The sequence below is a fragment of the Acidisphaera sp. S103 genome, from assembly GCF_009765975.1.
Lineage (GTDB): Bacteria > Pseudomonadota > Alphaproteobacteria > Acetobacterales > Acetobacteraceae > Rhodopila.
Genome location: NZ_LMUJ01000034.1, coordinates 100,596 through 148,751, shown reverse-complemented (window position 1 = coordinate 148,751; position 48,156 = coordinate 100,596). Strand labels below are relative to the sequence as shown.

Sequence of the window (48,156 nt, the reverse complement as noted above, 5' to 3'; positions counted from 1 at the left end):
CGGCGCCGACCGGCCGTCGCGCTTCTGGTCACTGCTACAGGCGGGCATCATCGCGGCCGGGCCGTTGCCGCCCGAACGCGGCTCCCCCGCCATGCCGGTCATCGGTTGCTTCCTGCCGGACGTCGCCGGTTTCGACCATGGCTTCTTTCAGCTTTCACCGCGCGAGGCCGAGGCGCTGGACCCGCAGGCGCGCCTGCTGTTGGAGGTAGCGTGGGAGGCGCTGGAAGATGCAGGCCAGGACACCCCGGGCCTCGCCGGCCGGGAAGTCGGTGTGTTCGTCGGCATCAGCAATGCCGACTACGCGCTGGCGCAGTTCCATAGCGGTGTCGCGGACCGCATCGGTCCCTATTCATATACCGGCTCCGCGCCTTCACTCACCGCGGGACGTATAGCGCATGCGTTCGACTTTCAGGGACCGGCGCTCGCCGTCGATACCGCGTGTTCGTCTTCGCTGCTCGCGGTGCATCTGGCGGCTGAGAGTCTTCGAACCGGTGACTGCACCATGGCGCTGGCGGGCGGCGTCAACCTGATCCTGGCATCTCCGGGTTACGCCAGCCTGGGCCAGCTTGGTGCGCTTTCGCCCAGCGGCGCGTGCCGCCCCTTCGATGATGCGGCGGATGGCTATGTGCGCGGTGAGGGCTGCGGTGTCGTGGTGCTGAAGCCGTTAGCCGCGGCGCAGGCCGATGGCGATCCCATCCTGGCGGTCGTGGCGGCGTCCGCAGCCAACCATGACGGGCGTGGCAGCGGGCTGACGGTGCCCAGTGGCCGCGCGCAGGCGCAGGTGATTCAGCGGGCGCTGAGGCGGGCGGGCGCTGACCCCGCGACCATCGACTATCTGGAGGCGCATGGCACCGGCACGCCGTTGGGCGATCCGATCGAGGTGCGTGCGTTGGACGCGGTGTTCTCGCCGCGTTCGGCGGAGGCGGGGAAGCTGCCGATCGGCTCCGTCAAGGGCATTATCGGCCATCTGGAAAGCGCCGCCGGCATTGCCGGCCTGATCAAGGCCGCGCTGGTGCTGCGTTCCGGCACTATCCCGCCCAGCCCGCATTTGGCGACGCCGAACCGGCACCTCGATTGGGAGACGCTTGCCGTCCGCGTGCCGCATGGCGGTGAGACGCTGCCGCGGCGTGATACCCCACGTCGCGCCGGGGTCAGCGCCTTCGGTTTCGCCGGCACCAATGTGCATGTGGTGCTGGAGGAGGCGCCTGCCGTCGCGGCCTGCAGCGCGCTGGCCCCGCCCGAAGGACAGGCTGGGCTGATGCCTTTGTCTGCGGCCAGTCCGGCCGCGTTGCGGGCACTGGCGCAGCGCTGGCAGGCCTATGCGTTGGCAAATCCCACGGTTTCGCCGCACGTGATCGCGGCGACGACGGCGTTGCGGCGCAGCCACCTGGGCCATCGTGCCGCGTTGCGCTTCGCGAATGGCGAGCAACTGGTGCGGCAATTGAGGGCTCTGGCCACCGGTGAGCCGGCGGAAGGCCTGGCGATGGGACGGCGGAGACCGGATCGGTTGCCGGCTCTTGGCTTCGTTTACACTGGGCAGGGCGCGCAATGGGCCGGGATGGGCGCCGCGTTGATTCGACGGGAGCCGGTTTTCCGTGCCGCCATCGAGGCGTGCGACGCGCTGATAGAGCCGCTGGCTGGTTGGTCGGTGGCAGCACTGTTGCAACAGCCGGACAGTTCGGTGGAGATCGCCCGCACCGATCGGGCGCAGGCGGCAATCTTTGCGGTGCAGTACGGTTTGACCGAGCTGTTGGCCCATTGGGGCGTCGTCGCCAATTGCGTGGTCGGCCATAGCTGCGGCGAGGTTGCCGCGCTGCATGCCGCCGGGATGCTCAGTTTGGCGCAGGCCTGTCGCGTGGTCACCGAACGCGGCCGGCTGATGCAGATGGCGGCCGGCCGGGGCGCGATGCTGGCGGTTGCCGGCTCGCCCACCGATGTCGCGCCGTTACTGTCCGACCAGGTGGAGATCGCGGCCGTCAACAGCCCGCTCGGCCTGGTGCTGGCAGCACCGGCCATCGAAGTGGCGGCGCTGACTCGGGCGCTCGAAGTTCGTTCGATCTCCTGGCAGCGCCTGCCCGTCGATTTCGCCTTTCACAGCCGGCAGATGGCGCCGGCCGCGGTGGCATTGGCGGGTGGGTTGGCCGACCTTTCCGTCGCCGCGGCGCGGCTACCGTTCTATTCGACCGTCCTGGGCCGCCGGGCTGATGCGGCGGACATCGACCAAGCGTATTGGCAGGGCAATGTACGCGGGACGGTGCGGTTTGCCGATGCGGTGGCCGCGATGCGCCGGGATGAGACCACTCATTTCCTGGAGATTGGGCCGCATCCGGCGTTGCAACGGTCCCTGGCGGAGTGCCTGGAGGGCACCGATGGGGCGGCTCCGCCGATCACCACGCTGCGCCGTGGCCAGGGGCAGGACGCACTGACCCAGACGCTGGCGGTGTTGTATGCGGAGGGGTTCGACCTGCGCTGGGATCGGCTGTGTGCGCCGCCGCCTGTGTTGGCAGATGTGCCGCGGTATCCCTGGCAGCGAACCCGCTTTTGGCAGCCCGGTTTCGATCCTTGGTCGGACTTGCCCACGTCCTCGGCCGCAACGGTGGAGACGCGTCCGGAGCCCGGCCTGTATGACGTTCGTTGGCACGAGATAGCCGCGCCACAATCTGGTTCGGGGACGTCACACCGCCTGCTGGTGCTGGCCGACCCGACAGACGTGGTTGCCGCCGATATCGCCCGCGGGCTTAGCGCGACGTTGGACACCGGTTCCGGCGGCCTGGCGGCGTGCCTCGCGGGTGCCTTGCCGCCAACCGACGTCCTGATGATGCCGGGTGGGCCGATGGGGGACGCGGACCCGCCGACTGTCCAGCGAGCCGGGCTGCGCTTTGTCCTGACGGCGCTGAATGCGGCTGTCGCGAAACCGCCGCGGTTCTGGCTGGTCACGCGGGGCGGCCAGGCTCCTACGGACACGGCCGGTGAGCAACTCGGCGCCGACATGCTGTGGGCATTGCTGCGCAGCGCCGCGACCGAATATCCGGAACTGGGCTGCCGGCGGATCGACCTGTCCTCGCATCCTGGCGCGGAAGAGATCGCGTTGCTGAACCGGGTACTGGCCGCGCCCGGCTTGTCCGCGCCTGATTTGGCTATCCGCCGTTCGGACGTGGCGACGACGCTGTATGCGGCCCAGCTTGATCGGTCCTCACGCGCGCCGGCGGCGCGAGCGCTGCGGGTGACCCGCGATGGCACCTATCTGGTGACGGGTGGTTGCGGCAGTTTGGGGCTGCTGTTCGCCCGCTTCCTGCTGGCGCATGGCGCACGCAACCTTATCCTGCTGGGCCGCGGTGGAGAAAGCCCGGCGGCGCGTGCCGCGCTGGCGTCGCTGACGGCGGGCGGGGCCAGGGTGTTGATCCGGCGGGCCGATGTTACCGATGAAGCGGCGTTGCGCGGCGTGCTGGCCGAGATCGATCGCGACATGCCGCCGCTTGCGGGCGTGGTGCATGCGGCGGGCGTGCTGGAGGACGGCATGCTGGCCGGCCTCGATTCAGCCGACCCGCTGGGCGGCGCATTTGATCGGGTGCTGGCGCCGAAACTCGATGGGGGCTGGGTCCTGCACCGCGTCACGGTCGACCGTGCGCTGGACTTCATGTGGCTGCTGTCATCCGCCAGCCTGCTGCTGGGCTCGCCGGGGCAGGGGGCTTACGCCGCGGCGAATGGCTTCCTGGACGCGCTGGCCCGCTATCGCAGCGGACTGGGGATGCCGACGCTGAGCCTGCGGCTGGGGGTGGTGGCGGGGTCCACCATGTCCCGGCGCGCAGTGGCGGCCGGACGCGACGTTGCCGCGGACGGCGTGTTTCCACTGACCGAGGCCGAGGTGGCCGCGGCGATCCCGGAACTTTGGGAGAGCGGTCAGCCGGCGGCGACGCTGATGGCGTTTCGCGCTGAAGATTGGCTGAGGGGGATGCCGAACGAGATGGCTCGGGCCTGGTTCGCGCCGCTGCTGCCGAATCAGGCGGGGGCTGCCGCGGTCGCCGCGAGTCAGGTGGTGTCGGCGGCGCCATGGGGTTTCGGGCAGAGGGCGGTGACTGCGCTGCGTGGTGAATTGACCACCATTGTCGCGGGGGTAACCGGCCTCAACCCAGCGGACATCGCCGACGACCGGCCGCTGCGTGAACTCGGCGTCGATTCGCTGATGACATTGAAAATCCGCGGCGAGATCGTGCGGCGAACCGGTTGTGAGGTGCGGATTACCGCATTTTGGGCGCATCCCACGATCGGCACGTTCGCGCGCCATCTGGCCGGCGAACTGGGCGTGCTGGCGGCGGCGGAACCTGCGCCGGTGGCGCCCGAGCGGGCCGAGCCGGCGGATAAATGGGAGAAATATCTGTGACGCCGCCGCCGTATGACAACGGCAAGGGGGACGCACCAGACTCCATGCCCCGGGAGGTGGCCTCTGCCGAACCGGTGGCGGTTGTGGGCATGGCGTGCCGCTTCCCGGGTGCCGATGATCCGGCGGCGTTCTGGCGGCTGCTGGCGGACGGACGTGACACCAGCCGAGAGGCTCCGGCTGATCGCTTCCCCGGCATGGCGACCCGGCCGCGTGGGCACTTCCTGGATCAGGTGCCGTATGGCGTCGATGGGCAGTTGTTCCGTTTGCCACCGGAGGAGATCCGCAGCCTGGACCCGCAGCAGCGGCTGTTGCTGGAACTGGCGTGGGAGGCGTTTGAGGACGCCGGGATGCCGTACGCGGCGGTCTCGGGGTCCCGTACCGGCGTGTTCGTCGGCATCGAGAAGGCGGATTATGCCCGGGCTGGGCTGTATTCCGACGATCCAGGGCGGATCACGCCTTATACCGCGACCGGCATCGCGCTGAGCGCGGCGGCCGGGCGGTTGGGCTATGTGTTCGATCTGCAGGGGCCGTGCGTGTCGCTCGATGCGGCGTGTGCGTCGTCGCTGGTGGCGCTGGATCAGGCGTGTTGGAGCCTGCGGCGTGGGGCCTGCGATGCGGCGCTGGTGGGTGCGGTCAGCCTGATGCTGGCGGCCGAACCGTTCCTGGCCCTGTCCCGCCTGGGTGCGCTGTCGCCGGACGGGCGCTGCAAGACGTTTGCCGCTGACGCGAACGGCTATGCGCGGGGCGAGGGCGGCGCGGTGCTGGTGCTGAAGACGCTGGCGGCGGCGCAGGCGCAGGGTGATCGCATCCATGGCCTGGTGCTGGGCAGCGCGGTGCGGCATGGCGGGCGGGGCAATGGGCTGACGGCGCCGAACCAGCACTCCCAGGTGGCGGTGATCCGTGATGCGCTGGCGTCTGCTCGGGTCGCGCCGCACGAGGTCGACTACGTCGAGGCGCACGGCACCGGGACGCCGCTGGGCGATCCGATCGAGATGGCGGCGCTGGAGACGGTGTTCGCCGCGGGTCGGCGGAAGCCGCTGACGGTGGCCTCGGTCAAGACGAATATCGGCCATCTGGAGACTGCCGCTGGCATGGCGGGCGTGCTGAAGGTGCTGTTGAGCTTGCGGCACGGGATGGTGCCGCCGCATCTGCATTTCTCCGAACCCAGCCCGCATGTGCCGTGGTCGTCGCTGCCGGTTCGGGTGCCGGTGGCCTCTGTGGCGTGGGCGGGGGATCGGGGGCATCGGCGGGTTGCTGGGGTCAGTGCGTTCGGATTTACCGGGACGGTGGCGCATGTGGTGCTGGCGGAGCCTCCGCTGCCGGCCGGGGTGGAGACGGGTGCGTTGGCGGATCGGCCGTTGCATGTGGTGACGGTGTCGGGCCGGACCGAGGCGGCTCTCGCGGCGAACGTGGCGGCGCTGGCGGCGGCGGTGACGCCGGATATGCCGATCGGCGACCTGGCGTGGTCGGCCAATACGGGCCGGGGGGCGTTCGAATACCGAGCGGCGGCTGTGGTTGGGGATGGTGCGGAGTTGGTGCGGGCGTTGGGTTCGGACCTGCATCGCGGGGCGATCAAAGGTTCGGATATTGGCGATCGCATTGGCTTCGCGTTTACCGGCCAGGGTTCGCAGTACCGTGGCATGGGGCGGGGGTTGTATGACAGTGCGCCGGCGTTCCGGTCGGTGCTCGACCGGTGCGATGTGCTGCTGCGGGATGAGTTGGACGTCCGGTTGCTGGACCTGCTGTATGGGGCGGCGGGCGATCCGGACACGCTGGACGATACCGCGAATGCGCAGCCGGCGCTGTTCGCGTTGGGTGTGGCGCTGGCCGCGTTGTGGCGGTCCTGTGGTATCGAGCCGGCCCTGGTGTTGGGGCACAGCGTCGGGGAACTGGTGGCCGCGCATGTCGCCGGGGTGTTCTCGCTGGAGGAGGGGCTGCGGCTGATCGCCGCGCGCGGGCGATTGGTGCGGCGGTATGCTGAACCGGGTGGCATGGCGGTGGCTTTCGCCGGCTGGGACCGGATCGTGCCGGTGCTGCGGGATATTGGCATCGATCCGCGGCAGGATGTGGTGCCGGCGGCGTTCAATGCCCCGGGCGTGACGTCTCTGACCGGTGGCCACGGTGCGCTGAGACGAGCGACGGCGGCGTTGGAGGCAGCGGGTGTCGGCACGCGGGTGTTGGCGGTGTCGCACGCGTTTCACTCGCCGTTGCTGAACCCGGTGCTGCCGCATTTCCGGCGGGTCGCAGAATCGATCCGTTATGCGGTGCCGTCGGTGCCGATCGTGTCGGGGGTGACCGGCGACCTGGCCGATCCGCGGGTGATCGCCAATGCCGATTATTGGTGCCGGCATTTGCTGGAGCCGGTCCGGTTTGCCGACATGGTCGGTGCGGTCGCATCGTCCGGCATCGATAGCGTGGTGGAGCTGGGGCCGGCTGCGGTGCTGAGTGGCTTGGCTCGGCAGTGCGGGGCGGCGGAGACGGTCTGGCTGCCGTCGCTGGCGGGGGCGGGACAGGATTGGCCGGCGTTTCTGGGGTCTCTGGCGCGGCTGCATGTGCGCGGGGCGGCGGTGGATTGGCGCGGGCTGGACCGCGGCCGGTCGCGGCGGCGTGTCGACCTGCCGCTCTACCAGTTCCAACGACGGTTTGATTCGTTGGAGCAGCCGGCCGGCCGGCCGGCGGTGTCTGCGGCTGCAGATTCGGTGCCGACCGCGACTGGTGTGGCGGCGGGGTTTGCGGCGACCGAACGTCTCGGCCGAGTGCTGCTTCGAGGTGCGCTGACACGGCTGGGGTTGTTCGACGCGCTTGGCAATGGGCCAACGGTGGCGGCGTTGCAGGGGCGTCTCGGTGTGGTGCCCGCCTATGGCCGGCTGTTCGCGTATTTGGTCGACATCCTGGCGCGTGACGGTGCGCTAGTCGTGACTGGCGACCGGGTGATGCTGGGTGCGGTGGAGGCGGCGCCGGTGGATGCCGATGCGGTTGTCGCAGAGCATCCCGGTATGGCCAGCATGGTGCGGCTGCTGGTTGCTTGTCTGAATGACTATCCGGCGGTGCTGTGCGGGACTCGCAATCCGATCGAGGTGCTGTTCCCGGGTGGCCGGATGGACCTGGTGGAGAGCGTCTACCAGAGCGGCGGCATTGCCGATTACTTCAATCGAGGTGTGGCCCAGGCGGTGCTGGCGGCGACGCAGCATGCGAGCGGCCGGCCGGTTCGGCTGCTGGAGATCGGGGCCGGGACAGGCGGCACGACGCAGTCGGTGCTACCGGTGTTGGCGGCGGCGGGGATCGAGCTGCACTACGACTACACCGATGTTTCGGCGGCCTTTGTGCGGCAAGCCGCGGCTCGGTTTGAGAGCCGGTATCCGTTCCTGCGCTTTGCCACGCTGGATATCGAGCGTGAGGCGGCGGCGCAGGGTTTCGCCGCCGGCGAGCATGATGTGGTGATCGCCGCCAATGTGCTGCATGCCACGCGGTCGATCGCCGATACCCTGGCTGCTGCTGCCGGATTGCTGCGGCCGGGTGGCTCGCTGGTGCTGAACGAGGTGACGCAGCCGCACGAATTCATCGGCATGACCTTTGGGCTGACGCCGGGCTGGTGGGCGTACGCCGACACGGCGCTGCGGCAGCCGCACTCGCCGGTGCTGAGCCTGGACGGGTGGCGCCGGACCCTGGCCGCTGCCGGCATGGGTTCGGTCGAGGCCCTGGGACTGGAGGGAGACGACATGGACAATCCGCTCCAGGCGGTGATCGTGGCGCGCCGGGATGATGCCCCTGCTGCGGCGAGCGGTGTGGGGGATGTGCGCGATCGGTTGGCCGCGTTGGTTGAGCGCATCTCGGGCATCGCCATCGGGCCGCATGACGACCAGACGAACCTGTTCGAACTGGGTCTGGATTCGCTGTTGCTGATGCAGATCAAGCAAGGGATCCAGGGCGACTTCGGCGTCGAGGTCGATATGGGGCAGTTCTACGAGCAACTGTCCACCCCCGTTCGGTTGGCGAGCTTTATCGCGGGACGTTGGGCGCCGGCGGTTGTTCCGGCGGCGGCTCCGGTTGTGATGGCAGTGCCTGTGGTGCCTGTCGCTTCGGCACCGGTCGCGCCCGCGGTGACTGTGCCGCCGCCTGTCGCCGTTCCGGCGTCCAGCGGCATCACGCATCTGCTGGAACAGCAACTGGAGGTGATGAAGCAGCAGATCGCGCTGCTGGCCGGCCATACGGCACCGGTTGTTCCGGCCCCGGTGGCCGCGCCGGCACCGGTTGTTGCCGCGCCGGTGCCGCGTGCCCCTGCGCCGGCGCCGCGGATGGCAGCGGTGCCTACGACGCCTGTTGCACTACCGAAGGCCGCGCTGTCTGCTCGGCAAACCGCGTTCCTGGATGCGCTGATCGGTCGCTATACCGAACGCACCGCTCGGTCGAAGGCGTATGCCGAACGGGCCCGGCCGGTGTTGGGCGACTGGATCGCAACGATCGGCTTCCGGCCGGAACTGAAGGAGATGGTCTATCCGATCGTCTCCGTCGGGTCGGAAGGCAGCCATATCCGCGATCTGGACGGCAACGAGTATGTCGATCTGGCGATGGGCTTCGGGGTCGGCTTCTTTGGCCATCGACCTCCGTTTGTGATGGAGGCCGTGCGCGAACGGTTGGATCGCGGGTTCGAACTGGCGACGCAGTCCGATCTGGCGGAGGACACCGCCAGGCTGGTCCACGAACTGACCGGCTGCGAGCGGGTGGTGTTCAGCAACACCGGCACCGAGGCGGTGATGACCGCGTTTCGGCTGGCGCGCACCGTCACCGGCCGCCGGCGGGTGGTGCATTTCAAGAGCGCGTTCCACGGTTTCTACGACGGCGTCATGGCGTACGGTTCGCCAGCCGGCGCGATGCCGATGGTGCCGGGCATCGTGCAGAGCCAGGTCGACGATGTGCTGGTGCTGGAATACGGCAGCGAGGCCGCGCTGCGCACCATCGCCGCGGAGGCCGACACGCTGGCCGGCGTGATGGTCGAGCCGGTGCAGAGCCGCAATCCCGATCTGCAGCCGCGCGAATTCCTGCACGCGCTGCGCCAGTTGACCGAGGCACACGGCATCGCACTGATTTTTGACGAGCTGGTGACGGGGTTCCGCATCCATCCCGGCGGCGCGCAGGCGCATTTCGGCATCACCGCCGACATCGTGACCTATGGCAAGATGATCGGCGGCGGCATGCCGGTCAGCATCATCGCCGGCAAGTCTCGGTTCATCGACGCGATCGATGGCGGGGCATGGCGGTACGGCGATGCCTCTCGGCCGAATGCGACGATGACGTTTTTTGGCGGCACGTTCTGCCGTCATCCGTTGTCGATGGCGGCGACGCATGCCTGCCTGCGTTACATGCGGGACCAGGGGCCGGCGTTGCAGGACGGGATGAACCGGCGCACCGCGGCCCTGGCCGAACGGCTGAATGCGGTGTTCCGGCAGGATGGGGTGCCGTTCCGCGTGGCGTGGTTCGCCTCGCAGTTCCAGGTGCGGCACGCGGTGGCAGGCGGCGAGACGTTCCAGTCGTTCGAGTTGGCGGTGTTCTTCTTCCTACTGATGGAAAAAGGCATCTACACGTGGGAGCGTCGGGTCTGCTTCCTGTCGATCGCTCATACCCAGACGGATTTTGACCGCATCGTCTCGGCCGTGGCGGACAGCGTGCGGGAGATGCGGCAGGCGGGGTTCTTTGGCGATCTGCCGCCTGATGGGGGCCGGCAGGACGGGCCGCGGCTGGATACATGGGTCGAACCGAGCCGATCCGAGGTCTCGGCCGAAGGCACTGGCCTGATGACCTGTCATGCTGTCGAGCTGACGCCGGGTCAGCGCGACCTCGCGTTTCGTGCGGCGCAGGGGGCGGCGGCGTCGACCGCTTTTGCCGAACCCCTGGTGCTGGACCTCAGCGGTCCGCTCGATATCTCGGCTTTGCAGCGGGCGCTGGATATTGTCGTTTCACGCCACGATGCGCTGCGGATTCGCCGCGTGGGTGAGCGGGTGGCGAAGATCGCGCCGGCTCTGCGTGTGCCCATCTCGGAGCAGGAGGCGGGTTCGTTGCCGGCTGCTCTGGCGGATAACGACGCGGCCGGCTGGCTGGCGGCGATCTGCCGGGAGGCGTTCGACCTGGAGGCCGGGCCATTGCTGCGGGCGCATCTGCTGACGCTGGGGCCGGAGCGTGCCCGCTTCGTCATGGTGCTGCACCACATTGTTGCTGATGGCTGGTCGATCGGCGTGGTGCTGCAGGAGCTGGCGCGCTGCTATACCGCCCTGGCCGAGGGGGCGGAGCCACCGGCGTTGCCGGCGTCCGTGCCGCTGGGGGAGTACAACGCCTGGTATACGCGCAGGTTGGCGGAGCGGCGTGACCAGGCGGCTTCGTTCTGGCGCGGCCGACTGGCCGATGTCACGCCGCTGACTCTGCCCACGGACATTGCGCGGCCGCCGCGCAGCCGGGGGATCGGGCGCCGGCTGCGCCGGACGTTGGATGCAGCGGACGTCGCGGTGTTGACCTCATTCTGCCGCGGCCAACGGTGCTCAAGCTTCATGGTGCTGCTTGCGGCGTGGCAGGCTCTACTGTCCCGGCTGAGCGGGCAGCGGCAGGTCGTGCTCGGCATCGCCGGGGCCGGGCAGGCGGCGATGGGGGTGGAACGGCTGGTCGGGCAGTGCGCGTCGATCCTGCCGCTGGCGGTTCAAGTGGTGCCCGGCGCCAGTTTCGCCGCGTTGTTGGATGGGTTGAAGGCTGATTTGCTGGCGGTTTGGGACCACCAGGACCTGCGGCCCGAGGACGTTGCCGACGACTTGACATTGCCGCCGATACGCGCCGCGTTCAACCAGGACCGCGATCCGGGCGGCTGGCAGTTCGGCGGGGTTGAGGCCCAGTTGGTGGCCGCGCCGATCGGGTTCGTCAAATACGACCTGTTCCTGAACGCGATCGAGACTGGATCGGTGTTGATACTGGACCTGGACTACGACGAGGGTCTGTTCGAGGCGGATACGATAGCGGCATGGCTGGAAGGCTATGTGACGCTGCTGCGGGCCGCGCTGGCGGCGCCGGATGTGCCGGTCGCGTCGCTGCCGCTGGTCGAAGCGCGGGCTCGCCTGCCGGTCGATGTTGGCGCCGCGCCGGCTGGCGTGCTGGCGCGCATCGCCTCGCACGCGGCCGTCGCGCCGGAGCGGACCGCGCTGGTGCGCGACGGCATGGTGATGAGCTATGGCGAGTTGCGGGATCGGCTGGCGCAGGGGCGCGGTGTCCCGGTGGCGCGCCAGTGGATCGCGGCGTTCGCCCGTATCGACGACGAAGGTGTTGGTGGGCTGTCGCCTGCCGCGTTCGCCAGCCATGTCGAGACCTGGATCGAAGCCGCGGGGATCACGGCCGGCGACGTGGTGCATGTGTCCGACGCGGCGATGGCGGTGGTGGGCCTGGATACCTGGGCGGCGCCGCTGGTCGCGGGGGCGACCGTTACGGCGGGCAATGGCGGGCCGGTGCCGACCGTGGCGGTGATCGCGGCGTGGGAGGGGTTGACGCCGGGCGGTGCGCCTCGTCTGCTGTTGGCTGGTGGGGCGACGCTGCTGGAGCGGACGGCGAGCCGGATTGGCAGGTTGCAAGCGGGCCGCGATGTTTTTCTGCTGATGCAGCCGGTTGGCCTGCCGGTCGCGCTGGGCGTGCAGCGGCTGGACATGGAACCGGAGGGTTGGCGGCGTGTCGGCCTGCGGCAGGTCTCGCCCGCGCTCGACGCCCGGATACTGGATATGGGCGGTAACCAGGCGGTCCCTGGTGCCGTCGGCACGCTGTACCTGAGCACGCAAGGAACCGGGGTCAGGGCGCGTCTTCGTGCCGATGGAGCATTGGAATTGCTTGCGCCTGCGGAGTCAGCGGATCTTGCCGTGATCGAGGCGGTGCTGTTGGCGCATCCGTCGGTGCGGCGGGTCGCGGTCGAGTGGCACGGGCAGGCGGTACGGGCTCGCGTCGCGGTGGCCGACACGCTGATGGATGCCGCGATGCTACGGCGCTTCCTGCTGCGCTATCTGCCTGCCACCAGCCTGCCGGCCACGTTCGCCGTGGCGTTCGAACTACCCGAACCGGATACGGCGAGCTGGGGCAGCGGTGTTGCGTCCGCTGATGCTGGCCATGAGGGCTCGGCCGACGTCACCGCGCTGTTTCGAACCGTGCTGCGCTGTACCGGTGTCGGTCCTGACGACGATTTCTTCGACTTTGGCGGCGACTCGCTGGCGGCGGTTCGGTTGGTCAATCGGCTGCGTGATGATCTGGGTGTCGAACTGCCGCTGCGGGCGGTGTTCGAGGCGCCCACGCCGGCTCGCCTTGCCGCTCGTCTGTCGGCTGATGCGCGGCAGCCGGTGGCGTTGGCGGTTGGACCGCGGCCGGCGGTGCTGCCGCTGTCCGCCGCACAGCAAAGGCTTTGGTTTCTGGAACAACTCGGCCAGGGCGGCGACGCCTATGTCATGACCGTGGCGCTGCGGATCGACGGGGCGCTGGACCCGGCTGCCCTGGAAGCCGCGTTAAACGACGTCCTGGCGCGGCATGAAAGCCTGCGCACGCGCTTTCCGCTGTACGGCGACGAGCCCTACCAGGACATCCTGCCTGTTGACGCGGTGCGGCTCGACCTGCCTGTGGTGAATGCCGACGAGGCCGAGCCGGAGCGTTTCGATCTGGCGACCGACCTGCCGCTAAGGGCCACGCTGTGCCGGCTGGCGCCCGGTGTGCACCGGCTACGGCTGCGCATTCATCACATCGCCGGCGACGCGTGGTCGCTGTTGCCATTCGCCCGTGATCTGAGATTGGCTTACACGGCCCGTCTTGCCGGTCAGCCGCCGGTGTTCGCGCCGCTGCCGCTGCAGTACGGTGATTTCGCGCTGTGGCAGCGTGACCAGGCATTGACCGAGGCGGAAGCGTTCTGGCGCGATGCCCTGGCCGGCCTGCCGGCGGCGATCGACCTGCCATACGATCGGCCGCGGTCCGAGGGCTTGGTCCGGCGGCCGGCGGGCCAGGTGGAATTCGCGCTGCCGCCCGCCCTGGTTGCGCGCCTGCGTGACCTGGCGCACGAGATGAACGCCAGCTTGTTCATGGTACTGCAGGCTGGGCTGGCGACTCTGCTGCTGCGCCATGGCGCCGGTGAGGACATCCCGCTTGGCGTTCCCGTCGCCAACCGGACGCGCGGCGCGTTGGAGGGGCTGATCGGCTGCTTCGTCAACACGCTGGTGCTACGGTGCCGGCTGGACGGAAGGCCGACATTCCGTACGTTGCTGGCACGCCTGCGCGACGTCACCCTTGCGGCCCTCGCGCACCAGGACCTGCCGTTCGAGCGCCTGGTGGCGATGCTGCGGCCTGACCGTGGCAGCAGCGGGACGCCGCTGTTTCAGGTCATGCTGATGCTGGACCAGGCGCAGGAGCAGGGGGTGACGCTGCCTGGCCTTGTCACGCGGGTCATCGCCGAACCGCCGGTTGAGGCTAAGTTCGACCTGACCTTCGGACTGACCGAGACAGCAGATGGCGCGTTGACCGGTCAGTTGGAATATGACGCGGCGCGGTTCTTGCCGGAGACGGTAGCTCGGCTGGCGGCGCATTTCATTGCGGTGCTGGACGCTGCGACCTTCGCGCCAGACGTTCCGGTCCAGCGCCTCGACTTCCTGAGCCAGGCGGATCGGACGGCGCTGCTGGCGGTGTCCGCTGGACCGGTTTTGCCGATGCCGGATACGACGCTGACGGCGTTGCTAGGGGCGCAGGCGGCGCGGACGCCGGATGCGGTCGCGGTGGTGGCGGCGGACGGAAGCACGCTGTCCTATGCGGCGTTGCATGACGCGGCGGAACAGGTTGCTCGCGTCTTGGCGGGGCGGGGTGTTGGCCCGGGGGATCTGGTCGCTGTTGCCTGTCCGCGCTCGCCGGAGATGGTCATTGGTATTCTGGCCGTTTTGAAGGCGGGGGCGGCCTATCTGCCGCTCGATCCGGTGTACCCGCCGGCGCGGCTGGCTTTCATCCTCGGCGACGCTCGGCCCGTGTTGCTGCTGACCGTTGGTGGTGTCGCGGATCGGCTGCCGCCGTACGACAGTTTGCTGCTGGACGCGCCGCTCGATGGCATGGCCGGGCAGGTGCCGCGTCCGGCCACGCCCGGTTCTCCGGCCTATGTGATTTATACCTCGGGTTCGACCGGCCAGCCGAAAGGGGCGGTGCTACCGCATCGCGCGGTGGTCAACTACCTGACCTGGGCGAAGGCGGCGTATCGCACCGATGGTGGGTTCGGTGCGCCGGTCAACACCTCGATCGGCTTCGATGCGACCGTTACCAGCCTGTTCTTGCCCCTGATTTCGGGCAGTGCGGTGCATTTGGTGGCCGAAACGGATGAGATCGAGGCGTTGGCCGACAGCCTGGCGCGGCGGGGCGATTTCAGCCTGGTGAAGCTGACCCCGGCGCATCTCGATATCCTGCAGCAGTTGGTGCCGGCCGAGGCGTTGGCTGGGCAGGCCAGAGTGCTGGTGATCGGGGGCGAGCAACTGCCCGCGGCGACGGTGCGCGCCTGGCGGCGGCATGCGCCGGCGACGCGGCTGATCAACGAGTACGGGCCGACCGAGGCCACGGTTGGCTGCGTGGTGCATGAGGTGACCCCGGATACCGCCGACGACGGTGCCGTGCCGATCGGCCGCCCGATCGCCAATACAAGCATCCTGCTGTTGGACGCCGACCGGCAGTTGGTGCCGCATGGTGCGGTTGGTGAGATTTACATTGCTGGTGCGGGGGTGGCTGACGGCTACCTTAACAGGCCGGTGCTGACAGCGGAACGATTCTTGCCCGATCCGTTCGGGCCGCCAGATTCTCGGATGTACCGGTCCGGTGATCTGGCCCGCCGGCGGGCGAATGGCACGCTGGTGTATCTCGGTCGCGCCGATACGCAGATCAAGTTGCGTGGGTACCGGATCGAGCCGGGCGAGGTGGAGGCGGCATTGCTGGCCCTGCCTGGTGTGGCGCAGGCGGCGGTGGTGCTGCGGCGCGATGCCGCGGGTGACGCCGAACTGGTCGGGTGCCTGGTGGCGCAGGCCGGTGTTGTTCCGCCGGCGGCGCTGGTGTTGCGTCAGACGCTGCTGAGCGTCTTGCCGTCCCCGCTGGTGCCGGCGGCGTTCGTGTGGATGGACCGGCTGCCGTTGTCGCCGAACGGCAAGGTCGATCGCCGGACGCTGCTGGCCGGTCTGGCGGTGGTGCCGGTTGTGGAGACCGATGATGCGCCGGAAGGGACGGCTGAGGCTGCGCTGTGTGAGGCGTTCGCCAGGCTGCTTAATCGGCCGTCGGTCGGGGTGGACGAGAATTTCTTCCATATCGGCGGCCATTCGCTGCTGGCGGCAAGGTTGGTGAACCAGTTGCGCGGCCGGATGGGACTGAGCGTGGCGCTGGGCGATGTGTTTGCCGCGCCGACGCCGCGTGGGCTGGCGGGTCGGGTTGCGCGGCAGGCGGCGCAACCGGGGTTGCCGGAGCCGGTGGCGGTGCCGGATGCGGCGGATCATCCGGTCTCGGCTGGGCAGCAGCGGCTTTGGGTGCTGGATCGGCTGGCGCCAGGCAGCGCGGTCTACAACATGACCGGGGCTTTCCGGCTGATCGGGCCGGTCGATGCGGATCGGCTGCGCGGGGCATTCGCGGGGTTGATGCGGCGGCATGAAAGCCTGCGGACGGAGATCGTCGTCCGGGACGGCAAGCCTCGGCAGCGTGTTCTGCCTGTCGGGGAGCCGCCGTTTATGGTCGAGGACGTCTCTGGGGAAACGGAGGCGCTGGCGGTTGCGGGTGATGAGGCGCTGCGGCCGTTCGATTTGTCGACGGGGCCGTTGTGGCGGGCTCGTTTGCTGCGCCTGGGGCCGGAGGATGGCGTGCTGGTGTGTAACCTGCACCATGCGATCAGTGATGGCTGGTCCCTGGACGTGGTGGTGCGGGAATTGTCGGCGTTGTACGACGCGCCGGAGGCTGGGTTGCCGCCGTTGACGCTGCAGTACCGGGATTATGTGGCGTGGCAGGACGGGTTGCTGCGCGGTCCGGACGCCGAGGCCGATCTGGCTTGGTGGAAGGAGCGGCTGGGCGGGGTTGATGGGCGGTTGGATCTGCCGACCGACCGGCCTCGCGGACGGGGCACCAGCGGGCGTGGGGCGCAGGCCGAACGGCGGTTGGATGCGGTGGTCACGGCGGGAATTGGGCGTGTTGCCGCTGCCGCCGGTGCGACCCCGCTGGCAGTGCAGATCGCCTTGGTGGCGGCCGTGCTGCATCGCTACACCGGCGCGAGCGATCTGGTCGTCGGCACGGTCACCGCGGGGCGCGATCATCCGGCGTTTGAGGACCAGATCGGTTTCTTTGCCAATACTCTGTCGCTGCGCCTCCGGCTGGATGGGTCGTTGCGGGTGGATGCGTTGGTCGCCGGTACCGCCGCTGAATTGCAGGCGGTGCTAAGCCACGCCGGGACGCCGTTCGAGCGGATCGTCGAGGCGCTGGGCATCGCTCGAGAGCCAGGCCGGACGCCTTTGCTGGATGTGGTGGTTGCCGGCGATACGCCGCTGCCTGCCTTGCGCCTGGGAGGCATCGAGGCGGCATCGATCGCGTTGCCGGTGCGGACCCGGCATTTCGACCTGGCGCTGTTCTTCCGGGCGGACGGCGATGGGACGGCGTTGGCGATCGAGTATGACAGCGATCTGTTCGACGCCTGGCGGATCGAAGCGCTGGCCGATCACATCGCGACGTTCGCGGCCAACGCGTTGGCGCGGCCTGACGTCTCGTTGAACGACACCGATTTGCTGAGGCCGGCGGAACGGGACCGCCTGGAGGTGGCGTGGAACGCCACCGCCACGGCGTATCCGCGTGATAGCGGCATCGTCGCGTTGTTCCGCGAACAGGCGCGTTTGCGGCCGGACGCGGTGGCGGTGGTTGGGGAGGGCGCCGGCAGGCTGACTTATGCCGAACTGGACCGGCGATCGGATGGTTTGGCTGGCCGGTTGGTTGCGCAAGCGGCGGTGCGGTGCGGCGATCTGGTCGGCATTGCGGCGTTGCGTGGCCCTGAACTGATCGTCGGCCTGCTGGGGATCTTGAAGGCTGGTGCGGCTTATGTGCCGATCGACCCGGCGTATCCGCCCGATCGTGTCGCTGCCATGTTCGCCGTGGCGCCGATCCGTTGCCTGCTGTCCGACGGATCGATGACGCAGCCGCCGTCGGAATGTCCGGTGCTGGGCCTGGAGGCGCTTGATGCTGGACCGGCGCCGGCTTGTGCGGCCACTGGCGATGACCTGGCGTATGTGATGTTTACCTCGGGCACCACCGGGGTGCCGAAAGCCGTTGCGGTGCCACAGCGTGCTGTGGTGCGGCTGGTTCGCGATACCGATTTCGTCTCGCTGGGGGCGGACGAGCGGTTGCTGCTGACTGGTTCGATCTCCTTCGACGCCGCTACGTTCGAGATCTGGGGCATGCTGCTGAATGGCGGCACGCTGTATCTCGCCGGGACGCATGATTTGCTGAACCCGGACACGATGCGGCGGCTGCTCGCCAGCCATCGGATCAGCACGATGTGGCTGACCAGCAGCCTGTTCAACCAGTTCGTCGACCATGACCCGGCGATGTTCGCGCCGTTGCGGCAATTGCTGATTGGTGGGGAGCGTCTCTCGCCGCCGCACGTCGCGCGGGTACGACAAGCGTTGCCGGCACTGCGTCTGCTGAACGGGTACGGGCCGACGGAGAATACCACGTTCTCACTGGTGCATCGGATCGATGGCGTGGCGGACGGGCGTGATATCCCGATCGGGCGGCCGATCGCCAACAGCCGGGTCTATATCCTGGGGCCTGGCGACCGCACCGCGCCGGTTGGCGTGACGGGGGAGATCTGCGTTGCCGGCGATGGGCTGGCGTTCGGCTATCTTGGGCGAGACGATCTGACGGGCGAATGGTTCGTCAACCATCCGACCATCGCGGGGGAGCGTCTCTACCGCACCGGCGATTTCGGCTGCTGGTTGCCGGAGGGTGTCGTCGCCTACCAGGGCCGGCGCGATCGGCAGGTGAAACTTCGCGGCGTGCGGATCGAGATCGGCGAGGTCGAGGCCGCCTTGCTGGCGCATGACGGGGTGACTCGGGCCGCCGTGGTGGTTCGGCCGCGGGAGGGCGGCAACGAGCTGGTCGGCTACGTGATGGGCGACGGTCTGGACGCCGCGGCGATACGGTCGTGGCTGAAGGGCCGGCTGCCGCAGGCCTGCGTGCCGGCGCACGTTATCGCCGTTGAGCGCATGCCGCTCGATCCGAACGGCAAGCTGGATGTCGGCGCGCTGCCGCAGCCGGAGGACGCGCCGACCGTTGGCGATGTGGTTGACCGTTCGGTTGGCAACCCGTTGGAAATGGCTCTTGCGCGGCTATGGGCCGAGGTGCTGGGGCGCGGCCGGATCGGTTCGGGGGAGAACTTCTTCGACCTCGGGGGGCATAGTCTGCTGGCTATCCGCCTGGTGCATCGGATCCGAACAGAGCTTGGGCTGGAGGTGGAGCCGGCGGATATCTTCACTGCCCCCACCGTGGCGCAACTTGCGGCGCATATCATGGCGGTGATGCTGACGGCGCGGCGGCCACGGCAAGTGCCGGTGGTTCCGGTGCTGCCGGCGGCGGCGGACTATCCGTTGTCCGCCACCCAGCAGCGGTTGTGGTTTCTGAACCGGTTGGCGGACGGGCAGGCCGCCTACAACATCGTCGGCGCGTGGCGGTTGCGTGGCGGGCTGGACGGGACGGCGCTACGCCGGGCGTTTGCTGCGCTGGGGGCGCGGCATGAGGCGCTGCGGACGGTGTTTTCGGTCAGGGACGGCGAGCCTCGGCAGGTGATCCTGGGTGCTCTGCCGCCTCTGCCGGAGGAACGGACGCTGCCGGATGAGAGCCGGATCGCGGCGGAGTGCCAAGCGCTGGCGGGCGCGGTGTTCGACCTGTCGGCGCCGTTGCTGCGGGCCTCACTGCTGCGCGTCGGGCGCGACGACGCCGTGCTGGTGATCACCTGCCATCACATGATCGCCGATGGCTGGTCGGCGCAGATCATCGGTGAGGATCTGGCGGCGCTGTATGCCGGCTCGACGCTGCCGTCGGCGGTGGCGTTCAAGGATGCCGCTGTGTGGCTGGCCGATCGGCGGCAGGCGACGTCGGAGGCGGATCGGGCGTATTGGCAGGCTAAGCTGGCTGGGCCGCTGCCGTTGCTGGACTTGCCGACCGATCATCCTCGTTCTGCGCGGAGCGATCGGGCGGCCGGGTTGGAGCGGATCGCGTTGGACCCGTCGGTCTCGGCGAAGTTGCGGGCGCTGGGGGCGGCGCGCGGCGCCAGTCTGTTCCCGGTGTTGGTCGCTCTGGTGAAAGTGCTGCTGCATCGGTTGACTGGTCAGTCGGACATCCTGGTGGGCACGCCGGTTGCTAACCGCGACGATCCTGCCGTGGCGGGTGTCGTCGGATTCTTCGCGAATACTGTCGTGCTGCGCGACACGTTGGCGCCGGAAGCTGGCTTTGCCGCTGTGTTGGACATGGTCGGCGACACCGTGGCGGGGGCGTTGGCGCATGTGTTGCCATTCGACGCGGTGGTGGCGCTCGCCGGTGGTGCGCGCGATGCGTCTCGGTCCCCGCTGTTCGATGTGATGGTGACGCTGGCCACGCCGGCGGCGGCTCTGGTGTTGGGGGATGTGACCGCGACGCCGATCGTTTGCGACGATCCGGGTGCGCAGTTCGACCTGACGTTCCGCTTCGCCGATGGTGACGATGGGCTGGGGTTGGAGATCGTTTACGCCGCTGGGCTGTTCACGCCGGCCTCGATCGGGCGGATGGGGGCGCAACTGGCCCGTGTGGCTGCGGCGGCTGTGGGTGATCCAGGGGTACCGATCGGTGAGCTGCCGTTGATGGATGCGGCGGAAGCTCGGCTGGTGCTGCATGATTTCGCCGAATGCCGGTTGGATTTCGGGCCGCCGACCAGCCTGGTGGCGATGTTCGAGGCGCAGGTCGATCGGACGCCGGACCGGATCGCCGTGGTGGATGATGACCGCAGCCTGACATATCGCGCGTTGGATCAGGCGGCGAATGCAGTGGCGGCTGAGCTGCTGGCGCGTGGTCTCGTGGCCGAGGAACGGGTCGGGCTGGCGTTTGCTGCTTCAACCGACGGCATCGTGGGCATGCTGGGTATTCTTAAGGCTGGCGGCGCTTATGTGCCGCTGGATCCGGAACAACCGGCCGAACGGTTGCGCGGGATGATCGCGGATGCGGGATGCCGGTTCGTGGTGGGCGAGCGGGATGGGGTGGTCCCGGTCGTCACGTTGCCGCGGTTGCCGCTGGCGGTTCGGCCGGATGTGCCCATCGCTGCCGACCGGCTTGCCTATGTGGTTTTCACCTCCGGTTCGACCGGGCGGCCGAAAGGGGTGATGGTCGAGCATCGAGCGGTGTTCAACCTGGTGCATGGGATTTGGCGGGCGGTGTTCGCACCGCTCGACGGGGCGGCGCCGTTACAGGTGGCGCAACTGGCGGCGCCGGTGTTCGACGCCTCGGTGCAGCAGATTTTCCCGGCGCTGCTGGGCGGCCATACGCTGCACCCCATTCCCGCGGCGTTGCGGCGCGACGGGCGGGCGCTGCTGCGGCTGTTGGCGGAGCGGCGGATCGCCATCGCCGACGGCACGCCGACGCTGTTCGACCTGCTGCTGGATGCCGGGTGGAAGACCGCGCCGCTGAAAGAATTGCGGCATCTGGTGATCGGCGGGGAAGTGCTGCGCGGGGCGTTGGTGCGGCAGTTGCGTGCGAACCGGGTGCTGGGCCGGCTTACCGTCAGCAATGCTTATGGTCCGACCGAGGCCACCGTCGATGCGACGCTGCATCAGTTGCCGCCGGGTGCGCCGGTGCCGGATGTTGTTCCGATCGGCCGGCCGTTGCCCAATGTCCAGGCGCTGGTGCTGGACGCGGCGGGTGCCGCGGTGCCGATTGGTGTGCCGGGCGAACTGTATCTGGGCGGGCCGAGCTTGGCTCGAGGGTATCTCGGTGCTGAAGCGGCTGTTGTGGCGCGGTTTGTGCCGCACCCGTCTCGGGTGGGTGAGCGGCTGTATCGCACCGGCGATCGGGTCTGCTGGGCTGCGGACGGGGCGTTGCGTTTTCTGGGCCGTGGTGATGGTCAGTTGAAGATCCGCGGCCATCGGATCGAACCCGGCGAGGTAGAGGCGGCTCTGTTGGGTGTTCCCGGCGTGCGCCAGGCGGTGGTGGTTGCGCATGGTGGCGGTGCTGCCGCGGTGCTGCTGGCGTGGTTGGGTGCCGATGACCCCGTGGACCCGGCGTGGCTGCGGCGGCAGCTCGCCGAACGGCTGCCGGAGTGGATGATTCCGGGGCTGGTGCGCACTTTGCAGGCGTTGCCGCAGACGGCCGGCGGCAAGATCGACCGGCAGGCGCTGGCGGCGATGGCGGTGGGTGAGGATACCACGACGCAGGAGGCTCTGCGGGGTGCGCTGGAGGTCCAGGTGGCGGCGATCTGGCAGGCGGTGCTGGGCTGCCGGGATGTTGGACGCTGGCAGAATTTCTTCTCGGTTGGCGGGCACAGCCTGGGCGTGCTGCGGGTGCTGGCGCGGATCGAGGCCACGCTGGGCGTCGCGTTGCCGGTGCAGGCGTTCTATCGCTCGCCCACGATCGCCGATCTGGCGATGTTGATCGAGGCGGCGGGGCAGGACGCGGCCAGCGCGCCGGCGGTGGAGCTACCCGTTGTGGCTCGGGCCGAGACCTATCCTCTGTCGCCGGCGCAGCACCGGTTGTGGGTGGTGGCGGAGCTGCGGCCGGATTCCGTCGGTTACGCGATGCCGGCGGCGTTCCTGCTGCAGGGGGCGCTGGACACGGCGGCGCTGTCCCGAGCGGTGACGGGGTTGGTGGGGCGGCATGAGGCGCTGCGGACCGTGTTCGTCGTGGTTGCGGGGGAACCGCGGCAGCGCGTGCTACCGGCTGGGCCGGTGGCGTTGGCGGTCGAGCCTGTCGCCGATATGACCGAAGCCGCAGCGATGGTTGCTGCCGAGACCGCTCGGCCGTTCGACCTGGAAGCCGAACCGCCGTTGCGTGTCAGGCTGCTGCGGGTTGGGCCGGATCGTTATGTGCCGGATCGTCATGTGCTGGTGATCAACCTGCATCACATCATCTGCGATGGGCTGTCGCTGACGGTCATGGCTCGGGAACTGGGTTGGCTGTACGACGCCTTCTCGCAGGGTGGGGTGGACCCGCTGCCGCCGCTTCGACTGCAATATCGAGACGCGGTGTCCGCCATGGCTGCGCGGCGCGAGGGTGGGGCGGCGGATGCGGCCAAGGGTTGGTGGCTGGCGCAGTTCGCCACTCTGCCGACGCCGCTTCCGTTGCCTACGGACTTTCCGCGCGGGGATCAGGCGGCTGGTGCGGGGGCGGCGGCCACGTTGTCGCTGGATGCGGCCACGGCTGATGCCTTGCGGGCGCTGGCACGCGATGCGGGTACCACGCTGTTCACGTTGGTGCTGGCGCTGGTGGTTCGGCTGCTGCACCGGACGACTGGCGCGGACGACATGGTGATCGGCATTCCGGTGGCCGGGCGCTTCCATTCCGATTTGGAAGCCCAGGTCGGACTGTATGCCGAGACCTGCCCGCTGCGGCTGTCGGTCGGGGCGGATGAGGCGCTGGCGCCGCTGCTGGCGCGGGTCGGTCCGACGCTGCAGGGGGCGTTGGCGCATGACGCCTTCGGACTCGATCAACTGGTAGAGGCGCTGGATCCGCCGCCTCAATCTGGGCGGTCGCCGCTGTTCGACGTGATGGTTGCCTGGCAGGTGGCGCAGCCGGTGGCGTTTCAGCCGGACGGGATCAAGGTCAGTCCGTTCGATACGCCGGTTGCCGGCGCGCAGTTCGATCTTTGCTTCAGTTTCCTGGACCACGATGGCGGGCTGGACCTGACGCTGGTCTATCGCTCCGACCTGTATCGGCCGGAGACGGCTGAGCGTTTGACGGCGGCGTTCGAACAGGTGGTTCGAGCTGCCTTGCCGCCGGTGGTGCCGCCGACGCTGGAGCGGTTGCGCGGGCTTTGGCGGGATGTCCTGGGGCGTGCGGAGATCGGTGACACTGAACACTTCGTCGAAGCCGGCGGGCACAGTCTGAAGGCTGCCCGGTTGGTCGCTCGCATCCATGGGGAGTTCGGCCGCACCCTGCGTCTGCGGGAGGTGTTCGCCAATCCGACGCTGCGGGCCCAGGCGATGCTGATCGATCGTGTCGCAATCGTGCCGGCTGTTGAGGTGGTGCAGCCCGTGACCGGTGCGGAGACGGCGTTGCTGGTGCCGGCGTCTGCCGGGCAGCGGCGGTTGTGGGTGCTGGGGCAGCTTGCCAGTGATCCGGCGGTGTATGCGGTTACCGCGACGCTCGACTTGGAAGGGCCGTTGGATGTGCCGGCGCTGACTCGGGCGGTCGAGCAGTTGGTGGATCGGCATGAGGTGCTTCGGACGCGGCTGGTCGCTGGGACCGATGGCGGATCACTGGCGGTGATGCAGCGTATCCTGCCGGTCGCGGCCAGTGGCATTGCGTTGGAGGTCGCGGGCGAAGGGGCGCTGGCGATCACGCTCGATGGCGGGCCGCTGTTCCGAGCGCGGCTGACTCGGATGGGGGCGGATCGGCATCGGCTGGAGATTGCGCTGCATCATGTGATCGGCGACGGCTGGTCGATCGGCGTGTTGTCGCGCGATCTGGGGGTGCTGTACAGCGCGAACCGGCGCGGGGTATTGGCGGTATTGCCGCCGTTGTCGCTGCAGTATCGCCACTTGGCTGCTCGGCAGGACGCGTGGCTGGCCGGTGGGGATGGGGCCGCGGCGCGTGGCTATTGGCTGGATGTGCTGGCAGGGGATCTGCCGGTGATGGATTTGCCAGCCGATGCGCCTCGGCCGGCCGTGCAGAGTTTCGGGGGGGCGCTGCATCAATTTGCGCTTGATCCGGCTTGCGTGGAGGCGGCGCGGGGACTGGCGGTTCGTTGCGGCACCACTCTGTTTGCCGTGCTACTGGCGGGCGTGACTGCGTTGCTGCACCGGTATACCGCGGCGTCGGACGTGATCGTCGGGATGCCGGTGGCCGGGCGGGATTCTGCTGACCTGGAGGATCAGGTCGGGCTTTACATGAACACGGTGCCGTTGCGTGCTCGGTTTGACCCGGCGGCCGGATTTGGCACGCTGGTGGCGACGCTCGGCCAGGCGGTGGCGGGTGCGCTGGAGCATCAGTCCTATCCGTTCGACCGGCTGGTGGAGGAACTGGCCCTGCCGCGCGACCCCAGCCGGTCTCCGCTGTTCGACGTCCTGGTGGTGATGCATGACGAGGCCGCCTCGGCGCCCGGGCTGGACGGGTTGACGGTGCGGGAGGCGGATGCGGACGGCACCATCGCCAAGTTCGACCTCAGCGTGCATTTCCGAGCCGTCGCCGACGGTGTCGAGGTTTCGCTGGAGTACAACACCGACCTGTTCGCGGCGGAGCGGATGCGGCGGCTGGGCGGGCATTTCAGCACGTTACTTCTGTCGGGCGTGCGGCAGCCGGGTCGGCCGCTGGGCCTGCTCGATGTGGCGACGGGGGTGGAGGCGGCGGCGCTGCGGGAGTGGATCGCGCCGGAGCTATTGCCGCGGGTGTCGACGGTGCTGGCGGCGTTTGATCGGCATGTGGCCGCGACGCCGTCTCGGCTGGCAGTGCGGGATGCGGACCGTGGGCTCGATTACCGCGCACTGGATGCGTGGGCGAACGGGATTGCGGCGGGGTTGTCCGCACTTGGGTTGCGTAGTGGGGATCGGGTGGCGGTGGCGCTGCCTCGGTCGGCGGCGTTGCCGGCGGCGATCCTGGGGATATGGAAGGCTGGGCTGGTTTATGTGCCGGTCGACCCGGCGTATCCGGCCGTTCGACAGGCGTTCATCCTGGAGGATGCTGGCTGCCGGGCGGTGATTGGTGCGTTGGCGGGGACCGGGTTGCCGGCGGTCGATCCGGAAACGGTTGGGTTGGCTGGTTCAGTCGCTGTGGCGCCGCCGGGGCCGGAGGATACGGCTTATGTCATCTATACCTCGGGTTCGACCGGGGTGCCGAAGGGGGTGGCGATCGCCCATCGCAACCTGGCGGCGTTCGCACCGGTGCTGCGGCGGGTCTTCGGGTTGACCGACGGTGATGTGGTGTTCGCGCTGACCACGCCGAGTTTCGATATCTCGCTGCTGGAATTGGTGTGCCCGCTGGCGGAAGGGCTGGGCCTGGCCATGGCCGACGATGCCGCGGTGGCCGATCCCGCCGCCACCCTGGCCGCGTTGCGTGGCAGTGGGGCGACGGTGTTGCAGGTGACGCCGTCCCGTCTTGCTATGCTGCTGTTGCATGATTCCGATTTGGGGGCGGTGCATACGCTACTTGTGGGTGGCGAGCGTCTGCCACCGAAACTGGCCGCCGCGATACGCGTGCTGCCGGGTGTGCGTGCGTTCAACGTCTATGGGCCGACTGAAACCACCATCTGGTCGAGTTGCGCGGCGATCGACGATGCACCTCCGACGATCGGTTGGGCGCTGCCGGGAGAGACTATGTTGGTCCGCTCGCCGGCGGGGCAGGAGCAGCCGGTCGGAGTCCCGGGCGAGATCGTCATCGGCGGCGTTGGTGTCGGGCTTGGCTACCTCGGCCGCGAGGCGCTGACGGCGGAACGCTTCGTCACCGACACTGGACAGCGTCTGTATCGTACCGGCGATCGTGGTGTGCGCCTGGCTGATGGTGCCATCGCTTTCCTGGGACGGCAGGACGATCAGGTGAAGCTGCATGGGTTCCGGATCGAGCCGGGTGAGATCGAGGCCGCGTTGGCCGCGCATCCGTCGGTGCGGCAGGCTGCCGTCGCGGTGCGGGACGTCGCCGGTGGACCGGAACTGGTCGGTTACGTCGCTGCGCCCGACCTGACCATCCCGGGCGAGGATGAGGCGGCGTTGCGTGCGCATCTGCTGGTTCGGTTGCCGCGGCATATGGTGCCGATGTTGCTTGTAGGGATGCCGGCGCTGCCGCTGTTGCCGTCGGGCAAGGTGGATCGTAAGGCGCTGCCGGCGCCAGTCGTGCAGGCGGCCGCTGCGCCGTCTGACGAGCCGGCCGACCCGCTGACGGTCACGGTGCTGCGTGTGTGGCGGGAGGTGTTGGGACGACCTGAGGCGGGGCTCGATGCCGACTTCTTCGCGTTGGGCGGCCACAGTTTGCGTGCCGCTGCGCTGGCGGGACAGTTGGGCGCAGCGCTGGGGTTGGCGGTCGGGCTGCGCGACGTCTTCCTGTATCCCACGCCGAGATTGCTGACGGCGGAGATCGCGCAACGCCGGACCACCGCGCTGCCTGCCCTGGTGCCGTCGGCGGTCGAGCCGGATTATCCGCTGTCGCACGCGCAGCAGCGGTTGTTCGCACTGGCGACGCTGCGGGCCGATTCCCAGGCTTACATCATCGCCGACGGTTTTCAGATCACCGGTCCGTTGGACCTGCCGGCGCTGGAACGTGCCTTTACCGCAGTGATGGTTCGGCATGAGGCGTTGCGGACGGGGTTGCTGCTGATCGACAGTGCGCCTCGGCAGGTGATTGCAGAGGCGCCGCGGTTCCCGCTGTCCGTCATCGATCTGTCGGGCCTGGCGGATCCCGAGGCGGCGGCTCGGGGAGCTTGCGATGCGTTGGCGGCGGCACCGTTCGATCTTGCTGAACCGCCGCTGATGCGTGCGCAGGTGCTGCGGCTGGCGCCGTCGCGGCATGTGCTGGCCTTCGCGCTGCACCACATCATCGCCGATGGCTGGTCGCTCGGTATCCTGCTTGACGACCTGGAAATTGGTTATCGCAATGCCTTGGCCGGTGAGGCGGTGTTGTTGCCGCCGGCGGCGTTCCAGTATCGCGACCATGTCGCCAGGGAGCACGCGCTGCGTGCCTCGCCGGCCTGGGAACGCAGCCGGGTGTGGTGGCTGGATCATTTGGGCGGTGCGTTGCCGGTGCTCGATCTGCCAATCGCCGGGCCTCGGCCGCGGCAGCGTGGCGACCGGGGCGGGCAGGTGCCGTTCAGCATTCCATCGGACACTGCCGCCGCGGTCGAGGCGATGGCTCAGCGCCACGGCGCCTCGGTGTTCATGGTGCTGCTGGCCGCCTGGACCGCGCTGTTCCATAGGCTGACCGGCGGTGACGACATGATCCTGGGGTCGGTGTCGAGTAACCGCGACGTGCCGGGCCTGGCCGATGTGGTGGGCTGTTTCGTCAACCCGTTGCCGCTGCGGGTGCGTCCGGGGTCTCGGCAGAGTTTCGCGGCGTTGCTGGGGGCGGTGCGGGGCATCGTGCTGGGTGCGCTGGACCATGCCGCCTACCCGTTCGACCTGCTGGTGCGGGCGCTGCGGACCGGGGGTGATGCCGGTCGTTCTCCGCTGTTCGATGTCGGGTTTTCGTGGAATGCGCTGCCGCACATGGTTCGGCAGGACTTCGCCGGTTGTGCGCTGGCCTCGTTCGGTGAGGCGCCGGTGGTCGCGAAATACGACCTGCTGATCATCGCTGGCGGCGACGCGGATGGGATTAGCGGGGTCATCGAGTATGCCGCCGACCTGTTTGCCGCCGCCGATGTGGCGGCATTGGCCGAACAGTTGGCCGCCATCCTGGGGCAAGTCACCACCGGCGGCGACGGGGTGCTTCTGATGGATCTGCATCTGGGGGCGGCGGCGCCGGTCGCCGCGGCCGCGCCTGCCAGTCTCGCCATTGAATTACAGTTCTGACGGTATCTAAAATGAACGTGACGTTCGCCAAAGGCCAGGGCGGCTTCGCTCGCTACACCGGGCGCGATTACGAAACGCATCGGGCGTTCTGGACGGATCGGCTCGCGGCGATCGAGGATCCGATCGTGCTGGACGGGGGCGATTCTGCCGCCACGCCCGGTGAGCATGCCGCGCCGCTGTCCGCCGAGGCCGAGGCAGTGCTGAGGCGGATTTCCGCAGGTTCCGATCTGGGGCGTTTCGTCGTTGTGCTGGCGGCGCTGGCGCGGGTGATGGCGGCGCATGGGGGTGGGCGCTCGATCCTGGTGGACGTTCCGCCGCTGGCGGCGATGCCGCATGCCGGCGAAACCCTGCCGCTGACGTTGCCGTTGCGCTTCGACGGTTCGGTGCGGGATCTGCTGGGTGCCACGCGGGATGTCGTGTCGGCGTGCGGCGCGCATCAGGATTTTCCGGTGCGGCGGCTTGCTGCTGCGGACTTGCCGGCGGCGCCGGTTTTTGTTGCCAGTGCGGCGCTGCATGGCCCGCAACAGGGCCAGGGCGAGGCGCCGGTGGGCGTGGTGCTGGCGGGTGACGGGTTGACCATCCGCCATGCCGACGGTTCGGGGGCGGCTGCCGCGCTGCTGGCGCGCATCGACCGAGCGCTGGTTGGGTTCGCGGATACTGGCCGGATGCTGGCTGAGATCGAACTGCTGTCGGACTCAGAACTGGCGGCGGTGTTGCGCTGGGGGCAGGGGCCGGCCGAAGTGTGGGCGCCGGCGATGATCTGGAGCCTGTTTCGCGACTGTGCCATCCGCCATGCCGGCCGTGTCGCGTTGCGCGGCGAGGGCCGGACGCTGACCTACGGCGAGTTGTTGCGCGATGCGGAGGCGCTGGGCGCGGTTTTGCGCCGGCGGCACGGCGTGCGGCCGGACGTCCTGGTTGGGCTGATGACGGCCCGGCGGGTTGAGTGGATTGTAGGCTTGTTGGGTATTCTGTGTGCCGGCGGTGCCTACCTGCCGTTGAGCGCCGATCAGCCGCGTGTTCGGCGTGCCGCTGTGCTGGATGAGGCTCGGCCCAGGTTGGTGCTGTCTTCCGACCCGCGGGTGGATGAGCCGGGCGTGTTGGGTTTGCCTTTCGGTGTTGATCCGGGCGAAGGCGTGGATGGTGGGCCTTCGCCCACCATGACGGTGGGGAATGGACATGCCGTGCTCGACGGGCCGGGTGTTCCGCCTGCGCCGGAGGACCTTGCGTATGTGCTGTATACCTCCGGTTCGACTGGTCAGCCCAAGGGGGTGATGATCGAGCATGGCGGGTTCGCCAACATGATCCGCCATCAGATCGCGACGTTCGGTGTCGGTCCCCAGGATCGGGTGCTGCAACTGGCGTCGGCGTCGTTCGACGCCAGCCTGTCGGAAATCTTCATGACGCTGCTGGCCGGGGCGGCGTTGGTCTTGATCGATGAGGAGACGATCGCCGACAAAGCGCGGTTTGTTGCGCATATGGCGGCGGAGGGAGTGACCGTCGCCACCATCACGCCGGCCTATCTGGCGGCACTGGACGGCGATAAGCTGGCGACGTTGCGTGTGCTGATCGTCGCCGGGGATACCGCCATTCCGGACATCACGCGGTCCTATGCTCGGGACAGAACGGTATTCAATGCTTATGGGCCGACGGAGGTGTCGGTGTGCGCGTCGATCCATCGGGTCGCTGCCGATGCCGGCGGGTCGATCCCGGTCGGCCGGGCGGTGGCCAATAGCCGGATCTATGTGCTGGATGGATTCGGCCGTCCGGTGGCGCCCGGGGCGACGGGGCAGATCGTGTTTGCCGGTCCGGGGGTGGCGCGCGGTTATCTCGGACGGGTCAGTGAGGCTTTTGTCGACGATCCGTTCCGGCCGGCGCAGCGTGCCTATCGTACCGGCGATCTGGGGCGGTTCCTGGCAGATGGGGCGCTCGATTTCCTGGGGCGCGACGACCGGCAGGTGAAAATCCGTGGGCATCGGGTGGAACCGGCGGAGATCGAGCAGGCGCTGCTGCGCCATGATCTGGTGCGGGAGGCGCATGTGGCGCCGGTGCGGGCGCCGGGCGGGCAGACGGAGCTGGCGGCGTGGGTGGCGCTGCGGGAGCCAGTCGAGTTGTGGCCGTCGATCGCCGAGTTCTTTGTCTATGACGACCTGGCCTATGGCGCGATGGCCGGCGATGAGCAGCGCAATGCCGCCTACCGGGCCGCGTTCATTCGGCATCTGCCTGGAAAGACGGTGTTGGAGATCGGGCCGGGCGCTGAGGCGGTCCTGACGCGGATGGCGGTCGAGGCGGGCGCTCGCAAGGTTTACGCGGTGGAGATTTCGCCCAAGGTGGCCGAGAAGGCGCGTGCCCGTATTGCCCAGGCGGGCATGGCGGACCGCGTGGAGGTCATTGTCGGCGACATTACCCGGGTGATGCTGCCGGAACGCGCGGATGTCTGCATTTCGGAGATCGTTGGGTCGATCGGCGGGTCGGAAGGGTCGGCGGTGCTGATCGAGGCCTCGCGGCGGTGGCTGCGTGATCCTGCCGCGCAACTACCCGCTCGCAGCCTGACCCGGCTGGCCGGTGTCGCACTGGGTGATCGTCTGAATGCGCTGGGTTTTCCGGAGACCGCTGCTTCCTATCTGGCGCCGATTTTTGCGCAACAGGGTGGTGCGTTCGACCTGCGGCTGTGTCTGAAGAACCTGCCGGAGGATGCGGTCGTTACGAGCGCCGACGTGCTGGAGGATCTGGATTATCGCGGTGCATTGGCGACCGGGTCTCGGCACGACATCCGGCTGGATGTGACGGCGGCGGGGCGTATCGATGGGTTGCTCGCCTGGCTGCGGCTGATCGTGGATGCGGACCATCCGGAAGAGGCCGTGGACATCATGGAGTCGGTCGCCAGTTGGCTGCCGGTGTATCTGCCGTTGGCAGAATCGTCGCCGCCGTTGGTGCCGGGCGATACGGTCGTTGGCACGGTTACCCGAAGCTTGTCGGCGAACGGGATCAACCCCAACTTCCGGGTCGAAGGTACGTACCGCCGGGGGGACATCGTGTTGGCGCCGTTCGTCTGCGATGTTCCGCATGTCGCAGACGGGTTCCGTGGGACGCCGCTGCATCGGGTGGCGTTCGACGACCAGGGCGAGCCTCGCCGCCTGGAGTCGCCACTGGAGCGGGTGCGCGACCATCTGCGGCAGGTGGTGCCGGCGGCGATGGTGCCGGCGCATATCGTCCGGCTGCCTCGGCTGCCGCTGAACGCCAGCGGCAAGATCGACCGCAATGCGCTGCCGGCGCCTTCGCGGGAGCCGGTGGAGTCGGTCGCGCCTCGATCGGCGCTGGAGGAGACATTGTGCGCCGTGTTCGCCGAGGTGCTGGGGGTGGATCGCCTGGGGATCGAGGACGATTTCTTTGCCATGGGTGGCGATTCGATCAGAGCGATCCAGATCGCCGCGCGGCTGGGTGCGCGCGGGGTCAGCCTAGTGTCGGCCGATATCCTGCAATATCGCAGCGTGGCGGCTCTGGCGCCGCATGTCAGTGCTCGAAGTGGAGCGGACGCGTCGGGGCCGGTTGAGGGGCCGTTTCCGCCGACGCCGATCCAGACATGGTTCGTGACGCAATTCTCCGCGGCACCGCATCACTTTAACCAGGCGCTGCTGCTGCGGACGGACGAGCGGCTGGACCCGGTTGGGCTTGGCGTGGCGCTGGATGCGGTCGTCGCGCACCATGATGCGCTGCGGGCTCGTTTCTGGGTTGTCGATGGCGTGCCGCGGGGGGAGATTCCGCCGCACGCGCCTGGGGTGGTTGTCGATGTAGAGAATGCGGACGCCGACGGGCTGCCTGCCCTGTGTGCTCGGTCACAGGCCAGTCTGGATATCGGGGCGGGGCCGCTGTTCCGCGTGACTCTGTTGCGAATGGCGGACGGTGACCGGGTGTTGTGGGTTATCCATCACCTCGCGGTTGATTGGGTGTCGTGGCGGATCCTGCTGGGCGATCTGGAGCAGGCTTATCGGCAGTGGCAGGCCGGGGCCTCGTTGGCGCTGCCGCCGCGCACCGCGTCGTTCATCGCCTGGGCCGACCAGGTGGCCGTGGCGGCGGCGGACCCGGCGCAGGCGTGGGAGCGGGAGCGGGCGTACTGGGGCCGCGTGGTTGGCGGCCCACTGGTGCAGTTGCCGGGCGGAAACGGCGAGGATCTTGCCGGCGATACCGCAAGCGTCGTGACCGCCATCCCTGCCGACGTGACGGCCGCGTTGCTCGGATCGGCCAACCGGGTGCATGGCACCGAGACCATCGACCTGCTGCTGGCGGGGCTGGCTCGGGCGATGCGGGATCAGGCCGGACCGGGCCGGTTCCTGGTGATGCTGGAAGGGCATGGGCGGGAATCGGCGCTGGCGCCACTGGATGTCAGCCGGACGGTGGGGTGGTTCACCTCCTTTTATCCGCTGGCGCTCGATCTAGATGGTGCCGAGACGGTGGCGGATCAGGTGCGGGCGGTGCGTGATGCCATCCGCTCGGTGCCGCGTCGTGGGGTTGGATATCTGCTGCTGGCAGATGGGATGACCGAGGCCAGGCCGCAGATCGGGTTCAACTATCTCGGGCGGCTGGACGATGACTATGCCGGATCGGACCGGCTGTTTCGGCTGGCCGAGGAGCCAGCGGGACCGGTCTGTGACCAGAACACGCGCCGGCCGCTGCCGCTGGACCTGCTGGCGAGCGTTGCCGACGGCTGTTTGCACGTGGCGCTGAACTTCAACCGGCGGCATTTCGCCGAGGCGGCGATGCAGCGGTTCCTCGATAGCTATGCCGCCGCCCTGGCCGCCATTGCCGCTGGCGGCGAAGCGGCGTCCGATTTGCCCGACTTGGCGTTGGCCGGGATTGGTGCGGACGAGCTGGACAGCATTATGCAGGACTGGACCTGAGCGTGCTGCGCCGGGACAACCTGCAGGAAATCTACCCGCTGTCGCCGATGCAGGAGGGCATGCTGTTTCATGCCGTTGAGGATCCCGCCTCGACGGCCTACTTCGAGCAGCTCAGCTTCCGCATGGCGGATGCGCCGGACGTGCCGACATTCCGGCGGCTGTGGGAACTGCTGTATCGGCGCCACGACATCCTGCGCACGGTATTCGTCTATGAGGCCGGTACCAGGCCGTTGCAGGCGGTGCTGAAGCAGGCGCCGCCGTCGATCCGGTGTGAGGACCTGCGTCGCCTGTCCCCGGCCGAACAGCAGCGGTATTTGGCGGAGTGGAAAGAGGCCGACCGGCTGGCCGGATTCGACCTCGCTGCCGCGCCGCCGTCGCGGATTGCTCGCTTCGAGCTGGGTGGCGGCGCCTGCGAGGTGGTGTTCAGCCACCACCACATCCTGTTGGACGGCTGGTGCCTGGGTATCTTGCAGCAAGAGTTCATGGCGGCATTGCAGTCGGTCACCGGTGGGGGTGGCTTGGACGACCTGCCGCCGCCGGCGCCGTTCAGCCGGTACATTGCATGGCTGGGTAAGCAGGATGCGTCCGCGGCGCGCCGTTACTGGCGGGACCGGCTTGCGGACTATGAGGAGTTGGCGTCTCCGGTGCGCGATCGGGCCGGCGCGACACAGCGGCCAGTGTCCCACTATGTCGCGTTGGATGCGGCGACGGGCGAGCGGTTGCGTGGCCTGTCGGTGCGCGCTGGGGTCACCGTGGCGACGCTGGCGCATGCGGTCTGGGGGTTGTTGCTGGGCCGTCTGCTGGACCGTGACGACGTTGTTTTCGGTTCGGTGATCGCCAACCGGCCGGAGGCTATCCTCGGCATCGAGCAGATGCTGGGACTGTTCATCAATGCCGTTCCGGTGCGGGTCACCTGGGGTGCCGGCGATAGTCTGTTGGACCTGCTCGGGCGGTTGCAGGCCGAGATGATCGCTCGCCGGTCCCATGAATTCCTGCCGCTGGCGGAGATTCAGGCCGAGGCCGGACGCACGCTGTTCGATCATGTGATGCTGGTGCAGAACTATCCGATCGAGCAGCAGATCGGCGATGGCGGCGACATCTCGGACGTCGAGTTGTTCGAGCACACGCATTATCCGCTGTCGGTCAGTGTCGTCCTCGGTGCGGCGCCGTGTTTCAAGCTGGAATACGACCCGGTTCGGTTGTCGTCGGCGGATGTGGTTCGGTTGGACGAACAACTGCGGTGGCTGGTCGAACTGCTGCTGGGGGCGCCGGAGCAGGCGCTAGAGACGTTGCCGCTGGTGTCTGGCGGTGGGGCCGCGGCTGTCGATGCGCCGGTGGCGACGACGCCTGTCGCGCAGTTTGCGGTGGCGGTGGCTCGTTATGCCGAGCGGGAGGCGGTGCGTTGTGGGGATCGCACGCTGACGTATGCCGAACTGGATCGGCTTGCCGGGGGCGTGGCGCGCAAGTTGCGATCAGCGGTGACTTTGCGGCCGGATGATCGCGTTGCGCTGCTGGCTCGGCGGTCGGAATTGTTGCCGGCGGCGATCCTTGGGGTGGCACGAGCGGGCGGGGTTTATGTGCCGATCGACCCGGGTTATCCGGCGGAGCGCATCGCCATGCTGTGCCGGGACAGTGGTGCTCGGGTGGTGTTGGCGGTGCCGGGTTCGGATGGGGCCTTGCCGGAGGACAGCCTGGATGCGGTGCCGGCCGGGTTGCCGGTGTTGATGATGGAGCCGGAGTGGGAGGCGGACGACGGTGGCGAGCCGCCTCGGCCGGCGGATCTGCTGTATGTCGCTTACACGTCCGGGTCGACCGGGCGGCCGAAGGGCGTGATGGTGGAGCATCGCAATGTCGCGGCCTTCACTTCCACGCTGGATAACGTGTTCGGCCTGGGTCCTGGCGACCGCATCCTGGCGTTGACGACGATCACTTTCGATATCTCGGTGCTGGAACTGCTGTGCAGCCTGGCACACGGCATGACCGTGGTGGTCGCGACGGAGGAGCAGGCGGCCGATCCAGAACTGGTCTTGGCGGCGATCGAGCGAGAGCGAATTTCCGTGCTGCAGGTGACGCCGTCTCGGCTGCGGACGCTTCTGGATGCTGGCGGGCCAGCGGTGCTGGCGGGGCTGAAGGTGCTGCTTGTGGGCGGCGAGAAGCTGCCTGCGGCGATGGCCGAGGAACTGGTGGCGCTGGGCGGGCCGGCGGTGTTCAACGTCTATGGTCCGACCGAGGCGACGATCTGGTCGACGACTCAGCGCCTGGGTGCGGCGCCGCTGTCCATTGGCCGAGCGCTGCCGGGTGAGACCGTGGCGATCTTGTCGCGCAACGGGCGGCTGTGCCCGGCTGGTGTGGTGGGTGAGATCTGCATTGGCGGGGTCGGGCTGGCGCGTGGCTATCTGGATCAGCCGGACCTGACGGCCGCTCGGCGTGTCGTGCATCCGGGGTCTCCGGATATGGTGCTGTATCGCACGGGCGATCTGGGCCGCTGGCGGGATGACGGCGAGATTGAAATTCTCGGGCGTGCGGATGATCAGGTGAAGCTCCGCGGCTATCGCATCGAGCCGAGTGAGGTCGAGGCGGCGCTGGCGGCGTGCGATGGCGTCGGGCAGGTGCTGGTGCGGGCCGAGGGTGACTCCGAGTTGGTGGCTTATGCGGTCGCTGAATCCGGGACGTCGGTCGCGGTGCTGCGTGAGGCGCTGGTTCGGCGGCTGCCGGCCTGGATGGTGCCGAACCGGATCGTGCTGCTGGACGCCATGCCGCTGCTGCCGAGCGGTAAGATCGATCGTAAGCGTCTGCCGGGGCCGGAGGCGGTTGTCGCGAAGGTGGCGGAACCGCCGCGCGATGCGCTGGAAGGGCGTTTGGCCGCGCTGTTCGGTGAGGTGTTGGGCGGTGGGGTGGTGCCGAGCGTTGGCGACGACTTCTTTGCCCTGGGTGGGCACAGCCTGAAGGCGTTGCAGTTGATCGCCAAGCTGCGCAAGGAATTCAGCCGCGATCTGCGATTGCGGGACCTGTTCGACGCGCCGAGTGTCGCTGGTTTGGCGGGGCGGTTGCGGGCCGCGGTGCCGGCGGCGGCGCATGCGATCGCGCTGGTGGAGGATGCGCCGTCTTATCCGTTGTCTCATGCGCAGCGGCGCATGTGGGTGCTGGAGCGGATGCTGCCTGGCAGCCCCGCCTATCTGCTGCCGGCGGCGTTCCGGATCGAGGGGGCGCTGGATGGCGCTGCCCTGTCCGCCGCGATAGACGCTCTGGTTGCCCGACATGAGGCGCTGCGCACGGTCTTTCCGTCGATCGACGGCGAGCCTCGGCAGGTGGTGTTGTCGGCCGGGCCGGTGGCCATCGAACGGCGCGATGTCTCGGCGGATGGGCTGGATGCGGCGATTCGGGACTTCTTCGGGCAGGGCTTTGCCTTGGAGGCCGAACCGCCGTTCCGCGTGGCTCTGCTGCAGCATGGTGAGGCGGCGCACACGCTGTTGTTTGGGCTGCACCATATCATCGCTGATGGGCAGACTTTGGCGATCCTGCAACGGGATCTGAACCGGCTGTATGCGTTGCCGCCGAACCGGCCGGCGCCGCCGGGTCCGCGTTATCGCTATCGGGACGTCGCGGTCTGGCAGAATGCGTTGCTGGACGGTGATGCTGTCGCCGCGGACAGAGCGCACTGGCATCGGCTGCTGGCGTTGCCGCTGCCGCCGCTGGAGCTGATTCCGGATTATCCGCGGCCGGCTGTGGCCGATCCGCGCGGCGAGACGCTGGTCGTCTCGTTCGACCTGGCGGAGAGCAACACGCTGCGGCGGCTGGCGCGCGACGGCGGTGCCACGTTGTTCATGACCGCGGCTGCGTTGGTGGCTGTGCAGTTGCGCGGTCAGGGGGCGCCGGAGGTGCGCCTCGGGTTCCCGGTGGCGGGGCGCACCCATCCGGATCTTCAGGACGTGGCCGGGGTGTTCATCAATACCCTGGTGCTGCGCCTCGCGATCGATGGTGCGGCGGACTTTGCCGCTGCGCTGGCCGGAACTCGCGCGGCGGTGCAGGGGGCGCTGGAGCATCAGCATTATCCGTTCGACCGGCTGGTGGATGAGTTGCAGGTCAGCCGCGATCCGGGTCGTTCGCCGATCTTCGATGTGATGGTGACGTTCGAGCCTGCCGCTGCTGGCGCGTTGCGGCTTGGTGCCGCCAGTGTCTCGCCGCTGGCGCTGCCGGCGACGGCCAGCCGCTTCGATTTGACGTTCGCTTTTGCCGAGACATCGGATTCGAGGATCAGTCTGGCGTTGGAATACCGCACGTCGCTGTTTGCGCCGGCGCGTATCGCCGGTTTTGCGGCGCAGTTGCGGACGCTGCTGGGGGGGCTGCGGGCGACGCCGGATTGCCCTGTCGAGCGGCTGCTTCTGCTCGACGGTGCCGCGACGGCGGCGTTGGCCGCGGCGAACCAGACCGCGGTGGTGTGGCCGGCGGGGGAGACGCTGGTGGACCTGGTCCTCGCCCAGGTGGATCGCACGCCGGATGCGATCGCCGTGGTCGATGAGGCGGGCAGCCTGTCGTATCGCGCGCTGTTGGACGCGGGTTCGGCTTTGGCGCACCGGTTGGTGGGTTTTGGCGGGGATGGCGTTCGGGTTGCTCTGCTGGCGGAGCGGACCGTCGAGGCGGTGGTCGGGGTCATCGGCATTTTGCTGGCTGGTGGGGCGTGGGTGCCGCTCGATCCGGCACAGAGCGATCAGCGCCTGGGGGAACTGCTGACCGCCAGCGGTTGCGTTGCTGTGGTGACGGCGGGGTCTGGGTTGACCGAACGCGCTGGTGGGCTGACCGAACTGCCGGTGCTGGAAGCGGATCGGGATGCCGTGGGTGGGGGCTTGGCGGCTGCGCCGGTAAGGCCGGAGTCGCCGGCTTATGTCATCTATACCTCGGGCACCACGGGCGTGCCGAAAGGCGTCGTTGTGCCGCATCGAGCGGCGGTGAACCTGGCGCATTGGTTGGATCGCGACTTGTACGATCACCTGGGACGCGGGCTGCGGCAGGCGGCGATGGCGTCGCTGGTATTCGACGTGTCGGTGCACGAGATCTTTGGGTCGTTGCCGCGGGGCGATACGCTCTACCTGGTGCCGGAGGCTGTTAAGCGGGATCCTCGGCGGCTGGATGCGTTCCTGTTCCGGCATGGTATCGAGGTGTTGAGTATTACGCCGTCGCTGCTGGCGGTGGGGCTGGAGGCCGGGTTGTGGGCGGATCGGTTCACTCTGCGGCATCTGACCATCGGCGCGGAGGCGCTGACCGGGGCTTTGGTGGATCGGCTGCTGTCGGCGCCGCATCGGCGGAGCGCGGCGCTGTGCAATCTGTATGGTCCGACCGAGTGCTGCGTCGAGTGCATCTGCCACCGCATCATTCCCGGAGTGGCCGAGGCGGCGGTGCCGATTGGCCGGCCGATAGCCAATACTCGGGTGCATCTGCTGGATGAGCGTCTGCGGCCGGTGCCGTTCGGCGTGGCGGGGGAAATCTGCCTGGCGGGCAGCGGCCTGGCGGATGGGTATCTCGGCCAGTCGGAATTGACGGCGGAACGGTTTGTGACGTTGCCCGGCCAGCCGGAGGAGCGTGTTTATCGGACCGGTGATTTGGCCTGGCGTCGCGTCGATGGTGCCATCCAGTTCCTGGGCCGGCGTGACAACCAGGTGAAGATCCGCGGCTATCGCATCGAACTGGCGGAGGTCGAGCATCACGTGCTGCGCCAGCCCGGTGTGCGGGCCGCCGTGGTGTTGCCGGTTGAGGATGCGCTGGCCTGCTGGTTCGTGGCCGAGGGAGAGGCAGACGTTGGGTCGTTGCGCACCGCACTGGCGGTGGCGCTGCCGCCTTACATGGTGCCGTCGCATTTGATTCCGGTCGCGGCGTTGCCGGTGACGGTCAGTGGGAAGATCGACCGGGCTGCCCTGCCGGCTCCGGCGCCGTCGGGCGAGGTTACGGCGGAACCGCCCGTTGGACCGGTGGAGCAGGCGTTGGCGGCGATCTGGGGTGACGTGCTGGGTTGCGGTGCCGTCGGCCGTTCGGACGATTTCTTTGCGTTGGGCGGGCACAGCCTGAAAGCGGTGCGAGTGGTGACGGCGGTGCGCGACCGGCTGGGTGTGGACCTGCCGTTGTCGGCGCTGTTCGCGGCGCCGACGATCGCGCAGCAGGCGTTGTTGCTGGCGACGCCTGAGCCCGTGGAGGCTGACGGCGTTGTGCCGCATGCGCCGGAGCAGGACGACTATCCGCTGACCGCGGCGCAGCTTCGGTTGTGGCTGCTGGCGCAGGGTGACGGCAACGCCGCCTATGGGTTGGCGGCGGGATTCCGGCTGGATGGTGCGCTCGATTTGCCGGCGTTGGAGGCGGCGCTGGAGTCGTTGGTCCAGCGGCACGAGAGTTTGCGCACCGTTTTTCCGGTAGTCGATGGTGAGCCTCGCCAGTGTGTGCTGCCGGTCCGGCCGTGGCGTGTTGTGGTGGCGCCGCTTTCGGCCGGCGAGGACGTGGCGACTGCCTGCCAGGAAGCGGCGGCGGCTCCGTTCGATCTGGCGGTCGGGCCGCTGCTGCGGGTTCGGCTGTGGAAGGTCGCGGACGACCGGCATGTGCTGTTGGTGGCACTGCATCACATCATCGGCGACGCGGCCTCACTGGATGTGCTGATGCGTGAGCTTGTGACGTTGTATCGCGATGGTGAGTTGGCGTTGCCTCCGCTGACCCGTCAGGCGCGTGATTTCGCGGTGTGGGAGGAGCGGCGGGCAGACGATCCTCGGCAGGCGGTCAGCCGCGATTACTGGCTGACGAAGCTGGGTGGCGAACGTCCTGTCCTGGAATTGCCGACCGATTATCCGCGGCCGGCGTTGCGGGGCTGGCAGGGGCGAACGCTGGACGCCCGCTTGCCCGCTGCCGTTGCCGAGGGGCTGGAAGCGCTGGCTCGGGGCGAGGGTGTCAGCCTGTATGTGATGCTGCTGGCGCTATCGAAACTGCTGCTGCGTCGGTGGAGCGGGCAGGACGACATCCTCCTCGGCACCGTGGTCACTGGGCGGGACAGCGCGGCGCTGGACGGGCAGATCGGATTCTACGTCGATACACTGGCGTTGCGGGACATAGTGCGTTCGGACGAGCCGTTCGTCGACTTGGTCCGGCGGGTGCGTGACACGCTGGATCAGGCGGTGGCCCATCGGCGGTGTGGTTTTGACTCGATCGTGCGGGCGCTGGGGGCGGGCGGCGATTTGTCACGCAATCCGCTGTTCGACGTCATGCTGGTGCTGGAGACGGCGGTTGAGGCAGCGCCGTCGGTTCCGGGGCTGCGCATTTCGCCGCTGCCGCTGGAAAGCGGGATCAGCAAGCTGGACCTGACATTCCACTTCCGCCGCGATGCCGAGGGGTTGGGGGTCGCGATTGAGTATCGCACTGATCTGTTCGCCGAGGCGCGTATCCGGCGGATGCTGGGGCATGTGCGGGCGCTGGCTGAGAGCGTTACTCGGGATCGGGCTTCTCCGGTCGGGCAGTTGGAGATGTTGCCGGCGGAGGAGCGGGCGCTGCTGGCTCGGTTTGCCGATGGTGGCGTGTTGCCGGTGCCCGACGGCCGCATCCAGGATTTGTTTGCCGCGCAAGTCGCGGCAGTGCCGGATCGGGCGGCGGTTGTCTCGCCGAGCGGCGTCCTGAGTTATCGGCAGCTTGATCGCATGGCCAAACGTGTGGCGGCGTTGCTGATCGGGGCGGGGCGGTTGCGAAGCGGAGAGGCGGTCCTGGTGATGCTCGACCGGACGGAATCTTGGCTGGCTGCGCTGCTGGGCACGTTGAAGGCAGGGGGTGTCTATATGCCGGCGGACCGGCAGCATCCGCCGGGCCGGGTCACCTCGATGCTGCGGCGCAGCCATTGCCGGCTGGCGCTGGCGGAGATGGCGCCTCCTGGCATGACGAAGCTGGCGGAGCAGGATGGGCTGTCTCTGTTTGTCTCGGCGGAGCAGCCGGACGATGTGGGGGCGTCGCTGCCGGATGACACCGCGTATCTGATCTTCACCTCGGGGTCGACGGGTGAGCCGAAGGGCGTGGTGCTGGGGCATCGCGGCTTCGTCAACATGATTACCCGGCAGATCGAGACGTTTGGCGTCGGGCCGGAGGATCGGGTCGTGGCGTTTGCGTCGCCGGCGTTCGATGCGTCGCTGTCCGAGGTGTTTATGGCGCTGCTGTGTGGGGCCGCCGTCGTTCCCGCCGATGCCGGGACGGTCGCGGATGCTCGTGTGTTTCCGGACTATCTGCACCGCTATGGCGTTACGGTGGCGACACTGCCGCCAGCCTATTTGTCGGCGCTGGGCCGGCCGGATCTGGGGACCTTGCGGGTGCTGATTACCGCGGGGGAGGCGCCGGTGGCCGCCGACCTGCGGCATTACGCGAGCCGGCTGCGCTACTTCAACGCCTACGGCCCGACGGAGACGTCGGTGTGCGCGACGATCTGGGAGGTGCCGGCGGATGGGCCGGCGGATGACGATCTGCCGGTTGGGCGGCCGTTGACGAACACCAGTATCCATGTGCTGGACGCCGATCTGCAGCCGGTGCCGGTGGGCGTGGCGGGTGAGATCTGCGTCGCCGGCATGGGGCTGGCGTTCGGCTATCTGGGCAATCCGGACCTGACCGGGCTGAGCTTCGTCGATGGCCTCGGGACGCGGCTGTATCGCACGGGCGACCGGGGCGTGTGGCGGCCGGATGGGCTGCTGTCGTATGGCGGACGGATCGATCGGCAGGTGAAGATCCGTGGCCAGCGCGTGGAGCCGGCTGGTGTTGAGCGCGCCTTGGAGGCGTTGCCGTCGGTGGCTCAGGCGCTGGTGCTGGCTTGCGGGCAGGACGCTACCGATCGGCATCTGGTGGCCTGGCTGGTTCGGCGGGACGGCATCGAGCCGCCGTCAAGCGAGGCGATACGAGGCCGGCTGGCTGAGACGCTGCCGTCGGCGCAGGTGCCGGCACATATCGTCTGGCTGGATGCGTTCCCGCGCACAGTCAACGGCAAGATCGACCAGGCCGCTTTGCCGATGCCGGCTGTGGCCGACGCGGTCGATCATGCGCCGCCACGGACCGACGACGAAGCCTTACTGGCGGAGGTGTTCGCCCAGGTACTGGGGGTCGAGCGGGTCGGCATCCATCAGAATTTCTTTGAGCTGGGTGGGGATTCCATCCGGCTGCTGCAGGTGACGGCAGAGCTTGGCCGGCGGCAGCGGCGTATCGCGATTGCCGAGGTTTACCGGCATCCCACGGTCGCCGGGCTGGCGGCGGAGATGCAGGCGGGCGAAATCGGCGCCGAACAGGGACTGATTGTCGGGCCGGCGCCGCTGACCGCCGCGCAGGCCTGGTTCTTCCGGACGTATCGCGGCAACCGCAACCACTTCAACCAGTCCGTGCTGCTGCGGGTCCGTGGTCGGCTGGACGTGGACGGGCTGGAAACCGCGATGCGGGTGGTGGTGCGCCATCACGACGCGCTGCGGATCAGCATTGCCGCGCGCGACGGTGGCTGGCGGCAGCATTTCGGCGATGTGCCGGGCGGTCCGATCGCCTCGCTGATCGATCTGCGCGATACGGCGGATGCGGATGCAGAGATGAGCCGGCATGCGGAGGTTGTGCAGCGCGGCCTGGACCTGGCGGCCGGACGGGTGGTGGCCGCGGTGCTGTGCCGGCTGCCTCGGCAAGATGCCGTGCTGTTGGTGATCCACCATCTGGCGGTCGATGCGGTCAGTTGGCGGATAGTGTTGGATGACCTGGCGGTGGCGCTGGATGCCGGCCGTCAGGGACGGGTGCTGCAGTTGCCGCCGAAGACTCACGCCTTCCGGGATTGGGCTGAACACCAGGCGCGGGCGGCACTGTCTCCGGCGTTGGCGGCGGAGCGTGCCGGATGGGCGGCGGTATGCCGGATAGCGGACGATCTGCCGTCCGGCATCGTGCGCGATCGAGTCAGCCATACGAGGCGGATAGTCGAAAGTTCATTAATGGCAGGGCAACGCAATCTGGAGCCGGTGTTGCTGGCGGCGTTCGCGCGCGCCCTGCGGCGGCACAAGGTGGTCTCCGGGCCGGCCGTCGTCACACTGGAGGCGCATGGGCGGGAGAACATCGTCGAGGGCCTCGACGTCAGCCGCACGGTCGGTTGGTTTACCAGCCTCTATCCGGTGCGGCTGGACTTGGCGGGGCTTACCGGTGACGCGGCGGTGGCGGCGGTTCGGCGGGCCTTGGAGGCGGTGCCCAATCGAGGCGCCGGGTTTGGCATGCTCGCCGAACTGACGCCGGCGCCGGAATTGCAGCGCCTGCCTGGCGGTATCGGCTTCAACTACCTCGGCCGCATCGCCGCGCCGGCGGGCAGTGATCTGTTCGAACCGGGACTGGCCAGCCTCGGCGATCCTGTCGATCCGGGTTCGCTCGCCCCATTCGCAATCGACCTGCTGGCTAGTATCGAGGACGACACGCTGAATTTAATTTTGTCGCATGGCACGGCGGTGTTGGACGCGGCGGTAGGGGAACAGGTGATCGGCACGATCGTCGACGAATTATGCCGGCTGCCGGCCGCGGGATCCGCGATGCCACCCGCTGTCAGGCCGTATATCGGCCGGGTGGCGGATGATGTGCCGCTGCGCCTGCATCCGGACCGGCCGCACGCTGTCTTCGCCATGCCGCCGCTGTTCGGCTACGGCGCAGCATTTCGCAATGTCGGGGAACAGCTGACCAATGTCGCCTTCCATGCGTTCGACTTTATCGAGGGTGACGACCGGATCACGCGCTATGTCCGAGCGATCAGGGCACATGCGGGGGGACGGCCGTTGACCATGCTTGGCTATTCCGGCGGCGGCAACCTGGCGTTCGCGGTTGCCAAAGGGCTCGAAGACGCCGGCACGCAGGTCGCTCGGGTCATCCTGCTGGATGCACCGATGAAACTGCATGCGATCGAGCAGGATGATGCGGCAATTCAAGCGATGATGGATAACAACCTGGGCTATTTCCGCGACCGCTTGGCGAACGACGCCGATTATGGCGCCTACATGTTGCAGCCGGACCTGCGGGCGCTGATGCTGCGGAAGATGGAGGCGTTCATCCGCTATCTGAATGGCCTGATCGATGACGGACGTATTGATGCCGACATTCACCTGTTGCGGTCGGCGCAGGATTGGGCGACGCCGGCGGAATGGAACGGATGGGCCGATCACACCAATGGCAGGTTCGCCATCCATCAGGGCACAGGTGACCACTCCCACATGACCGAGGGCGAATCGCTCGACAGAAATACCCGGATCATCCTGCGCATCCTGGCGGGAGATTCGGCGGATGATGGTACACCGCGTGGGCCGGTTTCGCCCGCTGGCCTGATCCAAACCTGAACGGAAGGTAAACGAACATGCTTCCCCTGCTGCTGGGCCTTTATGTCGCGGTTGCCGCGGCGCTCGCCTTTATCGGGCGGGACACCCGCGTCGGACCCGTCTTGATCTTTCTGGTCTCGATCTTCATCACCCCGATCTTCCCGGCGATCTATGTGATGGTCGCGCGCCTCGAACGGAAGGATGAGCGCGTGGCCCGCGGATGAAGCTTTTCCGCTTTATCAAGCCGTCGAGTTCGGCCGCCGCTGCTCAATTCCTGATCGTATCGCTGCTCGCCGGGGTGATGAATGCCGGCGTGCTGGTGATCGTCAATTTCGCATCCCAGACCGCCTATGGCACCGTCTGGAGCTTCTATCTGTTTTTCATCTTTCTGCTCGCGGTCTCGGTGTATTTCGTCGCGCAAAGCCACGCCTTCGGCATGGTGGCGGTCGAGGTCGAGGCGACAGTATACCGAGCGCGCTTGGAAGTACTGGATCTGGTCCGACGCTGTGAACTGCTGAGTATCGAGGCCACTGGCGAGGCGCGAATCCTGGGCGCGATGACGGGGGAGGCGCAGCGCCTGTCGGCGGCGATGGCGCAACTCACCACCGGCTTGCAGTCTGCGCTGGTGGCGGTGATCACCGCAGCCTACATCGCCTATGTCTCGGGTGCCGCCTTTGCATTGTGGGTCATATCGGTGGCGGTCGCGGCATACATGATCCTGCGGCAATGGGGGATTTCGCAGGATCTGCTGATCCGCGCGACGGTGAAGGACGGCGAGTTCCAGGATACCAGTGCTGCGCTGCTGCACGGCTTCAAGGAGGTGAAGCTGAGCCGCCGGCGGGCGGACGCGCTGTACGAAGAACTGTTCGGGCTTGCCGACGAATCGCGGGCGATACGAGCGGAGGCTCAGGCGGGGATGAACCGCAGCTTCGTCGTCGGCCAGGTACTGTTCTTCCTGTTGATCGGTTCCATGGTTTTCCTGCTGCCGGCGCTTGGCACGATCTCGGCCAAGACCCTGGGGCAGGCCACGATGGCGGTGCTGTTCGTGCTAGGACCTGTCAGTATGATTATCGGCGCTATCCCGGCGTTGTCCAGCGCGGAAGCGGCAGCGCGGGCCATCTACGACCTTGAAGCGACCCTGCAGGCCCAAATCAAGGCCGAGAGCTCGCTGCTGGCGAACGACCCGGCGCCGCTTCCCGAACGCAAGGATTTCCGTTCGCTTGAACTACGTGGCGTCACCTTCCGCTACCCGCGCAATGAACGTGGCAGCGGATTCGTGCTGGGGCCGTTGGATTTCCGGGTGAACGCCGGTGAAACGGTGTTCATCACCGGCGGCAACGGTGCGGGCAAGTCGACCTTCCTGCGCATCCTGACCGGCCTGTATCCGGCGCAGGGCGGAGAAATCCTGGTGGACTCCCGGCCAGTGGATGAGGCGAATCTGCAGGATGTGCGCGATCGCATCGCCGCGGTCTTCTCCGACTACTTCCTGTTCCGCAAACTTTACGGACTGACCGACACGATGGAGCCGGATGAAGCGGATGCGCTGTTGCGGGAGATGGCAATCGCCGACAAGGCAGCGATCCGTGACGGCGCGTTCACCACGGTGCAGTTGTCGACTGGTCAACGCAAGCGGCTGGCGCTGATCGCCGCCGTGCTGGAGGGCAAGCCCCTGCTGGTACTGGACGAATGGGCGGCCGACCAGGACCCCGTGTTTCGCCGTAAATTCTACGAGGAGGTGCTGCCGTCGCTGAAGGCGCGCGGCATTACCATTATCGCCGCGACGCATGACGACCGGTGGTTCCACCTCGCCGACCGTCAGATCCGGCTGTCCGAGGGCCTTATCGTTCCGGTGGACTGAACCGAGCGCCGGTCGCGTCAGGTGCCGGGCTGGACTGGTGGTGGCGCCGGCCCCGCCAGCATTCGTTGTGTCGCCCGACCAGTCAGCCACCGGCGCAGCGCGGTCAGCAGGGCGAAACCGGCCTGGAAGATGACGCCGAACAACACGATCCCGAACGCGAACAGCGCGAACTGGCCCAGGCGGGTGGGCGTCCGGTCGGCTTGGCGAAGGATGATGCCGATCGCCTCCCGCACCCCGATCGCCGCCGCGGCGCCGGAGGCCATGACCAGGACGAAGAAGGCGCGTCCGACATTCGGCAGGAACAGCAAGGCGGTCGCCGGGGCGTTCAGGCGCAACTGATGCAACGCGTCCAGCCCGCTCTCTGCGATGTAGTAGGCGGAGTAGGGCAGCAGCGACAGCGCGACGATCGTCACGCCGGACAGAGGGATCCGTACCGACAGGACCGATATCTCCGACGGGATGATGTTCAGCAGGAAGAACATCACGACGAAGGTGGGGGATGCCCGCATCAGGGCGACCAGCGCGCCGGCGAACCTGGCGGGCAGGCCTGGCCGGACCTGCGCCAGCGCGAGCGGGATGCCCAGCACGAAGCCGCCGATCAGCGCCAGCACCGCGATGTGCAGATTGACGGCGATACCTCCCAGGACCTGCCACGGGAAATCCGGTGGCAGGTTGCCAAACAGCGCCTTCATGCCAGACCGGCTCGGCGTTGCAGGAACCACCGCAGCGAGGCGGACAGCCGCACCACCACTGCGACAATCAGGATATAGAACACCAACATCACCCAGTAGATACTGGTTCGGCTGCTGGCGAACGAACCGATATCGGTCAACTGGTTCAACAGCTCTGGCGCGCCGATGAAGCTGGCAACCGGCGTGCCCTTCGCCGCATTGATCAGGAACGCCTCGATTTGTTTGGCCGACAGGCAGACTGCGCGGAAAAACAGGTGCGAATCATCGGCCGACCGAGCGGTGAAGTCGAGTCGGATCGCGGCGACGGTCTCCGCGATGGCCTGGCCGGCGTTTGCACCGTTGATCAGCCCAAGGACCGCGATGGCCGCGATCATCACCGTCAGCGGCGTGAATTCGGCGAACCCGCGCAGCAAAGCCGCGGCGACGATGAGTGTCATGATCGGTGGCGATGACTGCAGGACGATCACCACCAGACGCGCCGGCCATCTCAGCAAGCGGGATGAAGCGCTTGCCAGGGCGCCGACGGTGAGCGCCACCAGCAAGGTCGCGACGATCGTGCCAGCGACCAGCAGCAGCGAGTTGACGATGCCGGCTCGGAACAAAGACCAGGCATGCTCCGTCTCCAGCATCGGCAGCGCGACACGGATCGATAGTTTTGCGCTCAGCCACGCCTCCACGGCGGCCACCTGGGGGGCGAAGCTGGTCGGCTGCAAATCGGACGTGGCGGGCGGCAGGTTGCAGGCCGGGTCGCTCAGTCCGGATGCGGTGGCACACACGCCTTGCCAGGCGGCTTGCTGCTGTTCCAGGAACCGTGTCGCGATCTGATGTGTCCGCGCCATGCCGATCAGCACGCCGTCGCGATGAAAGATCTGGAGGATGAGAGACAGGGCCTGTTGAAGGTCGTGCGCACCGCCGCGGGCGACCGCCATACCCCACGGAACGGGAGCGAAGTCGAATTTGGCGGCGTATCGTTTGGCGAAGTCAGGGTCGCTGAGCGATCTCGCGAAGAAGCTGCTGTCCTGCGCGACGATCTGACATTCATCATGTTCCAGGCCGCTGACTAACTGTTGTGGGCTGGTGTACAGCATCAGGCGGGCGCCATGCTCCGCCAGTTCCCAGCTTGAGTTGTTGCCGACCGTGACGCAGACCGTTTCGCCGGAAATGTTGTGCCAGCCGCTGATAGGCATGGCGCGGTCGGCAATGACGACCGTGTCTGACTCGTAGTAATCCGGGTTGACGAATTGGACCAGCGGCGCTCGCCCGGTGGTGTATCCCATGGTCGCGATCACAACGTCGACCTGCCCCTC

The 48,156-nt window shown here is 68.1% G+C and carries 8 protein-coding genes; 6 read left to right on the top strand and 2 right to left on the bottom strand.

The genetic code is table 11. The features are described 5' to 3' along the window. From GSQ89_RS08350 to GSQ89_RS08325, 6 genes are all read left to right on the top strand, one after another. The coding region (locus GSQ89_RS08350; protein ID WP_158923919.1) for a type I polyketide synthase at positions 1-4,381 on the top strand (4,381 nt) is incomplete at its 5' end. Continuing rightward, positions 4,378-28,092 (top strand): non-ribosomal peptide synthetase/type I polyketide synthase, encoded by a 23,715-nt coding sequence (locus GSQ89_RS08345; protein WP_158923917.1) that lies wholly within the window; start codon positions 4,378-4,380, stop codon positions 28,090-28,092. The genes GSQ89_RS08350 and GSQ89_RS08345, both read left to right, overlap by 4 nt. A gap of 11 nt (positions 28,093-28,103) precedes the next feature. Next, positions 28,104-32,987 carry a non-ribosomal peptide synthetase gene (locus GSQ89_RS08340; protein WP_158923915.1) on the top strand — a complete coding sequence of 1,628 codons (4,884 nt, stop codon included), beginning with the start codon at positions 28,104-28,106 and terminating at the stop codon, positions 32,985-32,987. Positions 32,988-32,989: 2 nt separating this feature from the next. Then, a complete protein-coding gene (locus GSQ89_RS08335; RefSeq protein ID WP_158923914.1) occupies positions 32,990-44,320 on the top strand; it encodes a non-ribosomal peptide synthetase in 11,331 nt (3,776 codons plus the stop codon). Between the two features lie 17 nt (positions 44,321-44,337). Next, entirely contained in the window at positions 44,338-44,523 is a 186-nt protein-coding gene (locus GSQ89_RS08330; protein WP_158923912.1) for a hypothetical protein, read from the top strand. Continuing rightward, on the top strand, positions 44,520-46,157 hold the full coding sequence (locus GSQ89_RS08325; RefSeq protein WP_158923910.1) for a cyclic peptide export ABC transporter: 1,638 nt from the start codon (positions 44,520-44,522) through the stop codon (positions 46,155-46,157). The genes GSQ89_RS08330 and GSQ89_RS08325 overlap by 4 nt, the downstream gene beginning before the upstream one ends. A 17-nt stretch (positions 46,158-46,174) precedes the next feature. Here the strand turns inward: GSQ89_RS08325 and GSQ89_RS08320 are convergent, their stop codons facing one another. Both GSQ89_RS08320 and GSQ89_RS08315 read right to left on the bottom strand, forming a co-directional pair. Next, positions 46,175-46,849, bottom strand: coding sequence for a hypothetical protein (locus GSQ89_RS08320; protein WP_158923908.1), 675 nt, complete (start codon positions 46,847-46,849; stop codon positions 46,175-46,177). Then, on the bottom strand, positions 46,846-48,156 hold a 1,311-nt coding region (locus GSQ89_RS08315; protein WP_158923906.1), incomplete at its 5' end, for a transporter substrate-binding domain-containing protein. The genes GSQ89_RS08320 and GSQ89_RS08315, both read right to left, overlap by 4 nt.

Bases quoted from the DNA above. Each gene is read 5' to 3' on its own strand.
- GSQ89_RS08320 (WP_158923908.1), bottom strand. From the start codon at position 46,849: ATGAAGGCGCTGTTTGGCAACCTGCCACCGGATTTCCCGTGGCAGGTC.
- GSQ89_RS08330 (WP_158923912.1), top strand. From the start codon at position 44,338: ATGCTTCCCCTGCTGCTGGGCCTTTATGTCGCGGTTGCCGCGGCGCTC.
- GSQ89_RS08340 (WP_158923915.1), top strand. From the start codon at position 28,104: ATGAACGTGACGTTCGCCAAAGGCCAGGGCGGCTTCGCTCGCTACACC.
- GSQ89_RS08325 (WP_158923910.1), top strand. From the start codon at position 44,520: ATGAAGCTTTTCCGCTTTATCAAGCCGTCGAGTTCGGCCGCCGCTGCT.